General features: G+C 62.9%; 52 protein-coding genes (2 of these 52 running past the window's edge). 18 read left to right on the top strand and 34 right to left on the bottom strand.

The features are described from left to right. The 3 genes from ACN6KF_RS09870 to ACN6KF_RS09880 all read right to left on the bottom strand — a co-directional run. Positions 1–170: the beginning of a D-amino-acid transaminase gene (locus ACN6KF_RS09870; protein WP_434956675.1), read on the bottom strand. The gene continues 691 nt to the left of window position 1, outside the view; 170 of the gene's 861 nt are visible here — the first part of the coding sequence; the start codon lies at positions 168–170; the stop codon falls past the left edge of the window. Between the two features lie 123 nt (positions 171–293). Then, complete coding sequence (locus tag ACN6KF_RS09875; protein ID WP_434956676.1) at positions 294–1,889, bottom strand: CYTH and CHAD domain-containing protein; 1,596 nt, start codon at positions 1,887–1,889, stop codon at positions 294–296. Positions 1,890–2,058: 169 nt separating this feature from the next. Continuing rightward, positions 2,059–2,796: an SDR family oxidoreductase gene (locus tag ACN6KF_RS09880; protein WP_434956677.1), complete on the bottom strand. Its 738-nt coding sequence runs from the start codon at positions 2,794–2,796 to the stop codon at positions 2,059–2,061. A gap of 398 nt (positions 2,797–3,194) precedes the next feature. Between ACN6KF_RS09880 and ACN6KF_RS09885 the strand changes: the two genes are divergently transcribed. From ACN6KF_RS09885 to ACN6KF_RS09905, 5 genes are all read left to right on the top strand, one after another. Then, positions 3,195–4,313 (top strand): lactonase family protein, encoded by a 1,119-nt coding sequence (locus ACN6KF_RS09885; protein WP_434956678.1) that lies wholly within the window; start codon positions 3,195–3,197, stop codon positions 4,311–4,313. Between the two features lie 164 nt (positions 4,314–4,477). Next, entirely contained in the window at positions 4,478–5,929 is a 1,452-nt protein-coding gene (locus ACN6KF_RS09890) for a xylulokinase (protein WP_434956679.1), read from the top strand. 61 nt (positions 5,930–5,990) lie between these two features. Beyond that, positions 5,991–6,908: a sugar ABC transporter substrate-binding protein gene (locus ACN6KF_RS09895; protein ID WP_434956680.1), complete on the top strand. Its 918-nt coding sequence runs from the start codon at positions 5,991–5,993 to the stop codon at positions 6,906–6,908. Next, positions 6,905–8,458 carry a sugar ABC transporter ATP-binding protein gene (locus ACN6KF_RS09900; RefSeq protein WP_434956681.1) on the top strand — a complete coding sequence of 518 codons (1,554 nt, stop codon included), beginning with the start codon at positions 6,905–6,907 and terminating at the stop codon, positions 8,456–8,458. The genes ACN6KF_RS09895 and ACN6KF_RS09900 overlap by 4 nt, the downstream gene beginning before the upstream one ends. Continuing rightward, complete coding sequence (locus ACN6KF_RS09905; RefSeq protein WP_434956682.1) at positions 8,455–9,384, top strand: ABC transporter permease; 930 nt, start codon at positions 8,455–8,457, stop codon at positions 9,382–9,384. Before ACN6KF_RS09900 ends, ACN6KF_RS09905 begins: the two co-directional genes overlap by 4 nt. 146 nt (positions 9,385–9,530) lie before the next feature. Here ACN6KF_RS09905 and ACN6KF_RS09910 read toward each other — a convergent pair whose 3' ends face one another. Further along, the gene (locus tag ACN6KF_RS09910; RefSeq protein WP_434956683.1) at positions 9,531–10,907 is read right to left on the bottom strand and encodes a glucoamylase family protein; all 1,377 of its coding nucleotides are present in this window, start codon (positions 10,905–10,907) and stop codon (positions 9,531–9,533) included. Positions 10,908–11,009: 102 nt separating this feature from the next. Then, positions 11,010–12,845, bottom strand: a complete 1,836-nt coding sequence (locus tag ACN6KF_RS09915; RefSeq protein ID WP_434956684.1) for an ABC transporter ATP-binding protein/permease — start codon at positions 12,843–12,845, stop codon at positions 11,010–11,012. 188 nt (positions 12,846–13,033) lie between these two features. On the opposite strand from ACN6KF_RS09915, the gene ACN6KF_RS09920 reads away from it, so the two are divergent. After that, positions 13,034–13,819, top strand: a complete 786-nt coding sequence (locus ACN6KF_RS09920; protein WP_434956685.1) for a DeoR/GlpR family DNA-binding transcription regulator — start codon at positions 13,034–13,036, stop codon at positions 13,817–13,819. Further along, complete coding sequence (locus ACN6KF_RS09925) at positions 13,812–14,996, top strand: MFS transporter (protein WP_434956686.1); 1,185 nt, start codon at positions 13,812–13,814, stop codon at positions 14,994–14,996. Before ACN6KF_RS09920 ends, ACN6KF_RS09925 begins: the two co-directional genes overlap by 8 nt. On the opposite strand, the gene cls is transcribed toward ACN6KF_RS09925, so the two are convergent. Both cls and ACN6KF_RS09935 read right to left on the bottom strand, forming a co-directional pair. Then, positions 14,991–16,442 carry a cardiolipin synthase gene (cls, locus tag ACN6KF_RS09930; RefSeq protein WP_434956687.1) on the bottom strand — a complete coding sequence of 484 codons (1,452 nt, stop codon included), beginning with the start codon at positions 16,440–16,442 and terminating at the stop codon, positions 14,991–14,993. The genes ACN6KF_RS09925 and cls overlap by 6 nt on opposite strands. 188 nt (positions 16,443–16,630) lie before the next feature. Beyond that, complete coding sequence (locus ACN6KF_RS09935) at positions 16,631–16,912, bottom strand: bacteriocin (protein WP_105862901.1); 282 nt, start codon at positions 16,910–16,912, stop codon at positions 16,631–16,633. Positions 16,913–17,287: 375 nt separating this feature from the next. On the opposite strand from ACN6KF_RS09935, the gene ACN6KF_RS09940 reads away from it, so the two are divergent. Both ACN6KF_RS09940 and ACN6KF_RS09945 read left to right on the top strand, forming a co-directional pair. Beyond that, complete coding sequence (locus tag ACN6KF_RS09940; RefSeq protein ID WP_434956688.1) at positions 17,288–18,187, top strand: sugar kinase; 900 nt, start codon at positions 17,288–17,290, stop codon at positions 18,185–18,187. Positions 18,188–18,262: 75 nt separating this feature from the next. Beyond that, positions 18,263–18,802: a DUF1697 domain-containing protein gene (locus ACN6KF_RS09945; RefSeq protein WP_434956689.1), complete on the top strand. Its 540-nt coding sequence runs from the start codon at positions 18,263–18,265 to the stop codon at positions 18,800–18,802. A gap of 41 nt (positions 18,803–18,843) precedes the next feature. On the opposite strand, the gene ACN6KF_RS09950 is transcribed toward ACN6KF_RS09945, so the two are convergent. Both ACN6KF_RS09950 and aspS read right to left on the bottom strand, forming a co-directional pair. Then, positions 18,844–21,165 carry an NADP-dependent malic enzyme gene (locus ACN6KF_RS09950; protein ID WP_434956690.1) on the bottom strand — a complete coding sequence of 774 codons (2,322 nt, stop codon included), beginning with the start codon at positions 21,163–21,165 and terminating at the stop codon, positions 18,844–18,846. 219 nt (positions 21,166–21,384) lie between these two features. Next, complete coding sequence (gene aspS / locus ACN6KF_RS09955; protein WP_434956691.1) at positions 21,385–23,202, bottom strand: aspartate--tRNA ligase; 1,818 nt, start codon at positions 23,200–23,202, stop codon at positions 21,385–21,387. A 257-nt stretch (positions 23,203–23,459) separates the two neighbouring features. Here aspS and rnd point away from each other — a divergent pair, with 257 nt between their 5' ends. The 3 genes from rnd (at position 23,460) to ACN6KF_RS09970 (ending at position 26,704) form a co-directional block, all read left to right on the top strand. Continuing rightward, complete coding sequence (rnd, locus tag ACN6KF_RS09960) at positions 23,460–24,632, top strand: ribonuclease D (protein ID WP_434956692.1); 1,173 nt, start codon at positions 23,460–23,462, stop codon at positions 24,630–24,632. Positions 24,633–24,732: 100 nt separating this feature from the next. Further along, complete coding sequence (locus ACN6KF_RS09965; protein WP_434956693.1) at positions 24,733–25,986, top strand: D-amino acid dehydrogenase; 1,254 nt, start codon at positions 24,733–24,735, stop codon at positions 25,984–25,986. A 190-nt stretch (positions 25,987–26,176) separates the two neighbouring features. Further along, a complete protein-coding gene (locus ACN6KF_RS09970; RefSeq protein ID WP_434956694.1) occupies positions 26,177–26,704 on the top strand; it encodes a transglycosylase domain-containing protein in 528 nt (175 codons plus the stop codon). 28 nt (positions 26,705–26,732) lie between these two features. On the opposite strand, the gene ACN6KF_RS09975 is transcribed toward ACN6KF_RS09970, so the two are convergent. After that, positions 26,733–28,295 (bottom strand): Ppx/GppA family phosphatase, encoded by a 1,563-nt coding sequence (locus tag ACN6KF_RS09975; protein ID WP_434959646.1) that lies wholly within the window; start codon positions 28,293–28,295, stop codon positions 26,733–26,735. 28 nt (positions 28,296–28,323) lie between these two features. After that, positions 28,324–30,498, bottom strand: coding sequence for an RNA degradosome polyphosphate kinase (locus ACN6KF_RS09980; protein WP_434959647.1), 2,175 nt, complete (start codon positions 30,496–30,498; stop codon positions 28,324–28,326). A 545-nt stretch (positions 30,499–31,043) separates the two neighbouring features. Between ACN6KF_RS09980 and ACN6KF_RS09985 the strand changes: the two genes are divergently transcribed. Next, positions 31,044–32,936: a hypothetical protein gene (locus tag ACN6KF_RS09985; RefSeq protein WP_434956695.1), complete on the top strand. Its 1,893-nt coding sequence runs from the start codon at positions 31,044–31,046 to the stop codon at positions 32,934–32,936. A gap of 50 nt (positions 32,937–32,986) precedes the next feature. Here the strand turns inward: ACN6KF_RS09985 and ACN6KF_RS09990 are convergent, their stop codons facing one another. The 4 genes from ACN6KF_RS09990 to ACN6KF_RS10005 all read right to left on the bottom strand — a co-directional run bounded on the left by ACN6KF_RS09990 (position 32,987) and on the right by ACN6KF_RS10005 (position 36,338). Next, positions 32,987–33,676 carry a P-loop NTPase family protein gene (locus ACN6KF_RS09990; RefSeq protein ID WP_434956696.1) on the bottom strand — a complete coding sequence of 230 codons (690 nt, stop codon included), beginning with the start codon at positions 33,674–33,676 and terminating at the stop codon, positions 32,987–32,989. After that, a complete protein-coding gene (locus tag ACN6KF_RS09995; protein WP_434956697.1) occupies positions 33,673–34,770 on the bottom strand; it encodes an AI-2E family transporter in 1,098 nt (365 codons plus the stop codon). The genes ACN6KF_RS09990 and ACN6KF_RS09995 overlap by 4 nt, the downstream gene beginning before the upstream one ends. A 100-nt stretch (positions 34,771–34,870) precedes the next feature. Then, a complete protein-coding gene (locus ACN6KF_RS10000) occupies positions 34,871–35,401 on the bottom strand; it encodes a CDP-alcohol phosphatidyltransferase family protein (RefSeq protein WP_434956698.1) in 531 nt (176 codons plus the stop codon). A 154-nt stretch (positions 35,402–35,555) separates the two neighbouring features. Further along, positions 35,556–36,338, bottom strand: coding sequence for a L,D-transpeptidase (locus tag ACN6KF_RS10005; RefSeq protein WP_434956699.1), 783 nt, complete (start codon positions 36,336–36,338; stop codon positions 35,556–35,558). Between the two features lie 253 nt (positions 36,339–36,591). Here ACN6KF_RS10005 and ACN6KF_RS10010 point away from each other — a divergent pair, with 253 nt between their 5' ends. Continuing rightward, the gene (locus ACN6KF_RS10010) at positions 36,592–37,713 is read left to right on the top strand and encodes a glycosyltransferase family 61 protein (protein ID WP_434956700.1); all 1,122 of its coding nucleotides are present in this window, start codon (positions 36,592–36,594) and stop codon (positions 37,711–37,713) included. Between the two features lie 59 nt (positions 37,714–37,772). Here the strand turns inward: ACN6KF_RS10010 and parC are convergent, their stop codons facing one another. Next, a complete protein-coding gene (parC, locus tag ACN6KF_RS10015) occupies positions 37,773–40,022 on the bottom strand; it encodes a DNA topoisomerase IV subunit A (RefSeq protein WP_434956701.1) in 2,250 nt (749 codons plus the stop codon). Positions 40,023–40,201: 179 nt separating this feature from the next. Here parC and ACN6KF_RS10020 point away from each other — a divergent pair, with 179 nt between their 5' ends. Then, positions 40,202–41,212 (top strand): patatin-like phospholipase family protein, encoded by a 1,011-nt coding sequence (locus ACN6KF_RS10020; RefSeq protein ID WP_434956702.1) that lies wholly within the window; start codon positions 40,202–40,204, stop codon positions 41,210–41,212. Between the two features lie 63 nt (positions 41,213–41,275). Here the strand turns inward: ACN6KF_RS10020 and ACN6KF_RS10025 are convergent, their stop codons facing one another. From ACN6KF_RS10025 to ACN6KF_RS10035, 3 genes are read right to left on the bottom strand one after another with little or no spacing between them, the layout of a single operon-like run. Next, positions 41,276–41,857 carry a DUF4865 family protein gene (locus tag ACN6KF_RS10025; RefSeq protein ID WP_434956703.1) on the bottom strand — a complete coding sequence of 194 codons (582 nt, stop codon included), beginning with the start codon at positions 41,855–41,857 and terminating at the stop codon, positions 41,276–41,278. A gap of 10 nt (positions 41,858–41,867) precedes the next feature. Continuing rightward, positions 41,868–42,266: a cupin domain-containing protein gene (locus ACN6KF_RS10030; RefSeq protein ID WP_434956704.1), complete on the bottom strand. Its 399-nt coding sequence runs from the start codon at positions 42,264–42,266 to the stop codon at positions 41,868–41,870. Then, entirely contained in the window at positions 42,263–42,658 is a 396-nt protein-coding gene (locus ACN6KF_RS10035; RefSeq protein ID WP_434956705.1) for a tautomerase family protein, read from the bottom strand. The genes ACN6KF_RS10030 and ACN6KF_RS10035 overlap by 4 nt, the downstream gene beginning before the upstream one ends. Before the next feature lie 117 nt (positions 42,659–42,775). On the opposite strand from ACN6KF_RS10035, the gene ACN6KF_RS10040 reads away from it, so the two are divergent. Then, complete coding sequence (locus tag ACN6KF_RS10040; RefSeq protein WP_434956706.1) at positions 42,776–43,702, top strand: LysR substrate-binding domain-containing protein; 927 nt, start codon at positions 42,776–42,778, stop codon at positions 43,700–43,702. A 241-nt stretch (positions 43,703–43,943) separates the two neighbouring features. Here the strand turns inward: ACN6KF_RS10040 and ACN6KF_RS10045 are convergent, their stop codons facing one another. From ACN6KF_RS10045 to ACN6KF_RS10085, 9 genes are all read right to left on the bottom strand, one after another. Continuing rightward, complete coding sequence (locus ACN6KF_RS10045) at positions 43,944–44,372, bottom strand: CBS domain-containing protein (protein WP_434956707.1); 429 nt, start codon at positions 44,370–44,372, stop codon at positions 43,944–43,946. Between the two features lie 166 nt (positions 44,373–44,538). After that, on the bottom strand, positions 44,539–44,985 hold the full coding sequence (locus ACN6KF_RS10050; protein WP_434956708.1) for a c-type cytochrome: 447 nt from the start codon (positions 44,983–44,985) through the stop codon (positions 44,539–44,541). After that, positions 44,982–45,578 (bottom strand): SCO family protein, encoded by a 597-nt coding sequence (locus tag ACN6KF_RS10055; protein ID WP_149254955.1) that lies wholly within the window; start codon positions 45,576–45,578, stop codon positions 44,982–44,984. Before ACN6KF_RS10055 ends, ACN6KF_RS10050 begins: the two co-directional genes overlap by 4 nt. A 14-nt stretch (positions 45,579–45,592) precedes the next feature. Further along, positions 45,593–46,093 (bottom strand): copper chaperone PCu(A)C, encoded by a 501-nt coding sequence (locus ACN6KF_RS10060; RefSeq protein ID WP_434956709.1) that lies wholly within the window; start codon positions 46,091–46,093, stop codon positions 45,593–45,595. 69 nt (positions 46,094–46,162) lie between these two features. Next, positions 46,163–46,618, bottom strand: coding sequence for a hypothetical protein (locus ACN6KF_RS10065; RefSeq protein WP_434956710.1), 456 nt, complete (start codon positions 46,616–46,618; stop codon positions 46,163–46,165). A 235-nt stretch (positions 46,619–46,853) separates the two neighbouring features. After that, positions 46,854–47,273, bottom strand: coding sequence for an RNA polymerase-binding protein DksA (gene dksA / locus ACN6KF_RS10070; RefSeq protein ID WP_068290966.1), 420 nt, complete (start codon positions 47,271–47,273; stop codon positions 46,854–46,856). Positions 47,274–47,388: 115 nt separating this feature from the next. Further along, entirely contained in the window at positions 47,389–48,411 is a 1,023-nt protein-coding gene (locus ACN6KF_RS10075) for a YcjF family protein (protein WP_434956711.1), read from the bottom strand. Positions 48,412–48,418: 7 nt separating this feature from the next. After that, positions 48,419–49,894, bottom strand: coding sequence for a YcjX family GTP-binding protein (locus ACN6KF_RS10080; RefSeq protein ID WP_434956712.1), 1,476 nt, complete (start codon positions 49,892–49,894; stop codon positions 48,419–48,421). A 188-nt stretch (positions 49,895–50,082) separates the two neighbouring features. Next, positions 50,083–50,625 (bottom strand): helix-turn-helix domain-containing protein, encoded by a 543-nt coding sequence (locus ACN6KF_RS10085; RefSeq protein ID WP_434956713.1) that lies wholly within the window; start codon positions 50,623–50,625, stop codon positions 50,083–50,085. A gap of 98 nt (positions 50,626–50,723) precedes the next feature. On the opposite strand from ACN6KF_RS10085, the gene ACN6KF_RS10090 reads away from it, so the two are divergent. Further along, positions 50,724–51,845: an aminotransferase gene (locus ACN6KF_RS10090; protein WP_434956714.1), complete on the top strand. Its 1,122-nt coding sequence runs from the start codon at positions 50,724–50,726 to the stop codon at positions 51,843–51,845. A 36-nt stretch (positions 51,846–51,881) separates the two neighbouring features. Here the strand turns inward: ACN6KF_RS10090 and ACN6KF_RS10095 are convergent, their stop codons facing one another. The 4 genes from ACN6KF_RS10095 to ACN6KF_RS10110 are packed head-to-tail and all read right to left on the bottom strand — an operon-like array spanning position 51,882 to position 54,854. Beyond that, entirely contained in the window at positions 51,882–52,340 is a 459-nt protein-coding gene (locus ACN6KF_RS10095; RefSeq protein ID WP_434956715.1) for a YccF domain-containing protein, read from the bottom strand. Positions 52,341–52,396: 56 nt separating this feature from the next. Next, positions 52,397–52,906: a SixA phosphatase family protein gene (locus ACN6KF_RS10100; protein WP_434956716.1), complete on the bottom strand. Its 510-nt coding sequence runs from the start codon at positions 52,904–52,906 to the stop codon at positions 52,397–52,399. Positions 52,907–52,917: 11 nt separating this feature from the next. Then, positions 52,918–53,691 carry a M15 family metallopeptidase gene (locus tag ACN6KF_RS10105; RefSeq protein WP_434956717.1) on the bottom strand — a complete coding sequence of 258 codons (774 nt, stop codon included), beginning with the start codon at positions 53,689–53,691 and terminating at the stop codon, positions 52,918–52,920. 8 nt (positions 53,692–53,699) lie between these two features. Next, positions 53,700–54,854 carry a caspase family protein gene (locus ACN6KF_RS10110; protein ID WP_434956718.1) on the bottom strand — a complete coding sequence of 385 codons (1,155 nt, stop codon included), beginning with the start codon at positions 54,852–54,854 and terminating at the stop codon, positions 53,700–53,702. Positions 54,855–55,138: 284 nt separating this feature from the next. On the opposite strand from ACN6KF_RS10110, the gene ACN6KF_RS10115 reads away from it, so the two are divergent. Beyond that, positions 55,139–56,434, top strand: a complete 1,296-nt coding sequence (locus ACN6KF_RS10115; protein WP_434956719.1) for a COG3904 family protein — start codon at positions 55,139–55,141, stop codon at positions 56,432–56,434. Positions 56,435–56,506: 72 nt separating this feature from the next. On the opposite strand, the gene ACN6KF_RS10120 is transcribed toward ACN6KF_RS10115, so the two are convergent. Together ACN6KF_RS10120 and ACN6KF_RS10125 are read right to left on the bottom strand one after the other, a co-directional pair. Continuing rightward, positions 56,507–57,040 (bottom strand): universal stress protein, encoded by a 534-nt coding sequence (locus ACN6KF_RS10120; RefSeq protein ID WP_434956720.1) that lies wholly within the window; start codon positions 57,038–57,040, stop codon positions 56,507–56,509. A 262-nt stretch (positions 57,041–57,302) separates the two neighbouring features. After that, positions 57,303–57,671: the 3' portion of an NAD(P)/FAD-dependent oxidoreductase gene (locus ACN6KF_RS10125; RefSeq protein WP_434956721.1), read on the bottom strand. The gene runs 663 nt beyond the window's last position; only the last 369 of its 1,032 coding nucleotides appear in the window; its start codon lies off the right edge, out of view; it ends in the stop codon at positions 57,303–57,305.

Consider the following 57,671-nt stretch of genomic DNA (forward strand, 5'->3'; position numbering starts at 1 on the left):
AGCGAGCGCTTGAGCCGGTCCAGATGACGGGTTTCGTCGATGAGCCGACCGCCGAAAACCTCGCAGACCTCATAAACCCCGTCGGCAAACTGGAAACCGCGGTCCTCGACATGCACGCAGGCATCACGCAGCGGCACATAGACCCCGTTCACATAGGCAATACGGCTCATCACGGCCTCGGGCAAGCTTCGGCCGGCACCAGACGGCAAAGCTCACCGCCCAGACTCGGCCAAGATTTGGCAACCCTCACGGTGTGCCGCAGATTCAGGTCAGTGACAACCTGCGATCGGCCGTCATGGCAGCCAGAAAGGCGAGCCCTGGGCAAAACGCTTCCACAGCTTGTGCAACGAGCCGGCGGCGACTTCCTTGTCGCGGGCCTGCCAGCCACTGATCAAGCCAGCACCACGATGCAGGGCGGCATCCGGCGATTCGTCAGTGAGCACCGTCAGCAGACCACCCGTCGTCGCCGCGTCATTGGCGAGGCCAAGCCCTTCCTGGAGGTCCGCGAGCCGGGCGAGATAACGCTGCGCCTCTTCCTTGGTATCATAGACGCTGCGGAAGAATTCGGCACCATAACGCAGCTTCTTCAGCACGAGCCGCAATTCGTGCTGGGCCACAGGCTCCAGCCGCCTGAAATGCTTTCCCCCTTTCAGGGCACGGCGATGCAGCCGTTCGAGCGCCTGGCGGGCGAACAGGTCGGCCGTCTCCGCCAGGATGCCGAGCGAGCCGCTGGCGATGTCGTTGCGCCAGGCACGCCTTTCGACGGTGCGGCCGAGCGTCAGCAGGAAACGATTATAGCGGGCGCCGGCGAACAGCTCGCGCAAATGCTGATAGCCATGCAGCCGTCGCGGCTCGACATGAGCCCGCATCGCGGCAAAGGCCTTCTCGTCAGGGCAATGGGCTTCGATGCCGGGAATCGTATCCACCACCAGCACATCCCAATTGCGCACGGGGCCCAGCGTGGATGCCAGCCATTTGGCCTCGACCGCCAGCAGCGCGAGGGTCGGTGAGCCGATCTGGCGCTGGAGGATCGAAATCGCGGTGCGCATGCGTCGCAGCGCCACTCGCATCTGGTGCACGCCCTCGGGCGTCCTGCCCTCCTCCACCACGGCCTGATTGGCAGCCATATGGCGGTGGCAGTCGCCGAGCAGCTTGGCGACGATCTCGTCGACATTGTCGCCGGCACCGATGCTGCCCTTGCTGGCCCGCACGCCCTCGGCGGGCGGATCATAGGCGAGCCTGTAGCCGCGATCGGCTTTCGCCAGCGTGCCGACGCGAAGAGGGGCGGCATCGAGCAGGGCCAGGGCAACATCATAAAGGGCGCCGGCGTCGCCGCCCTTGAGCTCGAGCTCGAGCTCGCAGATGGCCTCGCGGCGCTCTCCGACCCGTATCTCCCCCTGGTCGAAGGCGAGCTCCAGATTGGCGGCCGGCAGGTCGAGTGCCTGGATGCGCCTGCGAAACTTGGTGACGAAGACCGCCTCGAGCACGCCGTTGCCGACGCCGTCCATACCGATTTCCAGCGCCTCGGGCGGCAGCAGCGCCAGATCCGGCTCCAGGCTCGGCACGGGCACTTCCCATTCATGGCGAGCCAGGGGATTGGTGCCGCTGGTCGGGCGTTTCAGGGTCTGAATGAAGGTCTTGCCGCTCTTGCGCACCCTGAGGGCGATCTTGTTGCGGTAGAGCTGGCGATCGGGTGTGTCGTAATAGGCGTTCTCGAAATTGCGAAAGACGCCGCGATTGCGCGCATGCTGGGCAATGACCGGAACTGCAGCCAGAGAATCGAAGCTGCCGGCGGGGGCCAGCAGCTTGAGCTCGATTTCCCGATTGGCAGCCGGGACCGGCAATGTCGGTGCTGGCATTGCCGGTGCGGGTCTACTGCCTGTTTCCACGTCTTTACTCCGAGCGACGCCACCTCTTGGGCCGACCAGGCCGCTCGATGACAATTTCATGACGGAACGGACCTATGGCAGATCAGAATGTCACATACTACCGAGCGCCGGGGCTAAATTTTACCTTCAACACAGAGCTATGGCTGCGGAAAATCTCGATCGACCGCCTTCAGCCGGTCCAGCCGCCGTCGATGATATGGATCTGTCCCGTGGTATAGGTAGCGCCGGCGAGATAGACGACGAGGTCGGCAATTTCCTCGGGCTGGCCAATTCGCCCGATCGGCTGGCGCGCGACGAAAGCGGCGCGTGCCGCCTCATAATCGCCGGTCGCCTCCAGTCTTTCGCGCAGGGAGGGACTTTCGACAGTGCCGGGCGCGATGGCGTTGCAGCGTATGCCCTTGCTCACATAATCGGCCGCAACCGATTTGGTGATACCGACCACGGCCGACTTCGAGGCCTGATAGGCAAAACGGTTGGGGATTCCCTTCACCGACGACGCCACCGAAGACATGTTGATAATGCTGCCGTCGCCGCGCTCCAGCATATGCGGCAGGAAAGCCCGGATCATGCGAAACATCGCGGTGACGTTGAGATCGAAGGCGAAATTCCAGTCCTTCTCCGTACAGTCGAGAATCGTGCCGGCATGGACGACGCCGGCGCAGTTGAAGAGAATGTCGGCCTGGGGACCATGACGTTCGGCGAAGGCGGCGATCGTCTCCGGCGACAGCACGTCCAGCCGTTCGACGACGATGCCTTCAACCCCGGCAAGATCTGCCAGCTTGTCCTCGGCAATGTCGGTGGCGACCACGCGCGCGCCGGCTCGGGCCAACGCGATCGCGGAAGCGCGGCCGATCCCTTGGGCTGCCGCGGTGACAAGGGCTGTCTTGCCCTGCAAGGATTGGGACATTTCACTCTCCGTCGTCGATCTCCGGCTCAGCCGGCTCTTTGCTCAAGGCTTGGCAAGTGGCTTCTTCTTGATCGTGCCCTTGGCTCGACCAGGAAGAAGCAGCAAGTTATCAAACATTTGCAGAGTTTCCTGGCGAAGCCCATCCACGAGCCTCACCAGGAAATTCTGCGTAGTGCGGCGGGCAGGACAATTTCAGGCGTGCCCGCCCGCTCCCCGATTGATAGCTGCATTTGTATGATATATTCAAATGGCAATCGTTGCAGAGTGCGAGCGGCAGCCCGCCAACCAGGTTCCCACCCCGGAAAGGCACGAACTTACCCCTGGCCCGGTTGCCCGGGCCATCCCTGTCCCATATGGTCGGCGCCGCATCGAGTTTCTGAGTTTGACAAGGCGGTATTATGTCCGGACAGCGCACCTATCTTTATGTCGGCGGCCCCACGCGACCCACGCCGTATTATCCAACCAACAACGCCAAGGGCATTTCCACCTTCTCCTTCGACCAGGCAACCGGTGCCATCGCACCGGTCGGTTTGATCGAAGGTATCGACAATCCCACCTGGATCGGCGTCGACGCCAAACGCAAGGTCCTGCACGTCAACAGCGAAGTGTTCGGTTGGAACGAGGGTACGGTCTCGGCCTATGCGGTCGATCCTGCCGACGGCACGCTGAGCTACATCAACAAACAGCCGACCCTGGGCAGCATCGCGGCCTTCAACAGCCATGACCGCAACGCCAACTTCCTGCTCGTCGCCAATTACAGCCTGACCCCGGAAGGCGAGTTGCCCAACAAGGCGATCGCAGTATTGCCGATCCGCGAGGATGGCGGCCTGAAGGCCGCGGTCAGCGATGCCACCCATGCGGGCACGGGACCCGATCCGGAGCGTCAGGAACGCCCGCATCCCCACTGCGTACGCGTCACGCCGGATAACCGCCACATCGTGGTTGCCGACCTCGGGCTCGACCTTCTGGTCGTTTACCGCTTCGATGCCCAGAGCGGGGCGATCGCCCGTGCCGGAGCCGCTTCTGTTCCTGCCGGCGCAGGCCCTCGCCATTTCGTCTTCCACCCACGCGGCAATCTGCTCTATGTCGCCAACGAACTCGATTCCACCGTGACCTCCTTCATTTTCGAGGCGGACCAGGCCAAGCTCACATCGGTCAGCACGATTTCGGCACTGCCCGAATCGGCCGGGTCGGGCAGCTTCTGCTCGGAGATCGCGATTTCGGCCGACGGTGCCTATCTCTACGTCGCCAATCGCGGCCATGACAGCATCGGCGTCATCGCCCTCGACAGTGAAGGCGGCATGGTGCTGGAGCACAGCGTACCCTGCGGCGGGCAGTTTCCCCGCCATTTCGCCATCGATCCCTCGGGCAATTTCCTGGTCGCCGCCAGCCAGAACAGCGACAAGCTCGCCGTCTTTGCCATCAACAAGGAGAGCGGCGAGCTGACTCCGACCGGTACGGAAATCCCGATCGGTACGCCGACCTGCGTGGCCTTCCTTCAGATCGACGAAGCGTAAGGCTTCTTCCAGAAAGGCCGGCGGCCTTTTCGCTTAAGAAAATGCGTTGAAACAAGAGGTTGAAGCAAAGTGCGATTTGTCCAAATCGCACTTTGCTTCAAGAAGTGGCATTGCGAAGGGCGCCGCTGCCGGCCGCCGCCTTCGGAGCTCCCTGGAAGCAAGATTTGGGTGACAAGCTTCTCATTCTCGATGTGGGCTCCACCGCACTCAAGGCGGTGTTGTATGACCGCGCCGGCGCGGCCGTGGCCTCAGCAACGCGCCCCCTGACCACGCAGACCCGCACCGATGGTTCCGTCGAGCAGGATGCACGGCAATGGTGGACGGCAACGCAGGCTGCGGTGAGCGAATTGCCGTTCCGCGCCGATGTCTGCGCGCTCGGCCTGGCGGGTTCGATGCAGAACCTCATCGCCCTCTCCGCCGAGGGCGAACCCGTCGGCCCGGCGATACTCTATTCCGACCGCCGCCTCGAGCAAGACGAAGTGGCGGAGCTGCGTGGTCGACTTCCCGGCGATTACGGCCAGCGCACCGGCAATCATCTCGATCCCGCCCATCCCATCCTCAAGCTGATGCGGCTCGATCGCTTCCTTCCCGGCTTGCCGCTCGACGCCGTCGCCGGTTTTCTCTTCGGGGCCAAAGATGCCGTGATCAAGCGGCTCACCGGGCGCAGCGTGATCGATCCCACCACCGCGACCACGACCGGGCTCTACAACATCGTGAGTGGCGCCTGGGACGAAGCCTTGCTGGCGGTTGCCGGCGTCGGGCCTGGGCAAATGCCGCAAATCCTGGCCGCGGATGCCGTCGCCGGCCCGCTTGCCGATGAAGCCGCCGCCGCTCTCGGACTGCCACGCGGCATCCCCGTCCACAACGGAGCGGGCGATGGCGCGGCCGCAACCTGGGGCGCCTTCGCCGATGCGCCCAACACTGCCTATGCCTATGTCGGCACCACCGGCTGGGTCGCCGGCACCATGGACCTTGCCGATGCCCGCCCCCCTCGTGACAGCTATACCCTGGCCGATCCCGTCAAGGGCAGCCGCGCGATCGTCATTACGCCGTTCCTTTGCGCCGGAGCGGCGCTCGACTGGTTGAGCGAGATCACGTCCCTGCCGGTAGAAATGCTGCTGGATCACGCCACTGCTGATGGCGATGGCCCTCATCCCCTGTTCCTGCCCTATCTCTTCGGCGAACGTTCTCCCTTCGAGGATCGCGCGGTTCGCGGCGCTTTCCTCGGCCTCGATCGCGGTCACGGGCCGGGCGCGCTGTGCCGCGCCGTGCTCGAGGGTATCGCCTTTGCCATTCGCCACAATCTGGAAGCCGCCGGCCTGCCACGCCAGCCGCTGACTGTGATCGGCGGCGGCGCCCGTAGCCCGTTACAGCAACGCTTCCTGGCCGAAGCGCTGAACCGGCCCGTGATCGCTCCGGCCGCAAGCCAGGAGATGCCGGCGCTCGGCATTTATCGCATGCTTGCGCCCAGGCTCGGTTTCGAGCCAGTGCAGCAATTGGCGGGCAGCGTCACGGTCGAGCCGAATCCAGCCCGAGCGGAGGTGGCGGATCGGCGCTATCACAGCTATCGCGCTGCGTCGGATTTCGCGCGCGAACTGCCGCGGACTATGCCATAGCAACGCAAAGAACCCGCCCCGGGAGTTCGGATCCGGGTTGAGCGGTATCGGGGGGATCCACGTGAAGACCGGTGTTTCAATCTTGGCCATGGCTCTGGCTGGCCTCATCTCAAGTGCGGCCCAGGCCGAGGATATCGCCGTGCTGACGCCCTATATCAGTTCGGTCGCCACCAACGAGATCGTCGAGACCTTCAAGAAGGATGCTACCGGCAAGGGCTGGAACGTCAATGTCGTCGATACGCGCGGCGACCTTCAGCAATTGGCGAGCCGCGTCGAAGACGTCACCAATGCCGGCGTCACGGCCATCGTCCTGGTCAGTGTCGATCCCAAGCAGATCGCCGACCAGGTCGCCGCCGCGGCCGCCAAGAAGATCCCTGTCTTTGCTCTCGATGGCGCCCTCGCGCCTGGCGTGACCGCCAGCATCGCCACCGACAATTTCGCCCTCGGCACCATCCTGTCGGACAAGCTGTTCAAGCAACTGGGCGGCAAGGGCAACATCGTCAAATTCTTTTATTCGGCCCATCCCGGCGTGCATCAGCGCGAACTCGCCCTCGACAAGGCGCTCGCCGCCAATCCCGGCATCAAAGTGATCGCCGAGCATTATGTGAAGGTCCCCGGCCCGATCGACGATTCCCGTCTCGCCATGGAGACCTTCATCCGCCAGCATGGCACCAAGATCGACGGCGTCTGGGCCGCCTGGGACGAGCCGGCGATCGGCGCCCTCCTCGCCCAGCAGAGCGACGCGCCCGATTCCAAGATGGTGATCGCTGGCATCGACGGCAATCCGCAAGCCGTCGACCTGATCAAGCAGTGCACCGACCTGATCGCCACCGTGCGCCAGGACTTTCCGGGGATCGCGCATAGCGCCGTGACGGAAATCGCTAATGTGCTGGAGGGCAAGCCCGTCAGCAAACAGGAGATCCAGGTCGAGGCCAAGGTGGTCGACCGCGCGAGCTTGGGCGTGACTTGTCCTCAATGAGCCAGCCTTCCGGTCGCCCCGTTCCGCGGCTTGAGATCACCGGCCTGAAGAAGCATTTCGGCGGCGTGCACGCCCTTGATGGCGTCAACCTCACGGTCGCGCCGGGCCGGGTCCACGCCTTGCTGGGCGAGAATGGCGCCGGCAAGTCGAGCCTGCTCAAATGCCTGTCGGGCGTGTATCAGCCCGATGGCGGCGCCATGCAGCTCGACGGTGCTCTCTACGCTCCCCGCGATCCCAGGGCAGCCGAGGCCGCGGGCCTGCGCTTCGTGCACCAGGAGCTCAACCTAGTCCCAGGTTTTACGGCGGCCGAGAACGCCTTCGTCGGTCGGCGCTATCCGCACCGTTTCGGCCTGATCGATCGCCAGGCCATGCAACTACGCCTGACGGCTGTCAGCGACAGGCTCGGCATCGCCCTGCCGCTGGACGTGCCGGTTCGCCATCTCTCGGTGGGCCAATGCCAGTTGGTCGAGATCCTGCGGGCGTTGATGGACGAGGCGCGCATCCTGGTGCTGGACGAGCCGACGGCCTCCTTGAGCGAAAGCGAGGCCGGCATCCTGCGCAAGGTGGTCACCAATCTCGCACTGGCGGGATGTGCCGTGATCTTCGTCTCGCATCGCATGGAGGAAGTGTTCGAACTCGCGCAGGACTACACGGTGCTGCGCAATGGCGTCACGGTCGGCCAGGGCCTGATCGCCGAAACCACCCCCGATGCCGCCGTGGCGATGATGGCGGGTGACGCCCAGCTCCGCGATGCTCTTCCGCTTCCGCCGAGGCGAGCCGAACGACTGCTCGAGCTCGACGGTTTTTCTCCCTCGCCGCGCCACGGCTCCCTGCAATTGAGCGCTCATGGCGGCGAAATCATCGGCCTGTACGGCATCGTCGGCAGCGGCCGCTCAAGCCTTCTGAAAGCGCTCTGGGGGGCCATGCCGCAGGCGCGCGGCGGGTTGTCATTGGCAGGACGGTCCCTGCCGGCCTCCGGCATCCCCTCCCGCATCCGGGCAGGGGTCGCATTTGCACCGGAAGACCGCCGTGGCAGCGGCCTGGTGGTCGGCCATTCCATCCTCGATAACGCCACCCTACCCCGCCTTTCCGACGGGCGGCTCCTGGCGGGCCTGCCCTTCCTATCCTGGCCCTCCCTGCGGCGCAATGCCGGCACGATGCTGCAACGGCTCGCCGTCCGCTACGGCCGCCTCGCCGACCGCATAGCCACCCTGTCCGGCGGCAATCAGCAAAAGGTGCTGATCGGACGCTGGTTCAGGCCTGGGTTGCGCCTCTTCTTGCTGGACGAGCCGACGCGGGGTGTCGACGTCCGCTCCAAGGCCGAGATCCACGCGCTTTGCCGCCAGCTCGCGGGCGACGGCACGCTGATCCTCTTTGCCACCAGCGACATCGAGGAGCTCTTCGCCCTGGCCGGGCGCATTGTGGTGATGGCCAAGGGTGAGATCGCGCTGGACGCTCCCACCGACGGCCTATCCCGCCTGCAGGTACTTGCGGCAACCTTTCGCACGGCAAAACCGCATCGGGCCGATCACTCCCGGAGGACAGCTTGAACTTCACCGCCCGCTACGGCACGCTTCTGGGCCTTTTCGTCATAGTCGGGGTTTTCTCGGCTCTTTCACCGGGTTCCTTCGCCCAGCTTTCCAATCTGATCAACATCACCCAGCAATCCTCGCTGCTCGCCATCGTGGCCCTCGGTGCGACCTGCGTGATGGTGCTGTCGGAATTCGACCTCTCGGTCGGTGCAGTGGTGTCCTGGGCTGGAATCCTGGCCGTCAGCCTGTTCGCGCAAGGCTGGGGCATTCCCGCCACCATTCTCACCACGCTGGTGTCCTGTTCGATCGTCGGCTGCATCAGCGGCTATCTCGTATCGCGCCTGAGTGTGCCGAGCTTCATCGCGACCCTGGCTATCGGCACGGTGGTCGGCGGTTTCACCTTCTGGATCAGCGACGGCGCGACGCTGTTCGGCAATATTCCGCCCGCATTCCGCGACCTCGGGCGTGGCACGCTGGCCGGCGTGCCGGTGCTGACGCTGTGGGCCGTCGCAATGACGGCGATCTGCGTCGTCCTGCTGGACTACACCGAGCCCGGCCGGCGCATGGCGGCCATTGGCGGCAATCGCGAGGCAGCCCGCCTCACCGGTGTTCCGATCGTGCGCAGCACGGTGCTCGGCTTTGCGATCTGCACCCTGTTCGCTGGACTTGTCGGCCTCCTGCTGGTGGCGAGGCTGGGCAGCGCTCACCCGACCGGCGGCAACGGCTTCATGTTGCAGGCCTATGCCGCCGCCTTTCTCGGCATGACGGCTTTTCGCGGCGGCGACGCCAACGCCCTCGGCACCTTGCTGGGCGCGGTGATCATCGCCGTGGTGGCAAACGGCCTCACTATCGTCGGCGTGCCCAACTACATGCAGGACATCCTCACCGGTCTGATCATCCTGGCGGCAGTGCTGGTACGAAATGTCGGGCGGCTGCGAGATTAAAGCGACGTCCAGCCTGTCATCTCGTCCCACGGCTGAGCGAGATGAGGTCGTTCCCTCATAAGTCGCGTCATAGAGGTCCCCTTCTCCCCGTTCTTACGGGGAGAAGGTAAGGGGAAGGGGCCGCACAGAGCCTCGCGAATCCCCTCTCAGGCCGCAGCTTCTGCCGTGAGATGGGGGCTCTCGAAGCCAAGCTTGCGCAAACCTGCCTGGATCTCGGGAATGCGCATGAACAGGTTCCAGATCAGGCCGGTGCGATAATTCTCGATCATCACGATGATGGGGCCCTGGTCGATCGACAGAAAGGTCTCGGCGAACCAGTCCTGCCCTTCGCTGAAGGCATCAACGAAGCCGAAGCGCCCCCAGAGCTTGTCGCCATGCTTGGTGAGGAAATGGCGCAGCGCCGCCATGGCTTCCTTGGGCGCATAGGGAAAGCTCGACAAGGCTGCCGTCGGGCTGATTACGCCGTTGTCCTCGCTCGGTTGATGCGCAGCGTACCCATCCGGATCATCGCTCGCCGTCAGCCCCCAGCAATCGGGGCCATAGCCCTTGTGGCCATGCGGATTGAGCACGCAATGGCGATGATTGATCATCGTATGGGCTACGTTCTGCTGCCAATAATCGGCGTAGCGGTCCTTCAATCCCCGGGGGTCGAGGCCCAGGAAGGAGTAGTGCGCCCAGAACAGCGGCCCACCCCGATCGGGGCCGAGCGGCAATTCGATGTCGTAATAGCTGCGCGGCGCCCCGAAATCCTTGCTGGCGGCGAAGCCACGATGATAGGCGGCGGGATCGATGGGATAGCGCGGCGCCGACACCGCCATCACATAGGCGATCAGGCATTCGTTCCAGCCATGGATGTCATGGTCGAGCACGAAGCCGTTATTCGGGCTCCAATGCCAATAGAGCGCATGGCGTCCCTGCGTATACCAGTTCCACTCGATCTCACCCCACAAACCGGTGATGCGCTTTCGCAGCTTTGTCTCGGCGAGGGAATCGGCATCGAAATATTCGCGGGCGCAAAGCAGGCCCTGGAACAGGAACGCGGTTTCGATGAGATCGCCACCGTCGTCCTTGCGGCTGAAGGGCCAGACCTTGCCGGTCTCGCCATGCATGAAATGCGAATAGGCGCCATGGAAACACGTCGTCGGCTCGATGACGTCGATGATCCTCGTCAACCGCTCCAAGCCTTCGGCATGGGTGATCCAGCCCCGCTCCATCGCCACGATCATGGCCATGATGCCAAAGCCCGTCCCGCCTATGGCCACCAGGTCGTTGGGTGTATCCACCGTGCGAGTGCTACGGTCGCGGGCCATGCCGCTGGCCGGCTCCGCCCCCTCCCAGAAGAAGCGGAAGGTCTGGCGCTGCACGGCTTCCAGCAATTCCTCGTCGGGCAGATCAATGAGATCGGCGGCCTTGTAGAGTTGCCCAGCCAAGCCGGCTTTCGTCATGCCCTCGCCGACCTTCTCCACTGCGATTTTCTTGTCACCCTTGGAGGGCTTCTTCTTGCCGGCCTTGTCCTTTGCCATCGTCCCGTCTTTCACCCGTTGCAAGCTTTGCTGACTTGCGTGACTGATCTTTAGATAAACGCTTCAACAAAATTACGTATTTATCTGAAAAATAAATTCTTTTTATACATCATCCTTGGTTTCACTCGCCTCGCCTCGCTCCGTCTTGTCCGCCGTATGACCGGCTTGCGTCCGTTCGTTGAGAAGCCGAAGGGTGCGCGGAAAGAAGCTGGCCTTGGAGCCAGGCCGGCCGATATGGACGATGGCGGACTGGCCAAGATCCTTTTCGAAGATGGCGAAAACCTTATCCCGGGTGCCCTCGTCCAGCCCTTCGAGGGCTTCGTCGATGACGATCCAGGCCGGCTTCTGCAAGGCGACGCGGGCGAAAGCCACGGTCTGTTGCTCCTCGTCGGCCAGATCCTTGTCCCAACGCACATTGCGGTCGAGGTCGTCGGCCAGATGACCGAGCCCCACCGCAGATAAGGCATGCTCGAAATCGGCCTGCTCGAATTGCGCCACGGGCTGGGGATAGGACAGAACCTGCCTGAGCGTTCCCTGAGGCAGATAAGGGCGGCGCGGCATGAAGGTGACGTGCCCATCCTTGGGAAGGCCGACCTGGCCGGAACCGAAAGGCCACAGGCCGGCAATGGTCCGAAACAGCAGCGTCTTGTTAGCACCAGCGTCGCTGACGACCAGAACCCGCTCTCCGGATTTGATCTCTACCTTGCTTTCATTGAGCCGGCTGCGCCCGCTTGGGGCTTCGACCACCAGATCATCGAGACGGATCACCTCATCTTCGGTCTCAGTGAACTCGATATGGCTCGCCTCGGCCTGCTGGCTGTCAATCTGGGTGACAGCATAGCGAAAGTTCGCGACACGCAACAAGGTCGCGCGCCAGTCTGCGATGGTGCCGAAATTGTCGACAAACCAGCGCAATTGCGCCTGCACCAGATTGAAGGCGCCCACCGCCACCATCAGCCCGCCAAAGGTCAGATTGCCCGCAAAATAGATTGGCGCCGCCACCAGGAAGGGCGCCACCTGAGTGAACCAGCCATAGCCCGAACTCACCCAGGCGAGCCTGGCCGTCGCCGTCACCAGCCGTCGCATGGCCTGCAGCACGGCCTTGAGGTCGAGATTGAGCTGACGCTCCTCGTCCTTCTCGCCATTGTTCAGTGCGATGGCGTCGACATGCTCGCTGACCCGGACGAGTGAAAAACGAAACTCGGCCTCCCGGGCATAACGATCGGCATTCAAGCCGATCAGCGGACCACCGACATGCCAGGAAAGCAGGGAGGCGGTGACGGCATAAAAAAGCGCCGCCCAGACCATATAACCGGGAATAGCGAAGCTGTAGCCACCGACATTGAAGACGAATCCGCTTGAGAGATTCCACAGCACCGTGATGAAACTGGCCAGATAGATCGACGCCGACAAGAGCCCGATACCGAGATCAGTCGACAGTTCGGTCAGATGGCGGGCGTCCTCATGCAATCTTTGGTCCGGATTGACACCGAACTTGCTGGAATTGGCGAGGCGGAACGCGCGGCGAGGTTTCATCCATTGGCTGATGAGATCCTCGACCAACCCCTGCCGCAACTTCAGCTTCACCATCCAGCTCAGCCAGGTCTGAGTGACGTTGAGGGTCAACAGGCCGCCGGCAATGGCGACGAACACCAGGAGCTGTTGCAGAAATTCAGCGAGGTCCTTACGGGCCAAAGCATCGTAGAAAGGCTGGTTCCAGGCGTTCAGCAGAACCTGGAAATAGCTGGTGACCAGGATTACCAGGACGACGCCGACGAGCAGCAGCAGCAATTGGTTGCGATGGGGCGAAGTGACGAAGGCGCGGGCCATCATGTTGAGCTGCAGCAGCAGCCCACCCATCGACTGCTCAGACTGCCCGGACTTGTCCGGCTCGTTGCTCGGCGCGTCGGCAGGCTTCCCGCCGGATTGTGCAACCATGAATCACTCTCCGCCTCGACTATAGCCGGTCATCTGGCAGAGTCATCCTCAAGGGTAAGCCGGTAATGAGCATGGCGGCTGAAGCAATGCACGAATGCGCGCGTTTATGCGTCTTTCTGCATTTTCATACTTGCATTGCTCCCGCTTAAGCGACATAAGCAGCCTGCTCATCGGATGTCGCGCCCGCCATGGAAATCTCCAACCTTCTCGACGCCAGCCTCATACCTGCCGAGCGGCAGCGCCTGCTCCTGCAGCGTATCGAAGAGGATGGTCGCATCGCTTCCGTCCAGGCGGCGCTGGATTTCGCGGTGTCGGAGGACACCATCCGCCGCGACCTCAAGGAACTCGCCGACGCCGGCCTGATCGAGCGCGTGCATGGCGGCGCCTTGCGCAAGTCCCGTACTTCACATCGATTTGATCGGCGCCTGATCAGCAGCGAGGCGCAGAAGAAACAGCTGGCGGGCTACGCCTTGCGTTTCGTCGAACGGGGCATGGTCGTCCTGCTCGACCAGAGCACCAGCAATTTGATGCTGGCGCACCAGCTTCCGGTCGAGGCCGGCCTCACCGTGATTACCCCCTCGCCCGATATCGCAGTCGCCGTACTCGACCGCGGCGTCGGCAAATTGGTGCTGATCGGCGGGCAGGTCGATACCCAGTCCCGCAGCGCCAGCGGTGCCGGGGCGCTCGAACAGGTTGCCTTCCTCAAGCCCGATCTATGCTTCCTTGGCGCCTGCGCCGTCGATCGGGTCGAGGGCGTAACCGTGGTCGACCACGACGATGCCTGTCTCAAGCGCGCCATGGTCGCCGCCTCCCGCTCGACGGTGGCCTTGATCACCGCCGAGAAGCTCGACACACGCTCGGCCTATCAGGTGATGCCATTCGATCGCCTCGATCACATGGTCACCGAGAATGCGACCTCGAACACAATCCTGCAGCGCTACAGCGAAAGCGGCGTGGAGATCCACCTTGTCTGAAACGTCCCTTTATCGGCCTGGCTGGCAGGTCTGGCACCCGACCGCCGCAAGCTTCTACGTCAATGGCGCGCTCTATGGCGTCTGGGCCACGCAGATCCCTCTCGCCAAGGAACGGCTGGGGCTCGACCCCATCGTGCTGAGCATCGTCCTGCTGATGCTCGGCGCCGGAGCCGTGCTCGCCATGGCCGGCAGCGGCTGGATCATCCAGCGTATCGGCACGGCGGCACTCATCCGGCTGAGTGGCGTGATTTTCGCGGCCCTGCTGCCGATCATTCCCCTCATGCCGGACGTCTGGCTTCTCTCCGCCGTCGTCTTCCTGTTCGGCGCCAGTGGCGGCTGCATGGATGTGGCGATGAATGCCGATGCGGCCAGGATCGAGAAGCAGGTCGGGCGCCCCTATATGTCTTCGTTCCACGGCATGTGGAGCCTCGGAGGGTTGACCGGAGCCGGTATCGCCACCCTGTTGCTGCGTTGGACCGATGGCGCTTCCCAGGCGTTGATCATCACGGTGGGGTTGGTCGCGATCTTCGCCTGGGGGCAGAGAGGCCTTGCCCCCGGCAAGGTCGAGGCTGCTGTCGGCGGCGGTAAATCACCCTCCTTGCGTCCGGCCCTCCTTGCCGTCGTGGTCGGCCTGATGGCCGCCCTCGCCTTCAGCGGAGAAGGTGTCGTGCTGGATTGGGCGGCCGTCTTCCTGCGCGAGCAACTGGGAGCGGGCCAGGAACTTGCCAATGTCGGCTATGCCGCCTTCGCGGGAGCGATGGCGAGCGTGCGCTTTCTGGGTGATCCCATCCGCCGTCATGTCGATGGCGTCTATCTGGTCCGGGGCGGCTGCCTGCTCGCCGTGATCGGGCTTTTGATGGGGCCTCTCTCCGGCAATGTCTATGTCGCCATCGTCGGCTATGGCTTGACCGGCATCGGCTTTGCCAATGTGGTGCCTGTCCTGTTCAGCACGGCCGGCGCCATGCCCCGCCCTGAGGTGCAGATCGCAACGGTATCGACCATGGGCTACGCCGGCCTGCTGGTGGCTCCGCCGCTGCTTGGAACCGTCGCCCATGTGACCTCGTTCGCCGGTATCTTCTACGTGGCCGCCATCTTCACCGTGATCATAGCGCTGCTGGCCCAGGTCTGTGCGCCCCGGTCCGCGCGCTCCCTGGCCGTTGGCGACGCTCCGCTATAGAAGCGGGCTGACGAGCCGCGCGAGATTCTCGGCGACCTTGCGGATCCAGGGACGCCGGCGCCATTCTCCAAGGTCGAGCCTGTCGCTGCCCGCGAAATAGTCGTCCTGCATGCGCCGCAATCGCAGCGTGACCTCGCGATCGTAGATCACGACCGTAACCTCCGAGTTCAGGACGAAGGAGCGCATGTCCATGTTGCTCGAGCCGATCAGGGCAATTTCGGTATCGATCGACACGTTCTTGGCATGCAGGAACTTGTCCCGGAACAGGTGGATGTTCACGCCTGCCGCAAGCAGTCCCCCATAATAGGACTGCTGGGCGAAACGCACGATGCGATGGTCCGAAACCTTGGGCACGACCAGATGTACGGCCACGCCGCGCAGCACGGCAATCTGCATCGCCTTGTGGACGGCCTCACTCGGAATGAAATAAGGCGTGACGATCACCACCCGCTGCAGGGCCGAATGAATGGCGGTGACCATCAGGCTCTCGATGCCCCCGATCCGATAATCCGGCCCGCTCGGCAACACCTGCATGGCCAGCGTGCCACAGGCCGATGTCGGCGACATCACGCTGTCGAGTGGCAGCGCCTCCTCCGTCTCCAGAAACCAGTCGGCGATGAAGACGGCTTGCAGTTCCAACACCACTGGCCCTTCCAGGCGCAGCATCAACTCCTGGTTGGAGATGTCGAGGACTGTCCGGGCCGCGATGATGTTTTGAGAACCGACATAGCCCACGCGCCCGTCCATCACCGCAATCTTGCGATGATTGCGCAGGTCTGCCCGCGCCGACTTGCGCCGGAAGAAGGTGACCGGAAGTATGGGATGGCCTTCGACGCCATATTCGGCAAGCGTCGTCAGTACGCTGCGTGCCCATTGCCTGGAACCGACGGCATCGATGAGGACACGGCACTTCACGCCACGGGCCTGGGCGCGGCCAAGGGCCTGCATCACCGTCTGTCCGACCTCGTCGTCGGAAAAGATGTAGAATAGTAGATGGACATGATGCTGGGCGGCGTCGATGTCGGACACCAGCCGATCGACCATCCGCGAATAGTCGGCCAGGAAATCCACCCTCGCCCCATCGACGACCGGTAGCTTGCCCACTCTTTCGATCAGCACCGCGGCACGCGTGAAGCGCCGGGGCAGCCGCTCGCGCGCGACTTCGGTGAGTTCGCGAACCTTGTCCGCGGACAGGCTCAGGATATCCGGCAGGCGCTCGAAACGCTTACGCCGCCAGCGCGGATAGGTAGCGCGCCCGATCAGGAGATAAAGCACCAGCGCCGGCCAGGGCAGGAACATCACCAGCAGCAGCCAGCTTCGCGCCGCGTCCGAATTGCGACGGAACGGCACCACCACGATCATGACGAGGCGCACGGCCCATTCGGAATAGAAATAGGCCCACGCCAACACGCCCAAACCCGGCAAGGTCAGATCGGAGAACGACAAGGCTGGCCTTTCCATAGAAAAACCCACGCAGTGGACTGCGTGGGTGCGACTTGCGTCAGATGAAAAATCCTCAAAGCGTTTTGCAATCCGACGAAATCGCCAAGTATCGCAAAGACGTGTCCAAACAAGGAGTTAGAGCAAAAGTACGTTTTTTCAAAAACGCGCTTTGCTCTAAGGGATCTCACCCCTTACGGGCACTGCACGCGGCGATACCGCACGTTGCCGTAGTAGTCATAGTAACGACGGGTGCAAGCACGCGGCGTGGTTTCGGCACCGACGATGGCACCGGCAGCACCGCCGAGCACACCACCGACGATGGCGCCGCCGGCCGAACGCGTGGCCAGGCCACCGATCAGCGCGCCGCCACCAGCACCGATGGCAGCGCCACCGAGCGCGCGGTCACCGCGCGAATATTCCGAGCAGCCCGCGAGCAAAAGCCCTGCAGCTGCTACGATCAAAAGCTTCTTCATGGGAGATCCTCCGTGGATGCCGATCCGTATCGATCATATACAGATACAACCGAGTGCAAAGCCCAATTCTTACATCATGCACACCATGAACCGGAGATGAATGACTAGGTAAGGATAGCTCGTGCTTCAGATGCCATCGCTTTCAGCCCGGGCCGGAGCATTTCACTACCGACTCAACCGAAATGACGCATCTTACCGACATACTAACTTCTACGGCGAAGACAAGTTCCCCTTCGTGTACCAGTGCCTTTCGAGGGTCGGAAAGTAGCCTTGAACAGCGCTTCTCTCGCAACTGCGAAAAGGCCGCTTGCACCAGCGCGCCATGACGATTAAGCGGGAATGTACGGAAATCTAGATAGTTTGGAGCGACAAGCGATGGAAGCGCTCTTCATCGGCCATGCCTATATCGACGTGACCTTCGTGGCGGATGACATGCCGCGCGGCGATGAAAAGTCGGTAGCCAAGGACTATGCCGTAGCATTCGGCGGCAACGCCACGACGGCCGCTTTCTGCTGCGCCAAGCTTGGTGTGATACCCGATCTGATCACCACCAACTCGAACGACTGGCTCGGCCGCATGTTCATGGACATGGCGGCGAAGTACGGCATCTCCGTCCATCCTCGCAAGGTCAAGCGTTCCTCGCTCTCCTTCATCATGCCCAAGGACGGCAAGCGCGCCATCGTTCGCGCCCGCGACGATGACTATCTGCATCCCTATCCGCATCTCAATCTCGGCAATTGCCGCGCCCTGCATCTCGACGGCCATCTGGCGGATGCCGCGCTCTACTATGCCAAGGAATTCCGCAAGCTCGGCCGGTTGGTTTCGCTCGATGGCGGTGGCATGCGCTCCAACACCGACGAATTGCTCAACTATGTCGATGTCGCCGTGGTGGCCGAGCGCCTGTGCGAGCAAATGAACCTGTCCGAGACCGAGATGCTCGATTATCTTAAGGGCAAGGGCTGCAAGATCGCCGGCGTGACTGCCGGCGAGCGTGGCATGCTGTGGTATGACGAGAGCGGCAAGGTGCAGCGCCTGCCCGCGCTTAACGTGCCCAAGGCCGCGGTGGTCGATACCAACGGCGCCGGCGACATCTTCCATGGCGCCTATATGTATTCCTATCTCAGCCGCCCCCTGTCGCGCTGGGAGGAGCATTTCCGTTTCGCGCGCGGTGCATCTACCCACGCGATCCAGTTTCTCGGCAACGAAGCCAAGCTGCCCACCCGGGGTGATGTGGAATCCATCGAAACGCGGTTCCAGCCGGTGGCCTCTTCCTGATTTTCTTGCCAGCCGGCGGGCCCTCAAGACCTGCCGGACAATTTCGACGAACCCTTTGCCGACGAACCCCTTGCCATGGCCGGCTATGTCGCCCTCCTCTACAGCATCGTGCTGACGCCGCAGCGGCGGGTAGTGATGGACGAATTGCGCGCGATCGCCACTGGCTGCGGGTTTGAGCATCCCCGTACCCTGGCCTCGACCGGCAATCTCGTCTTCGAAGCGCCCGAACAAGACATCACGACCCTCGAAACCCGGCTGGAGGCCGGCTTCCTGAGCCATTACGGCAAACACGTCGACATCATCATACGCAGCACGGAGGACTGGCTGCGCACGGTTGCCGGCAACCCGTTTCCAGTCGAGTCCGAGCGTGACGGCAGCCTCGTCATTGCCCGTTTGATGCGCGCACCGCTCGGCCAGGACGTTCTGGTCAACAAGCTGGAGCGCTATCTCGACAAGGGCGAACGCCTTGCCCTGGTCGAAGGCGATCTATGGATCGCCTTCGCGGGACGCCCGAGCGAAAGCCGCCTGGCCGGCGCCCTCTCCACCAAACGGCTCGGCATCGGCACCGCGCGCAATTGGAACACCATACGCGGCCTCGGCCAGATGCTGTCCTGAGGCGAAACGCCGGGAACGCTTGCGACCCCGGCGTTTCGGCATCACCCCTGCGTGGCCTGCGCCTCGGCCACGGCCACGGCCGTCATGTTGACCACGCCGCGCACCGTGACGGCACGATTGAGGATGTGGGCCGGCTTGGCGGCACCGATCAGGATCGGGCCGACGGGCAGGGCATCCGCCAGCATGCGGGTGAGCTGGAAAGCGATGTTGGCGGCATCCAGATTAGGCATGACCAGCACATTCGCCTCGCCCCGCAGCCGCGATGAACTCAGCTTGAGGTCGCGCAGGCTTTCATCCAGCGCCGTATCCGCCTGCATCTCGCCATCGGCCTCCAGATCGGGGCGCTGCTCGACCAGGAGTTCCAGAGCCCTGCGCATCTTGCGGGCCGCCTCGGTGTCATAGGAGCCGAAATCGGAATGCGACAGCAGGGCAATCTTCGGGTCGATGCCGAAGCGGCGGACATGCTCGGCCGCCAGGATCGCCATCTCGGCGATCTCCTCCGCACAGGGGTCGGGCTTGACCTGGGTGTCGCAGATGAAGAATGCGCCCTTGGCCGTCAGCACCAGGGACAGGGCTGAATAATCGCGTACGCCGGGTGCCAGGCCGATGATCTGACGCACATAGCGCAGATGGCGCATATAGGCCCCTTCCAGCCCGCAGATCATGGCATCGGCATCGCCGCGATGCAGGGCCAGCGCCGCAATTACCGACGTGTTCGAGCGCACGATGGTACGCGCCGTGTCCGGCGTAACACCACCGCGCCCGGCCAGATGGTGGTAGAGCGACCAGTAATCCTTGTAGCGCGGATCATCCGCTGGATCGATCACCTCGAAATCCTGCCCCGGCTTGATCGTCAGGCCGAAGCGCTGGATGCGGGTTTCGATCACGGAAGGGCGACCGATCAGGATCGGGCGGGCGAGCCCCTCCTCCAACAAGACTTGGGCCGCGCGCAGCACGCGCTCGTCCTCGCCTTCGGCATAGACCACGCGTTTGGGATCAGCCTTGGCGGCGGTGAACAGCGGCTTCATCACGAAGCCGGAGCGGAAGACGAAACGCGTCAGGCTCTCGGCATAGGCTTCCAGATCGGTGATCGGACGGGTCGCCACGCCGGTTTCCTGGGCAGCCCGCGCCACGGCCGGGGCAATACGCAGGATCAGGCGCGGATCGAAGGGTGAAGGAATGAGGGAATCGGCGCCGAAGCGACGGCTCTCGCCGCCATAGGCGCGCGCCACCACATCCGACGGTGTCTCGCGGGCGAGGGCCGCGATCGCCTCGACGGCCGCGTGCTTCATCTCCTCGTTGATGGTGGTGGCCCCGCAGTCGAGGGCGCCGCGGAAGATGTAGGGGAAGCACAGGACGTTGTTGACCTGGTTCGGGAAATCCGAGCGCCCCGTGCAGATCATGGCATCCGGGCGGGTCGCCTTGGCGAGTTCGGGCATGATCTCAGGAAACGGATTGGCGAGCGCCATGATCAGCGGATTATGCGCCATGCGCGCGATCATCTCGGGCTTGAGCACGCCGCCGGCAGAGAGGCCGAGGAACACGTCGGCTCCCTCGATGATGTCGTTGAGGGTGCGCGCCTCGGTTTCCTGGGCGTAGACGTCCTTCCAGGGATCCATCAGTTCGGCGCGGCCCTTATAGACCACCCCCTTGATGTCGGAGATGAAGATGTTCTCGCGCTTCGCACCGAGCGAAACCAGGAGATTGAGACAGGCCAGGGCCGCCGCGCCGGCCCCCGACGCCACGATCTTGACCTCGCTGATCGCCTTGCCGGCGAGTTCCAGGCCGTTGCGCACGGCGGCACCGACGATGATGGCGGTGCCATGCTGGTCGTCATGGAAGACCGGGATCGCCATGCGCTCACGCAGGAGGCGCTCGACCTCGAAGCATTCGGGCGCCTTGATGTCCTCGAGGTTGATGCCGCCGAAGGTCGGCTCCAGCGCCGCGACAACGGTGACGATCTCCTCGATCGACCTGGAGGCGATCTCGATGTCGAAGACATCGATGCCGGCAAACTTCTTGAACAGGACCGCCTTGCCCTCCATCACGGGCTTGGAGGCGAGCGGGCCGATGTCGCCGAGGCCGAGCACGGCGGTGCCGTTGGAGACGACGGCGACAAGATTGGCGCGCGCGGTCAGGTTGGCGGCCTCGAGCGGATCGGCGTGGATGGCCTCGCAGGCGGCGGCCACACCAGGCGAGTAGGCCAGAGCAAGGTCGCGCTGGTTGCCGAGCGGCTTGGTCGCCTGGATCTCCAGTTTCCCCGGCTTGGGATAGCGATGATAGATCAGCGCCCCAGTTCGCAGATCCTCGGACATGGTCGAGGAATTCGTGGGAGGTGCCGAGCCGGGCTGGACATCTGACATTGCGTTTCCCGTCCTGTTGGCTGGAGCAAAATGCGCTCATGACAGAACGCTGCCTTACTCCAGCTCTTTGTTTCCAAGCCAATCCGACGGATTGACTGAAGCGTCTTTGCAATTCTCGGTGGCTTCCTCAAATCGGTAGACGCTCTGGGCCGCGGGCCTACTCGGCCCTGGCCTTGTTCGTTTTAGCGCATGACGTCGCGGCCGCCAGCCCTAAGGCTGCTATTTTTCCTGGACGTTCAGACGAATATGCAGCTCACGCAGCTGCTTGGGCGTCGCCTCGGAGGGAGCGCCCATCAGGATATCCTCGGCACGCTGGTTCATCGGGAACAGTGAGATCTCCCTCAGATTTTGCTCACCCGCGAGCAGCATGACGATGCGGTCGACACCCGCTGCCATGCCCCCATGCGGCGGCGCGCCGTACTGGAAGGCCCGGTACATGCCGCCGAAGCGCTCGATCACCGTCTCCTCGCTGTGACCGGCGATCTCGAAGGCCTTCACCATTGCTTCCGGCTTGTGGTTGCGAATGCCGCCCGAGGCGATCTCGAAGCCGTTGCAGGCGATGTCATACTGATAGGCCTTCAGCGACAGCGGATCCTGAGTGGTAAGCGCTTCGAGGCCTCCTTGCGGCATGGAGAAGGGATTGTGCGCGAAATCGACCTGCTTCTCGTCCTCGTTCCACTCGAACATCGGGAAGTCGACGATCCAGGCGAGCTCGAAGCGGCTCTCGTCCACCAGCTTGAGATCGGTGCCGACCTTGGTGCGGGCGGCGCCGGCGAACTTGTAGAACTTGTTCGGATCGCCTGCGACGAAGAAGGCGGCGTCGCCGGCCTTCAGGCCGAGCTGCAGCCGGATCGCCTCCGCCCTTTCAGGTCCGATATTGTTGGCGATCGGTCCGCGGGCGCCGATACCTTCGGCATTCGGATCCGCCTGCTTGCTGGTCTCGTCGGTCGCCTTGTCGAAGAAGAGGATATAGCCAAGGCCCGGCTGCCCCTCGCTTTGCGCCCAGGAGTTCATGCGGTCGGCGAAGGTGCGCTGGCCACCGCCAGGCCCAGGAATGGCCCAAACCTGATTGGCAGGATCTTCGAGCATGCGCGCGAAGACCTTGAAGTTCGAGCCACGGAAATGCTCGGAGACCTCCTGCATGATCAACGGATTGCGCAGATCCGGCTTGTCCGAACCATATTTGCGCAGCGCCTCCGCATAAGGAATGCGCGGCCACCCCTTGGTGACGCTTTTACCACCGGCGAATTCTTCGAAGATGCCGGTGATCACCGGCTCGATCGTGGCGAAGACGTCTTCCTGGGTGACGAAGCTCATTTCGAGGTCGAGCTGGTAGAACTCGCCCGGCAAGCGGTCGGCTCGCGGATCCTCATCGCGGAAGCAGGGAGCGATCTGGAAGTAGCGGTCGAAGCCCGCCATCATCAAAAGCTGCTTATATTGCTGGGGCGCCTGCGGCAAAGCGTAGAACTTGCCGGGATGGATGCGCGAGGGCACCAGGAAGTCGCGCGCGCCTTCCGGCGAGGAGGCCGTCAGAATTGGCGTCTGGAATTCGTTGAAGCCAGCGGCCTTCATGCGGGTGCGCATGCCATCGACGACCTTGCCGCGCAGCATGATGTTGTTGTGGATGCGTTCGCGCCTGAGATCGAGGAAGCGATATTTGAGGCGCGTCTCTTCTGGATAGTCCTGGTCGCCGAACACGGGCAGCGGCAATTCCGCCGCTTGGCCGAGCACCTCGATCTCGGTGACGTAGATTTCCACCAGACCGGTCGGCATTTCATGGTTTTCAGTGCCTTCGGGGCGCTTGCGCAGCTTGCCGTCCACCCGCACGACCCATTCCGAGCGCAGGGTCTCGGCCACCTTGAAGGCCGGTGAATCCGGATCGACCACGCATTGGGTCAGGCCGTAATGATCGCGCAGGTCGATGAACAGCAGGCCGCCATGGTCGCGGATGCGGTGGCACCAGCCGGAAAGCCGCACGTCCTGCCCAACGTGGTCGAGGCGAAGATCGGCGCAGGTGTGAGAACGGTAACGGTGCATAGGGCTGTCTTTCCGGACAAAGTGTTTTGCGATTGGACGGTATCACCGAGAATCGCAAAGACGCGTCAAATTATGGTGCCAGAGTATAAGTGCGTTTTCGCCGAAATGCGCTTCGCTCTGGAGTTTGAGGTCATAGACCCCAACGCCACGGTCGCCGTCAAGGTTGAGCTTGCCTTCTCCGGTATCGGACGGCCCTGAACGTGCATTCAGGGCCTAAAACCTTGCCATGTGACGCTGCGTGCCCGATAAGCATATTCATGCCACAATCTTCCGCCCACCCCGCCGTCATCATCACCACAACCCAGGATCTGGAAGCCGCCTGCGCCCGTCTCGCCGCCCATGCGTTCGTGACCGTCGACACGGAATTCCTGCGTGAAACCACCTTCTGGCCCAAGCTCTGCGTCGTCCAGGTCGCCAGCCCCGAGGAAGCCGTGGTCATCGATGCCCTGGCCGAGGGGCTCGACCTTGCCCCCCTGTTCGAGCTCTTGCGCGACGAGAAGGTGCTGAAGGTCTTCCACGCCGCCCGGCAGGATATCGAGATCGTCTGGCACCTGGCCGGCTTCATTCCCGCACCGCTGTTCGACACGCAGGTCGCCGCCATGGTGCTCGGCTATGGCGACTCCATTGCCTATGATCAACTGGTCCAGCGCATTACCAACGCCCATATCGACAAGTCCTCCCGTTTCACGGACTGGTCGAAGCGCCCCCTCACTCCCGCGCAGATCAATTACGCCGTTTCCGATGTCACCCATTTGCGCGACGTCTATCTCAAGCTTGCGGCATCGCTTGAGAAAAGAAAGAGAAGCCATTGGGTTGGCGACGAAATGTCTATCCTGACGTCGCCCGATACCTATCGGCAGGCCCCCGAAGATGCCTGGCGCCGGGTCAGCGGGCGCGTGCGCAAGCCGCGCGATCTCGCCGTTCTGATCGAAGTGGCGGCATGGCGCGAGCGCGAGGCCCAGTCCAAGAATGTACCGCGCTCGCGCGTGCTCAAGGATGACGCCATCACCGAAGTCGCGCTGCAGGCCCCTGACACGCCGGAGAAACTCGCCGGCATTCGCATGATCCCCAAAGGTTGGGAGCGCTCCCGTCCCGGCCTGGAATTGATCGAGGCAGTCAAGGCGGGCCTCGCGCGTGATCCCGCCAGCCTGCCGCGCCAGGCTCCCCCTCGCATTGCGAGCAACGGAGCCGGCGCCACCGTCGAACTGCTTAAGGTGCTGCTGAAGATGGTAGCCGAAAGCCAGGGCGTCGCCGCCAAGGTCATCGCCACCACCGATGACCTCGACATGATCGCCGACAGCGACACCGCCGACGTTCCGGCGCTGCACGGCTGGCGCCGGGAATTGTTCGGCGAGAAGGCGCTCGCCCTCAAGCATGGCAAGCTCGCGCTGGCGATCGAGCGCGGCAAGGTCGCGGCAATTAGCCGATAGCCGCCTGTAATTGACTTGCGCTATCAGCCAAGCGAAAGCTGGGCGAATCGTTGGATTCACTGACCGTATTGGCGCGGCGCAAGCAGGAGTGTGGGCATAAATGAAGGTCGCGGTTCTCGGCAGCGGCGTGATCGGAGTAACCTCCGCCTATTATCTGGCGAAGGCGGGACATGAGGTCGTCGTGCTGGATCGCCAGTCCGGCCCGGCTCTCGAGACCAGCTTCGCCAATGCCGGCGAGGTTTCCCCCGGCTATGCTTCGCCCTGGGCGGCTCCAGGCATCCCGCAAAAGGCGATCAAGTGGCTGTTGATGAAACACGCTCCACTGATCCTGCGCCCCCGCCCCGATGCGGCGATGGTCGCCTGGGTCTGGCGCATGCTGCTCAACTGCACCTCAGAGCGCTATGCGATCAACAAGAGCCGCATGGTTCGCCTTGCCGAATACAGCCGTGACAAGTTGATCGAGCTGAGGGCCGCCACCGGCATCAGCTATGACGAGCGCATGCAGGGCACGCTGCAGCTCTTCCGCACCCAAAAGCAGCTCGACGGCATCGGCAAGGATGTCGAGGTGCTCAAGCGCGACGGTGTTCCCTTCGAGGTCCTCGACGCGGATGGCTGCATCGCCGCCGAACCGGCTCTAACCCATGTTCGCTCCCTGATCCGCGGCGGCCTGCGGCTGCCCAATGACGAGACCGGTGATTGCTACAAATTCACCGGAGCGCTGGCACAACTCGCCGAAACGCTCGGCGTGCGCTTCCGTTACGGTGTCGAGGTCAAGCGGTTGTTGTTCGCCGGCGACAAGATCGAGGGTGTCGAGACCGGTGCCGGCGTCGAGAAGGCCGATGCCTATATCGCGGCTTTCGGCAGCTATACGCCCGATTTCGTCGCGCCTCTCGGCCTCAAGGTGCCTGTTTATCCGATCAAGGGCTATTCCCTCACCATTCCGATCGTCGATGAGAGCCGCGCGCCGGTCTCCACCATCATGGACGAGACCTACAAGATCGCGATCACCCGGCTGGGTGACCGCATCCGCGTCGGCGGCATGGCCGAGATCTCGGGCTTCAGCAAGGACCTGCCGCCGGCCCGCCGCGACACGCTGGCCCAGTCGGTGACCGATCTTTTCGGCGGCTCGGGCGATCTCGCCGCCGCGAGCTTCTGGTCGGGCCTGCGTCCGATGACGCCGGACGGTACCCCGGTGATCGGCCGCACCCGCTACAAGAACCTGCTGCTCAACACCGGCCACGGCACGCTGGGCTGGACCATGGCCTGCGGTTCCGGCCGGGTGATGGCCGATATCGTCGGCGGCAAGAAGCCGGAGATCGACGTCTCGGATCTGGGGCTGAGCCGGTATGGCTGAAACCTGAAAACGCCACCGCGCGAGCCAGTCGCGCCTCAATTCGCCGGCAGCATGGGCGCAAAGCAACGATCACACGTCAGGTATCGGCACGCGCCGCCTGTTTATCGTCATCCTGATCCCCCTCGCCCTCCTCAGCGGGACGGCGTTTTGCCTCGGCTGGTATCTGGTTCGAGATCTGCCGGCGATCAGCTTGAACGATCTCCGCCCTCTCGCGGCCTGCCCCGTCGCTGGAACCGAAGGCTCGGCGGATCTCACCGACAAAGTGGCGCGCTTCGTTCTCGCCATCGAAAGGGGCGATCCGTCTGATCGTTTCTGGGCATTATCGCTAGACATGACAGTCCGCTATGTCGCGGATCAGACATTTCCGCCGGATGCTTCCGAAGGCCGGAACCACCTGCAGCGCTGGGTGAGGGCCTTGCAACTACGTCTGACCCACGCCCGGGCTGAAATCGACCGCGCGTTTTTGGAGCGGGTCTATTTCGGTATGGGGGCCTATGGTTATCGCTGCGCCGCCATGGTCTATTTTGGCAAAGCCGCGAGCCAACTCAACGACCAAGACGCAGCCTTTCTCGCCGGCCTGATCAAAGCACCAAGCATCTATGGTCGCGATCAGACCGCCAGCGCGAAACGTCGCGAACAAGTTCTCGACACGTTGCGCCGTCGCGGCCTCATTGGCGAGATGGCGAGCAAAATCCCTTCGAACAGTGGGAAGACCTGAAAACGGTGGATGCCCCGCCTAACGCCCCCTACTCCGCCGCGACCGTAACGTTGTCAGCGGGATCGATGATGCGGATCGTCGCCTCACGGCCGATCAGGCGGCCGAGCGCCTTCATGCGGGCGTTGAGCCGCTCGCCCGCCAGCCCCTCCAGGTCCCGCGGAACGTCCAGCAACAATTTGCCGTGGCTGACATAGAGCGGGACGCGCGGCAGCACGCCCGGCATCGAGGCAGACAGGATATACCCCACCCGCATCAACCCGCCGAGGATGCGCGCCCGGTCGAGAATGCGCGCGGTAGCGATCTCGCGGATGCGGGGAGACAGCTCCTCCTCGTTCAGGCCGACATGGCGGAAATAGTTCGCCACCGCCATATAGGCACGGCCGCGATGGTCGACGCCGACAAAGGCGGCGTTGGCGATGATATTGAGGCTCTGCTCGCCACGATAATCGGGATGGGCGCGCCAGCCGATATCGGCCACCAGGCAGGCCGCATGGCGCTGGCGCTTTTCATCCGGGGTTTCGTCGATATGGGTTGATGCCATGAAACGGTCGCCCCAGCGCACCAGTTCCTCACCGTGCTGGGGCGAACGCGAGCGCAGGATATTGAGTTCGCTCGCCGCGCTGATCAGCGGATCGAGCTTACGGCTCTCCTCGTCCAGCAACGAATAGAGCAGCCCTTCGCGCACGCCCTGGGCCGAGATCACCACATCGCGCGGCTTGCCGGCCTTGATGACCTCGCTCATCACCGCCGCGCCATAGGCGAGCAGCGGCAGGCGCCCGGTCGAGACGGTGTCCTTGCCGATCAAGGTGGTGTTGTCGACCCGCATGATCAGCTTGCAGAAGTCGAGCATCTCGCGCGCCGGCACGCTGTAGCCATGCATGATGTGCAGGGGATAGCCGAGCTGCATCATGTGCAGCTTGGCGAGCGACCGCCAGGTCCCGCCGACGGCGTAGAAGGTGCGGTCCTTCAGATGTTTCAGTGGGTCCGCCTTGGCGAGCTTTTCCTGCGCAATCTTCGCCGCCTTGCGTACAGACTGGCCGGAGGTGTCCTGCAAGGCGAGCCCACCGAGAGGCGTCGTCATGCCCGCACCGGCGCGATGACCATGCACCTCGATCAGTTCGAGGGAGCCGCCACCCATGTCGCCCACGACACCATCCGGCATGTGGAAGCCCGAGATCACCCCATAAGCCGACAGGCGCGCCTCGCGCTTACCCGACAGCACTTCGATCTCAGCACGGCAGATCGCCGTGGCGCGAGCGATGAATTCCTCGCCATCCTCGGCATCGCGCGCCGCAGCCGTCGCCAGCACATAGAGGTCCTTCACGCCCATGGTGTCGCACAAGGCGCGGAAGCGCACCAGAGCGGCATAGGCCTTGGCGACAGCGCTTGGATCAAGGCGCTTGGTGGTCATCACGCCGCGGCCGAGGCCGCACAGCACCTTCTCGTTGAAGACGGCTGTCGGGCTGCGCGTCAGCCCTTCATAGACCACGAGACGAACCGAGTTGGAGCCGATGTCGATGGTCGCGATCGGCGGACCCTGGCAGATGCGGCCCTGTGCGAATCCGGGCTGCCACGGCCTCGGACCCGCAATATCGGCGGCCTGGACGTGAGGAACGGTATCAGCGTCTGCGGCTGAGGAGCGTTCTGGGAGAATTGTGTTCAAGAGATTTGCCTCGTCCCGATAGGCTGGGATTGGTCATGAAATATTTATGGGCGTTGAAGGGCTCTTCATCAGGCTGCGGGACTATGCGTTCGGCGGTCCCATCGGGCAAGATGCTCCAGCTCTGTTGGTTGTCGATAAGGTTGGCGATCATGATCTGATCGAGGACCTGCTCGTGCACCGTCGGATTGAGGATCGGGCAGAGCGCTTCGACGCGGCGGTCGAGGTTGCGTTCCATCAGATCGGCCGAGGAAATGTAGAGGGCCGCCTTCTGGTGCGGCAGGCCATGCCCGTTGCCGAAGGCGTAGATGCGGCCATGCTCCAGGAAGCGGCCGACGATCGACTTGACGCGGATGTTCTCCGACAGGCCCGGCACTCCCGGCCGCAGGCAGCAGATGCCGCGCACCACCAGATCCACCTGCACTCCCGCCTGGCTGGCGGCATAAAGCGCATCAATGATCATGGTATCGACCAGCGAATTGCACTTGGCCCAGATCGCCGCTGGCCTGCCGGCCTTGGCGTGCTCGATCTCGGCGTTGATGTGATCGAGGATGCGTTGCTTCAGCGAGACGGGCGAGACCGCCATGCGTTCCAGCGCCGCCGGCTCGGCATAGCCGGTGATGAAGTTGAAGATACGCGAGACGTCGCGCGCGATCACAGGATCGGCGGTAAAGAAGGACAGGTCCGTGTAGATGCGTGCGGTGATCGGGTGGTAGTTGCCGGTGCCGACATGGCAATAGGATACGAGCTGGCCCATCTCGCGCCGCACCACCAGCGAGAGCTTGGCGTGGGTTTTCAGCTCGATGAAGCCGAACACCACCTGCACACCTGCACGCTCGAGGTCGCGCGCCCAGCGTATGTTGGCTTCCTCGTCGAAGCGCGCCTTCAGTTCCACCAGCGCCGTCACCGATTTGCCGGCCTCGGCCGCCTCGGCGAGTGCCTTGACGATCGGGCTGTTGGAGGAGGTGCGATAGAGTGTCTGCTTGATGGCGACCACGTTCGGATCGCGCGCCGCCTGGTTGAGAAACTGCACCACGACGTCAAAGGATTCGTAGGGATGGTGCACCAGGATGTCCTTCTGCCGGATGGCGGCGAAGGCATCGGCCCCATGATCGCGGATACGTTCGGGCGAACGCGGCGAATAGGGCTTGAATTTGAGGTCCGGACGGTCGAGCCCGACGAGTTGCGACAATTCGTTGAGGGCGAGCATACCCTCGACGCGAAAGACCGCGTCGTCGGCGACATCGAGTTCCTCGGTGACGAATTGGCGGATGCTGTCGGGCATGCCGGCTTCGATCTCAAGGCGGATCACCACGCCGCGCCGGCGCTGTTTCAACGCCGTCTCAAACAGTAGCACCAGGTCTTCGGCCTCTTCCTCGACTTCCAGATCCGAGTTGCGGATGACGCGGAAGGAGCCCTGCCCTTTCACGGTGTAGCCGGGAAACAGCTTGGCGATGAACAGCACCGCCAGATTTTCGAGCGTGATGTAGCGGGCCGCCCCTGTCTCGGCGAAATCCGGCAGGCGGATGAAGCGCTCCACCTTGTGCGGCGCGCGGATCAGGGCGTTCAACATGCGCCCGTCGCTGACGCGTTTGAGCTGCAGGGCGATGGTGAAGCCGAGATTGGGGATGAAGGGGAACGGATGGGCCGGATCCACCGCCAGCGGGGTGAGGATCGGAAAGATGTAGCTGAGGAAATAATCGTCCAGCCAGGCGCGCTCCGCCTTGGACAGATCGCGCGGCTCGGTGATCACGATGCCTTCGAGCAACAGATCGTCGCGCAACTCGGTCCAGCGTTTCTGCTGGTCGCTGGCAAGCTTGGATACGGCCTCGCCGATCTTGACGAGTTGTTCGGCCGGCGACAGGCCATCGGGGCTGCGCGCCGTGACGTCCTCTCGCACCTGGCCGATCAGGCCGGCGACGCGCACCATGAAGAACTCGTCGAGATTGCTGGCCGAGATCGACAGGAAGCGCAACTGCTCAAGCAGAGGGTGGCTCTTGTTGGACGCCTCCTCCAGCACGCGGCGATTGAATTGCAGCCAGGAAATTTCGCGGTTGATGAAGCGATCCGGGCTGACGCGCAGTGCGATCGGGTCCTGAGCAGGAGCCGCCTCGCGCGCCGTCTCGCCTCGCATCACACTCTCTTCCGCCGTCTGTGCCGTGCTGGTCATGGTCGTCAATGCCGCTCACTATGTCCCGGAGCAAACAAGCGTTTCCGTCTAAACGCGCTTTGCTCTCGCTCTCTGGTTCGACGCGTCCTTGCGATTCTTGGCGTGACCGCCAAATCGTAAAACGCTTTAGGCCGGCGTTACAGGTCCCGCCGGTCGGAATCGCTGCCCGTCATGGGGAAATCTGCTTAGGCCGCCTATATGACAATGCTGTCACATAAAATGACCGCCATGGGGAAAATTCGCAAAACTCCTCCCCATCGCCTGTGGAGCCTCCCCGGATTGGCTGAACGAACTGGCCCCGACCGGACTGTATGAGGCATCTTCCGACCGGCCCTCCAATCGTTCATCTACGACGGACGAAACGATTTGTCCGTTCCAAGCAGAGTTTACCGACAAGACCCACGGACAGGCCTTGCCCATAAACCTCGCAAATGTTTGGTGTCTTGCAGAGTCCTCTTGATTGTAACCATGGTTCAATCAAGAGGACTCTGCATAGGAGCAAATCCGGCATGCGCAGGCTCATATTTTTCTCCATGGTCATCCTGACCGTCTTGCTCCTTCAACCGATGCACATTGTGGCCCGGACCAACACCAGCCCAGCCCTCCAAGCCGATCAATCCGGCGCATCCGGATGCGTCTCGGTACGGGATTCCGGCGATCCGAATAGAAATGGAACCGCGCTCATCGGCTGCTTCAACCCAACGACGGGCGCTTTCGAGTTGCCTTCGAACCTCCGCAATCAGGGAGATATCGACGAGCGCGTCCTGAGATCCTATGGGTTTATAGGCGATGGAGGCAGTCACCCCTTGTCCAGCGTCGCCACTCTCAACGGCCGCAGTACCGCCGGCTGGTCCCTGGCACAGTGGCAGATGATACTTCCGGCAGCCCGCGCCCTTTCGGATGAGATCGACGGCACCGTGATCAACTCGCTGATCCAGACGAGGCCGGGCGCCCTGAAGTTCCGTCTAGGCCCTCTGACTGGGCGTTTCTCCGCGCCGATCACCTCTCCCTGCGGTAAGAGCATTCGTTTCGAAGGAGCCGGACCGGAACTCACCATATTTCGCTTCGGCGCCAGTAATGGCTGGGATCACTGCCATGCCGGCGCCCCGAAGGGAGATAAGCTGGAACTCCAAGGCATCAAGTTCCAGTCCAGCGATACCGCTTCCACGAACACCATCGGAATCAACGCCAGGTTTGCACCCAGCGTCAATGGAACCTACTCCAACTTCGCCCTAGAGAACTTCAACACCGGCATGGTCCTGGTCAATTCGGCCGGCACCACGATCGAGGGCGGGATGATCACTGCCGGACCGTCGCGCAAAGGCCTCGCCACCGCGGGAACCGGCATCTGGTTTCGCGGAACGAACACCTTCGTCAATCGGATCCAGAACACGCTGACACAGCACTACAGGGTCGGATATCGCTTCCAGTCGACCAATCCCCCAAAGATGCTAGGGCTCGAGGATCAGAGCCTGATCAATTCGGCGGCCGGGGAGGTAGGCACCTGCATCCAGATCGATTCCGATTACAAGGGTTATTCTCCCCTCCAATATGTGGCGGATAATTTCTCCTGCGATGCCTATGAGGGGCATGTCGACGCAAGACAGGTCTCGCATCTGTCCATCAAGGGCGGCAACTGGCTGATCCACCCCGCCGCCGGTTCGTGGAGCCCGGCTGGCAAGAACTTCTTCAATTTTTGCCGCGCTTCCACGGTACGCCTCGAGGGGGCCTGGATTTCCAACAACGCCCAGGCTCTCGGGGTTCGCTCCCTGATCAATGTTACCGCCGACTCCTGCGGCATTCCGAGCGGAGCCGGTGCATCGGACGTGCAGATCAGGAACAATAAGATCGAGTACAGAAACTTGACAACCTCAGTGGCCATGATCGTCAAGACCGCCGGTACCAGCGGAGTGGTTGTCGCAGGAAATCTCTTTACCGAGTTCTTCAAGCCAGGGCCGCCGCCTTCCAATGCGTTCTCATGGGCCGCTTCGGATGCCCAATCGGCTCTCTATCAGGGCCTCGCTGGCGAGTTCGTGCAGATATCACCGCCACCGGTCGATATGACCGATGGGACGGTCAACGACATCGGGACATTCTCTCTTGGGCCAGGTGTGTGGAGCTGTCATGCCCGGCTCCAGCTCCTGCCGGTTAGGGATGCCAAGGTTCATGCCTTTCAGGGAGCTTTCAGTACCGAGCCCGCCTCGATGCCGGCCACCCCTGGACAAGGCATGTTCATGGAAACCGGTGAATGGTCGAGCCCGGAGATTAGGGGCGTCGGTCCGTTCGCGTTCGATTTCACTACGAGAACGCAGAGCTCCCCTGTCCATATCGTCGGCGCGGCGTCCTTCACCGGCGGCCAGTTGCAGATGAACACCGTCGGCCAATGCATCCGTCTGAGATAGAACTCGTGCCATGCTGGGCGCTTCGCGAAGAAGCTCGATCGCCATCGACCTCACTCATCGTCAAGCGGAGAGGCAAGCACTTCCTTGAGCAGTTCAGCGGCCAGTGCCCGCGTGATGCGGCGGCCGCGCGAAAGACCTTCGCGATCGAGCACGGCGACGACCTGGCGCGCTGCGGCAAAGGAGCGCTCGATGCGCCGGACGAGGAAGTCGACCAGGCTCGAATCGACGATGAGCTGGCGATCGAGGAAGAGCTTTACCAGCAGCATGCGGAAGAGATCATCGTCGGGCGTGGCGATGGTCAACGCCGTCATGGCCCTGAGGCGCGAGATGAGGTCGGGAAGCGTCAGGCCCCAGCGCTCCGGCGGCTCATGGGCGGTGATCAGCAGCGAGGCGCCGGCCTCGCCGGTGAGGTTGAGCAGATGGAAAAGCGCCGTCTCGTCGACGCCGCGTCCTGCATCCTCGATCACCACCGCCTTGTGCGAAACCAGTTCGGGAACGCTTTCTTCCCCGAGCGCCTCGCCTGCCAGGGTGACCGCACCCGCCAGCTTGGACCAGATTGCCGCCAGATGGCTCTTGCCCGAGCCGCTCGGGCCGATCAGCAGAGCACGGCGGGAAGGCCAGTCCGGCCAGCGTTCCATGAAGGCATAGGCCGCCTCGTTGGAGGGCGAGACCAGGAAATCCTCACGGGCGAACGAGACCTGCAAAGGCAGATCGAGTGCCAATTGGCGGGGTGTCGTCACGACGAATGGTCCGAAGAGAGAGAGCCATCGTGGTTGACATGACCGGTGTAGTATTGGCTGGCGAGGTAGCTCGAGAGGGCAAAGCGCACCAGGACACCGATCGCCGCCGCCACCGGCACGGCGACCAGCAGGCCGATGAAGCCGAACAGGCTGCCGGCTGCCAGCAGGGCAAACATCAGCCAGACAGGATGCAGGCCTACCGAGCCGCCGACCAGCCGGGGCGAGAGAACATAGCCTTCGAGGATCTGCCCCGCCGCGAAGAGGAGGGCGACATAAACAGGCAAATGCCAGTCGGGCCAGACCTGGACCAGTGCCACGCTGACGGTGACGACGAAGCCCAGAATCGAACCGACATAGGGAATGAAGGAAGCAAGGCCAGTGCACAGTCCGATCAGGAAGCCGAAACTGACGCCGAGCAGCGTGAGGCCGGAACCGTAGAACAGGCCGAGCAGGAGGCAGACCGTTGCCTGGCCCCGCACGAAGCCTGCGATGGCGGCGTCGATATCACGGAAGATGCCGCGGATGGCCTCGACATGGTCGCGCGGCAGCCAACTGTCGACGCGCGCCACCATGTTGTCCCAGTCGAGCAGAATGTAGAAGGCCACCACCGGCGTGACGATGAGAACGCTGATCACCCCGATGACCGCCTGGCTGCCCGACCAGATCGAGGAGACGAAGGTGCCGAGAAGCTGGGCGCCCTGCCCGACATAGTCACCGAGCGATTTCTGGATGTTCTGCAGCCTCTCGGCGAAGATCCCGCCAAGCCAGCCCTGGTTGAGCTCACCGAGAATGCGCTGCATGGACGCGACGATGCTCGGCAGCCGCTCGCGCAAGCCGTTGAACTGCTCGCCGAGCATCGGCACCACCAGGAGGATGGCCAGCACGATGACGAAGATGAAGCCGAGCAGAATGACGGAGGCGGCGGCCCAGCGCGGCAAGCCGAGGCTCTCCAGCCTGTCGGCGACGGGGTCGAGGAAATAGGCGATCGCGAGGCCGCCAATAAAGGGCAGCAACATGCCCTGAAGCAGCCAGACCAGCGCGACGAACAAGGCCAGCGCGCCGAGCCAGAAGAACACCTGCCTTTGAAGGCTCATCCACACGCTCCTGAAGCTCGATCCAAACCGTTCTCCTCCGGCCAAACAAGCGTCGTCCGAGACGGCTGAGGTGGCGGATGGCCTCCCTCGGTCGGAATTTTCATCCGGCCATATGGTTGAGCCACTGGCGCAGATAGGCGGCAGCCGACGCAATGGTCAAGAGCGTGACCAGAATGGACCCCACTTCGATCAGGAAAGGAAACGGCCATCCGGTGCCCTTGGCGAACAGCACGAGGACGACGAAAGCGATCTGCACCGCGGTGTTGAGCTTGGAGAGCATCAGCGGCGCGATCTGTATCGGCTGGCTCATGACCCAGGACACCAGCACGGCGCCAATGATCATGAAATCACGGAACACGGTCAGGATCACCAGCCAGGCGGGCACCACGCCGACGATCCCCAGCGTGACGAAGATGGAGACCAGCAAGGCCTTGTCGGCCAGCGGATCGAGCATGGCTCCCAGTTCGCTGCGCATGTCGAAGCGCTTGGCGATGAACCCGTCGACACCATCGGAAATACCCGCCGTCAGAAAGATGGCGAAAGCCCAGCCCCACGCTCCCGAGGCGATGCACCATACCGCCAGCGGCACCAGACAAAAGCGCAGGATGGTGATCAGATTCGGTATCGTCATGATCGGATCGTAGCAAACCCCGAAGAAACCGGCATCTCTGCGATCGCCAGACAAAGAGCGTTCATGCCTGAACGCTTATTTTCCCTAGTTCATTGCTTCGACGCGCCGTTGCGATTCCAGGCGACTTCCTCAAATCGCAAAACGTTTTAGGAATTCAGAGCACCACGACCTTGGCACCCACCCCGACGCGCTCATAGAGATCCATGACATCCGGATTGGCCATGCGAATGCAGCCGGAGGACACCGCCCGGCCGATAGTGTTCGGCTCGTTGGTGCCGTGGATGCGGTAGAGCGTGGAACCGAGATAGAGCGCCCGCGCGCCCAGAGGATTGTTGAGGCCCCCTTCCATGCGATCGGGCAGTTCGGGGCGCCGGGCGATCATTTCCTTGGGGGGTGTCCAGCTCGGCCATTCGGCCTTGCGGCTGATGGTTTCGGTGCCCTTCCAGGTGAAGCCCTGCTTGCCGACGCCAATGCCATATCTGAGCGCCGTGCCATCCTCCTGCACCAGATAGAGCCGCTTCTCCTTGGTCGAGATCACGATGGTGCCGGGGCTGTAGCCTGAGAAGGGCACCACCGTGCGTGGGATCGGCGAGCTGGCCAGCATCGCCTGGCCGTCGTCCTTGATGCCGGAATCGAGATTGGGCGAGATACTGTTCGGGTCGATCGAGGCCTGACGCTGGGGGCGTCGGCCCGGCGTCACATCGCCCTCCTGATCGCCATAATAGCCATTGGGATCGTCCTGGTAGTCGTAGGGTTCCTCGAAACGCCGATCAGCCCGATAGGTCGGCTGGGGTTCCCGCCACTGGCGCGGACGGGAGAGGCCATCGTCCTGATAATAGCCGTCGTCCGGAGGATCGCCCCACTCTTGGGCATGGGCCGTCCCTGCAATCATCAGGAGGGCCAGGGCGGGAAAAAGCGCTTTTCTTGCAATCGTCATGTCGAGAACCACACGTCCCGGAAGAACGCCCGGGGTTGCGCCCTGCAGAGCAATGCAAGGCAAGATGGCTGTGACAATCCCGGAAACGACGGGCGTAATTGTGGCAATAGCAGCGGCAGAAAGTCGCTATTTTTTAACCATTTGTTCAGCATGCGTTCAGATGGGATCGGTCGTCCTTGCGGAAAGGCATCTTGTACCCTTCGCCGTGAGTTCGTCATCAAAGGCATCTCCCACGCCTTGAGGGCAGCACGCCATGAGCTTTGTCACGCTTCCAATATCCGCCCTGGCCACGCCGGATCCTGGCGGGGCCGCAGCGCAGGAATGGCGCGGCTTTCTCCAATTTCGCCCCTCCCAGGAAGCCGCCAAGGCTTGTCCCGCGCATATGTTGGGCGAAGGCGGGACGGCCGGCTGGGCTTACGGCCTGCATTGGAAGAAGCCGCGAGCCACGGTCGATGCAATAGGCTGTTTTCTGCTGCGCGACATCGAGGTTTGGCGTCCCGGCATCCTCGTCCACGGCGGTCAGGTCGTCGACGATGCCAATCTGTCGACCAATGTCGCCTTGTCCGTGGCGCGCGCCGATGCGGGTTTTCCCTCGCGTTTCGGTGAGCAGGCAGCGGCAAGGCGAGTCGACCGCCCTGCCCTCGTCGTGGCCGGCCCTGGATACGGCATCTGGGGCCATTGGCTCGCCGAATTCCTGCCGCGGGTCTCCATTGCCAGCCAGTTGCTCGCACCGCTGCGTGACGAGTGGATCATCCCGCTGCCCCAAGACACACCTTCCTGGGTCGAGGACCTGCTGCTGTCGGCCTGCAACGTCCCGCGGCATGCAATCCTGCGCTATGCACCGGGACAGGAGAGATTGCTCTTCGCGCGCGCGGTGATACCGACATTCTGCTTTTCCGGCGAATACACCTTCCACCCCTATATGCGTGAGTTCTACAGGTCGCTGGCCCCGGCTGCGGGGGAGGCTCGCCGACGCCTCTGCCTTTCACGAGGAGGGCCCGGCCCCTCGGCCAACAGGCCTTTCAGGCAGCGGGATTTCTTTGAGGAGAACGCCAGGCGGCGCGGTTTCGAGGTCATCCGCCCCGAAGAATTGAGCCTGCCCGATCAGATCGCAATGCTCTCGCAGGCCTGCGCTCTCATCGGCGAATATGGCTCGGCAATGCATGGCTCCGTCTTTGCCGGGCCAGGAACCGTGATCGGCTGCATCGGGCACTGGAACGCGGTCCAGATGCGACTGGGCGAGGTTTTCGAGCAGCCGGGACTCTACCTGACCCGCGGATGCCTTTGGCCTAACGCCGATAGGCCGATATCCATCGACGCGAGCCCCGATGACATCGAGAGCTTTCTCGATCGCGTGACATCGCTGCTCGACTGAGGCATCCGGGCCGAGAGGCCGACTCCGTCCAAGACGGTCCAGAGGCTGTGGTACAGCCCCTATTTGCCCGTGAACCGGTTGTTCTTGGGGAAGCCCTTAGGCGGCAGGCGCCCGGCATCGGCACGATTTCCGGTCCATTCGACGAGGTCGGTGACGGTCCAGGTCCGATCGGAGGAATCGCTCCAGGTCAACCCCTGCGCCTTGTCGAAGACACGCACGTCGGAGAGCCCGCCGTCCTTGTACTTCTGCAGCCGCACGCCCCTACCCCGCGACATCTCGGTGATCTGGTGCAGCGGGAACACCAGCATCTTGCGGTTCTCGCCGATCACGGCGACCGTGTCACCGATGACGGGCACGATCAGCTTGGCTTCCGACGGCGCATCGACATTCAGCACCGACTTGCCCTTGCGGGTATTGGCCAGAATATCGTCTTCGGGCACCAGGAAACCGCGTCCGTCGGTCGCCGCGATCAGCAGCCGGCGTCCGCCCTGATAGGCGAATACGTCGACGACATCGGCGCCCTCGTCGATATCGACCATCAGGCGGATCGGCTCGCCCATGCTGCGCCCCCCCGGGAGCTTCGATGCCTCCAGCGTATAGACCTTGCCATTGGTGGCGAGGATGAGGAGCTTGGCCGTCGTCTCGGACTGGAATCCGAGCTTGAGCCGGTCGTCGGCCTTGAAGCTCAGCCCCGAGAGATCGCTGAGATGACCCTTCTGGGCCCGGATCCAGCCCTTTTCCGAGACGATCACGGTGATCGGCTCACGCTCGACCATCGCCTCGGTCACTGTCGACAGATCGATGGTGCCCGCCTTGGAGGCATCGATCTCGGTGCGGCGCTTGCCGAGCAGCGTGTCAGGGCCGAACTTCTTGGCGACTTCGCTGACCTGCCAGCCCACCGTCTTCCATTGCAGCTCCTCGGAGGCCAGCAGCTTCTCGATGCCGGTCTTTTCCTTGGCGAGATCGTCATGCTCGCGCCGAAGTTCCATCTCCTCGAGCTTACGCAGATTGCGAAGGCGCATATTGAGGATCGCCTCGGCCTGCACATCCGTCAGGTCGAACGCCTTGATCAGTTCGTCCTTCGGCTCATCCTCGTAGCGGATGATGCGGATGACCTCGTCGAGATTGAGATAGGCGACGATATAGCCGGCCAGCACCTCCATGCGCTTCTCGACAGCGGCCAGGCGGTACTTGGAGCGGCGGACCAACACGACACGGCGATGGCTGAGCCATTGCTGCAGTGCCTCGCCGAGCGAGAGCACACGCGGCACCTGGCCGTCGACCAGCACGTTCATGTTGAGCGGAATGCGGCTTTCGAGCTCCGAGAGCTTGAACAGCGATTCCATCAGCACGGCCTCGTCGACATTGCGCGATTTTGGCTCGATGACGATGCGGACATCCTCCGCCGATTCATCGCGCACGTCGCCGACCAGTGGCAGCTTGCGCTCTTCGAGAAGCTCGGCCAGCTTCTCGATCAGGCGGCCTTTCTGCACTGCCCATGGAATCTCGGTGATCACGATCACCCAGGTGCCACGCCCGAGATCTTCCTTATGCCAGCGCGCGCGCACCCGAAAACCGCCACGACCGGTGCGGTAGCTTTCCTGGATCGAGCCGGTGCTCTCCACGCAGATGCCGCCGGTGGGAAAATCGGGTCCCTTGACGAACTGCAGGAGGTCGGCGGTGGAAGCGTTGGGATTGTCGATCAGGTGCAGCGCCGCCTGGCACAATTCATGGGCGTTGTGCGGAGGAATCGAGGTGGCCATGCCAACGGCGATGCCCTGCACGCCATTAGCGAGCAGGTTGGGGAAGGCGCCGGGCATCACCACCGGTTCCTCATCCTCGCCATTATAGGTCGGGCGGAAATCAACGGCGTCCTCGTTGATCCCTTCCAGGATCAGCGTGGCGACTTCGGTCAACCGTGCCTCGGTGTAGCGGTAGGCAGCGGCATTATCGCCGTCGATGTTGCCGAAATTGCCCTGCCCGTCCACCAGTGGATAGCGCTGGGCAAAATCCTGCGCCAGACGGACCAGCGCGTCGTAGACGGCCTGGTCGCCATGGGGGTGGAATTTACCGATGACGTCGCCCACCACGCGGGCGCATTTCTTGAAGGCCTGGTCGGGATCGAGGCGCAGCAGGCGCATGGCATGCAAGATGCGCCGATGCACCGGCTTCAAGCCATCGCGCGCATCGGGCAAGGCACGTTGCGTGATCGTCGAGAGCGCATAGGCAAGGTAGCGCTGCTCGAGCTCCGAGCGCAGATTGACCGTCCTGACTCCATCGCCTTCCGGCGGATCGTCCATCTCATCCATGCGGTTGACTTACCGAAAATGCCTGATTCGGGGCAAGTCGTAGACCTTATGATACAGGGCAAATCGCCCGATCACGTGCTATTGTAGCGCCATTAAGGGTGCCATCCCTGTTCTATCCGGATGGATTGCCCATATCCTTATCGGTTCCAGTGGCGTATTTCTCGGGTCAGGAATGCATCATGTTTCAGAGTTTGCCGTGGCGAGGTCAGGGTAACGTGGCGGAATTGCCTCCGCCTCCGAAGAACGAAATCGTCAAGCCGCCGCGCCCTGTTCTGGGTCTTGCCCTCGGCGGCGGCGCTGCACGGGGATTTGCCCATATCGGCGTGATCCGTGTGCTGGTCGAGGCGGGCTATGACGTCGACGTGATAGCTGGCACCTCGATCGGAGCCGTGGTTGGCGGCTGCTATATAGCCGGCAGGCTCGACGACATCGAAGATTGGGCTCGCAGTCTCACCAAGCGCCGGGTTCTCAATTTTCTCGATCTCAATTTCGGTGGCAGCGGCCTGATGTCCGGCACCAAGCTGGCCCTTCTCCTGCAGAACGGGCTCGATGGTGTGCAGATCGAAAACCTGCGCATTCCCTTCGTCGCGATCGCCACCGAGATCGGCCCAGGCCATGAAATCTGGCTGACGCGCGGCAATCTGGTCACCGCCATGCGGGCCTCCTATGCCCTGCCCGGCATTTTCGAGCCCGTGCGCGTCGGTGGGCGCTGGCTGATGGACGGCGCGTTGGTCAACCCCGTGCCCGTCTCCGCCGCACGCGCTCTTGGCGCCCGGGCAGTGATCGCGGTCAATCTCAATGGCGAGCTGACCGGCCGCGGCGGCGTCATCCATACCTTCGGCGCCACCTCATCCGAAATGGACGATCCTCCCGTGCCCAAACGCAACGGCTTCGGCGCTGCCACGTCGATGGTCCGCCGCAGATTCGGCTTCGCCAGACAGCGCGAGGAGCGTCAGCGCCGCACCTCCCCCGGCATCCACACGGTGATGATGGAGGCCTTCAACATCACCCAGGATCGCATCTCGCGCTCACGGCTCGCCGGCGACCCGCCCGATGTTTCGATCGGACCGCGCCTTGGACGCATCTCGCCCTTCGACTTCCATCGCGCCGCGGAGGCCATCGACATGGGTGCCGAGGCCACCTTGAAGTCCCTCGACGACATCAAGGAAACCATGGAAGCCTTGGCGTAGATCATCGGCGGGAGGGTGATCGCCCCAAACCTGCCCTGATGGACAGCAGCATGGTCCGTGGCCTCATTCGGTTGCGGTCAGTTCGCCAACACCGGGTCGTGACAGATGCAGCACTTGAAAGGCCGTTCCTGCTTCCTCAGGCGGCTCGCCGGCCCATAGCTGAAAGACCACCAGCTTCCACTCGGTGGGATCGACCGCCAGGGCCGACAGACAGCTTCCATCCCGCGCGGCTTCGATGGTCAACCGCTCGCGTGCCTCGGCAATGGCGCCGGCCGGATCAATCTCCGCCGCGATCATCTGTTCCCTTAGCGTTGCAAAGCGTGCCTCCGACAGAGACGACGGGCCAGACAGGCATGAGATGCCTTCCCAGTGCCGCACCGACGGCCGGCCGAAGGTAGCGACAAGGCCGGCAAAGCCGCCGCCGTCCCACAGGAACCGGCCCATGCCTTCCGGCGAGGCCCACAGATAGAAGGGCGCATATTGGTTGACGGCAGAGCCGCGCACGCCCTTTTCCCGGATCAGATAGGCCTTGATCCCCAGTCCCGGAAAATCGTCGAGCAAGGGGCCCTTGCTGGCTACGCGGGCACGGATGATCCCCATGTCGTAATCGGCCGGCAACGTGATGACATAGTGCATGGCTTCCATTTGAGCCTCCTCACACCGGCTCGTGCCATTGCACGGCACGGCCATCCTGCAGCGCCTGGACGCTGACATAGATGAAGGCATCGGCCTCTCCAGCCCCATGCCAATGCAATTCACCGGGCGCGAACCAGACCGCGTCGCCCGGGCTGAGTTCGACGAGCGGGCCGTCGCGCCGTTGCGCCAGGCCGCTGCCGCTCACCGCCAGCAGCAATTGCCCCCGAGGATGGCTGTGCCAATGCGTACGCACGCCAGCATCCAGCATGGCACGCATCGCGGTAGGCTCGCCGTCCTGCTCGCCCGCGATCAGATGCTCCACCCGGAAGGTGGCGGATGCGATGTTGTCCGGCGCGTTCTCTATCGCCTCGCCGGCCCGGATTACGGTCATCTCATTGGGTAGGCCCGGCGGGTTCATGCGGGTACCTCTTCCACCATCTGCGTGAGGCCGTTGCTGAAGGACCAGCCGTCTCGCTCGGTGGTAGTGATGACGATCATGACGTCGTCGGGCCGCAGGCCCGGCGCCTGCGTGAGCAACTGCACCGCATGCCGGTAGAATTGCTGCTTCACCGCCGTGCTGCGCGGGCGCCCCGCCGTGATGGCGATGAGCACGAAATCATCGGAACGCTCGCCGCTGAAATAGCCACGATCATAGATCAGCGCTTCCGGATCGAGTTGCTCGATGATCTGGAAACGGTCGGCCTGCGGAACCTCGAAGGCTTCGACCAAGGCGCGATGCAGATTGTCCGACAGAGTGCGGAGATAATCGGGGGATTTTCCCTTGCGGAGCGAGATGCGGGCGAAAGGCATGACGAATGTCCTCAACTGCAAGGCCTGCTGCCTTGACCCGCACATCATGTCATCGCATATTCATCCTGAAAATCAGGAAATATTTGATATTTAATCCTGAAAAATAGGACGATTATCGTGCGCCTGGTCAATTTCGACATCGACGTGCTGCGCAGCTTCGTCACCGGTATGGAACTGGGCAGCTATGCCCGCGCGGCCGAACATCTCGGCCGTTCCACCTCCGCTGTCAGCGCCCAGCTCAAGAAATTGGAGGAGCAGGCGGCAACGGCCCTGTTCCGCAAGGCCGGCCGCGGCCTGGCGCTGACCGAGGCAGGCGAGACGCTGCTGACCTATGCACGCCGGCTGCTCGCCCTCAACGACGAGGCGGTATCGGCTCTGGGCGGTGCCGATCTTGCCGGCCATGTCCGCTTCGGTGTGCAGGAGGATCTCGGAGAGACATTGCTGCCGCAAATTCTCGGCCGTTTCGCACGAGCTCACCCCAAAACGCGCATCGAAACCCGGCTTGCCCGCAATGCCGACCTGTTGAAACGCATCGCCAGCGCCGAACTCGACCTCGCCATCGCCTGGGGCGATCAGACGAGGGAGGCTCCGGCCGCCATGGCCGGCGAGCATCTCGCCGACATCGCGATGCGGTGGATCGGCCATCGAGACGGACTCTCCGGGTGGCGGCCCGGCGATCGACAGGCAGGGCCGGATGAACCTTTGCCGCTGGTAATGTTCGAGGCTCCCTGCCTGTTCCGTAGCGTTGCGACCGAGACGCTCGACCGCGCCGGCATTGCCTGGCGCATCGCGGTGACCAGCACCAGCCTCGCCGGTCTTTGGGCGGCGATCTCGAGTGGACTGGGCGTAACCTTGCGTACCGAGATCGGCCTGCCGAGCCATCTTGCCACGCTCGGCGAGGAAAGTGGGTTGCCGTTGCGATTGCCGACATTACCGCTGCTATTGCATCGCACGCAGGCACAGCACAATGCTGCCACCGACCGGCTGAGCGAGATCATGCGGGAGAGCCTGAGCCAGCCTCTCCTGCCCAAAAAAGTCGCCTGACGATCCCGGAGCAAATCGCGCTGACGTCTGCTCCTTCAAGGCATCCCTGCGTTTGGGGACGATTGCGCCGGCTCGCAAACACGAAGGCCCAATGCAGTTCACTTTGGGGGAAGGCGCTCCGATTTGTCATAGCCGGGCTTGATCCGGCTATTCAGAAGCCACGGAACCGGATTGCCGGATCAAGCCCGGCAATGACAAAGGTGGTGCAAGCGTGACGACGCCTGCGTGAACCACATTGGCTTTAGGCCGTAATATATTCGCGCATCGCCTTGGCTTCCGCTTCCATTTCGGCCAGGCGGAACTTCACCACGTCGCCGATCGAAACGATGCCGACCGGCAAGCCATTTTCGACCACCGGCATGTGACGGAACTTGCCGGCCGTCATCCTCTCCATGATGTGGGGAATGGTGTCCTGCTCGTGAACGGTTTCGACCTTGGCCGTCATATGCTTGGATACGGGATGTTCGAACCCCTCGGCCGAGGCCTTGGCCAATGCGCGCACGACATCGCGCTCCGACAGGATTCCGGCGATGCTGCCATTTTTGTGGGTGATCAACACTGCGCCGATGCGCTTTTCGGCGAGCGTCCGCGAAGCTTCGGCAATGGTGGCGTCCGGCGACAGAGCGACGATGTCGCGGCCCTTGCCCTTCAGGATCTGTGCAACAGTCATAGATACTCTCCTCAGACTGAACGTGCGCCTGCAGCGTCTTGATCTTGGGGGAGAATCCCGACGAGGGACGACCAGCCCCATCTAAGATGATGGCGTCTGCTCGCCCATCGCGCAAGGGGTTGGTTCAAATGCAACCAAGCAGTGAATCGATTTACGGTCTCTGCCCTCAGGAACCTGAACCCGCCCTCAGAATGAACTCGACGAGGGCCTTGCGCCGTTCGACATCATCCATCCCGGCATAGATCATGCGTGTGCCGGGTACCACGGCCTGCGGCGCCGCGATGAAGCGATCGAGCGTGGCGGCGTCCCAGGTCAGCCCGCTTGCCTGCATCGCCGGCGAGAAGGGATAGCCGGGCAGTGTGCCGGCCTTGCGGTTCGCAAGACCCTGCAGGATCGGTCCCGTCGCGGAGCGCGCCCCGCGTCCGATCTGATGGCAGTGCGCGCAGGGTTCGAACACCGGGTCGAACGTCGCCTCCGGCGGGCGGATGTCGGCCACGACCTGGGCAGACGGCGGAGGCGCCGCGACCTCGCCGGCCGAACGCAAGGCAATGAAGGTCCCGACCGCGACACCACCAAGCGCCGCGGCCAGGCCGAACCAGACAGTCCTGTTCACGAGGTGAGCGCGCGGCGCATCTTTTCCAGCGCCTCCTCACGGGGGGCCTGGTAGTCGATCAGCGTCACCAATTCACCCTTGGCGTTCATCAGATAGACCGCCGTGGAATGGTCGAAGGTGTAGCCGTCCCCCTCCCCGACCTTCTTGGCGTAGACACGGAACTTCTTGATGATGTCGGCCACCTGCTCGGGGGTGCCGGTGGCGGCGGTGATGCGCGGGTCGAAGCTCTCCAGATAGGTCTTGAGCAGTTGGGGTGTATCGCGCGCCGGGTCCACCGAGACGAACACCACGTTGAACTTGTCTCCGTCCGGTCCGAGCGCCTTGAGGCGATCGGTCATGTCGGTCAGCGTGGTCGGGCAGGCATCAGGGCAATTGGTGTAGCCGAAGAAATAAGCGGTCGGCTTACCCAGGAAGTTGGCCTGGGTCACCGGCTTGCCGTCCTGATTGGTCAGGCTGAAATCACCACCGATGAAGCTGGACTGGGCTGTCGGCTTGCCACCCATGCTCTGCAGCGCCAGCACCCCGGCTGCCGCCAGCACGGCGAGCAGCGCGACGAGAACCACCAACTGGAGACGATTGGATTTGAGAGTCATGAACGCCTCCCGTCTCAATGGTTGCTGTGGTCGGCCTCGGCCGGCTGCTTGGCACCGATGGCCTCGACCTTGAACTTCACGGACACCGTACCGGCTTTCTCGAACACCAGCGTGCCGTCGATGGACTGGTTGGGCTTGAGCTGCTGCTTGAGCCCGGTGAACATCAGATGGAAGGATGACGGGCTGAGTTCAACCTTGCCGTGAGCGGGAATTTCGAGCCCGCCTTGAACGGGCGCCATCTTCATGACGCCATCCTGGTTCGACATCTGGTGGATCGAAAAGCCGGAGGATGCCGAGAAACTGCCGCCGATCAGCCTGTCGGGCTGATCGCCCGTATTCTCGATAGCAGTGTAGCCGCCTGCGACCGGTGCCCCCTGCGGGGTGGCTCGCGTCCAGGGATGGGCGATCTGGAGCGTGCCAGCCTTGTAGTCATGGGCGAGGGCCGCGGAGGCGAGCGTGGAGGTGAGCACCAGAACACTGAGTATCCGGGCGCCAGCAAATGAAACGAGCTTCATGGAAAAACCTGAACGGTATCGAACAGCCTTGCAGGCTGTGGGGAAGGACTGGCGAAAATGGTGAACCGTTCAGCTCAATGGCGGCCCGCGTGGCCAGGCCTGTCGGCGGTCCTGCGGGACCAGCGCCAGGAATGCCCGTGTCGGGAGGAATTTGAAGGCCTGTGGGAAGCGGACGATGCTGGCAACCGCCAGGATCGTCGGCAAGGTCGGAGCCAGACGCAGGGCACACTGGTCACAGGAATGGCCGCCATGCGCCCTGTCACCGGCATCGCCGTCGCCAAACTGGCAGATGGTAACGACGGTGCCCGCGATGACGACGGTCGCGGCGCCGTCCCGGCCGCCCTCCAGCGCGAGGGCGCCACCCATGCCGTTGAGCAGCAGCCCAAGAGCAAGCAGTGCGGCAAGACATTGCCGCAGCAACGGGGCGAGGCGGGACGGAACCATGGCGGCATATGCAGCCGAGCGGCGCTTGAAAGTCAAGGCGGCGCCGTGGCGCATGAGCCGCCGCAGGGCAATTCGCGGCACGGGCGCTCAGAAATGAGCGTCCCTACCGTGCGATCAAGGCGCGCGCCGGCTGATATGGGTCCCGAAAAACAAAAATGCCGGTCTTCTCAGCTCCATCTCTTGATGGCACCGAGAAGACCGGCAGTCGTCAAAGTTCCAGAGCAAAGCGCGCATTTTAACGGTAGCGCTTCCTTGCTCTATCTCCTCGTTTCGACAGCTTCTGTGATCCAGGTCAATTCCCGGATCGCAGAACGCTCTAGTCGTCGCGATAGACACGCTCACGACGCTCATGCCGTTCCTGGGCTTCCAGCGACAAGGTCGCGATTGGCCTGGCATCGAGGCGCTTGAGCGAGATCGGTTCACCCGTTTCCTCGCAAAAGCCGTAGGATCCGTCCTCGATGCGGGCAAGTGCCGCCTCGATCTTAGAGATCAGCTTGCGCTGACGATCCCGGGCCCGCAATTCGATGGCGCGATCCGTTTCCGAAGATGCACGATCGGCTAGATCGGGGTGGTTCTCGTTTTCGGCCTGCAGATTGGCGATGGTATCCTGCGCCTCGCGCAGGATGTCGAGCTTCCAGGCATTGAGCTTGCGCCGGAAATAGTCCCGCTGACGCTCGTTCATGAAAGGCTCGTCGTCAGTCGGCCGATAATTGGTATCTACACTCAATGAAGTCATGTAAGAATCCCAACACTCCGCTACTGGGCGAGAGGTCTATAGTCTCAGTGACGCGCCACGACAATGATCTTCGTTGTCACCGATTCGTTGAAAACGATAAAGTTGTGCACATGGCTTAGGGGGTGGCGTCCTCCTTGCTCTTTAGAATGAGGCCGCCGGCGACATCCGTCACGCCCGGCCTCGGCAGGGCATCGAAGGGCATCGGCCGTGTCGCCAGCATTGCCGCCAGTCCGAGGCGCGCCGTAAGGATACCGTTCAGGACCCCCTCGCCCAGCTTGGCTGATATCCGCGAGGCCAAGCCGTGGCCAAGCGCCTGGCTGATCAGGGAATCACCGGCGGCCATTCCGCCGGTGACAGCGAGATTGCCGAGGGCATGGCGCAGGAGCCGCATCATGCCGATGCCACCCGGCCGGCCGCCATAGAGCGTCGCCAGCCGCCGGATCACGCGCAGCGTCTCCGCGCTCACGAAAAACATGTCGACCAGAGCACGCGGGCTCACAGCGGTGACCAGCGACACCCGCTTGGCCGCATCGGCGATGATCTGCCGGGCCTCGGCATCGAGCGGCCCCATCAGCTCACGCTCGGTGACCCTGATCAAATCGGCGCCATCGACGATATCGCCCGCCGCCGCCTCCACCGCCGCACGGGCCCGGGCCATGCGGGGACTGGCGGCATAGAGCTTGACGAGATCACGCGACAGGCCGCGCGCCGCCTCGCGATCATCCTTGGCAATGGCCAGCATCGCCCGATCGTGCAGATGTTCGATGCGCGACAGGCGCATCAGGCCGGTCAGTTCCCGAATGGCGATGACCGCGAAAGCCAACGCCGCAAGCCCGGTCAAGGCAGCGCCGAGCCAGCCGAGCCAGTTTGCATAGGAGAAGAGATCGTCGACCAACTTGGCGAGCGACAGACCGACGGTGAGCGAGACCAGTCCGCCCACGGCCGACCAGAACAAGGTGCCCCAACGCGAACGGCGAGGCCGTTGTGGCGCGGGTTCGGCAACTTCCTCCTCGAACGCCTCCGGTTCGGGCGTCACCACCACGTGGCCGCGCCGCATCGCCGCCGCCACTGGCGTATCGGCCATCACCACATTGGGATCGTCGAGGCGGAAGGCACGCGGCTTGCGGGGTTCCGTCATTATTCACTCACGCCAGTTTATCGCCGACCAGGAATTCGAGCGCCCGATCCAGGCGAATATGGGGAAAGATCTGTCCTTCTTCCAGTCTGGGCGGGCGGAAGCGGATGAAACGATAGTCGACCCCGCCTTCCCGCAGGTTTTCGAGGCCGTTGAAGCCAGTACCCGAGAAGACCGCGTCGGGGTCCTCGGGCAATTCACCCGGAAACACCGCGATCTCGGCCTCACCGTCAAAGACCTCGTCGGCCGAGCGTTCGCCGGCCATGGGCGTGCCAATGATGCAGGGCAGGTTTTCGCGGCCCTGCTTGACGCTGGCTTCCCGCGTCGCGCGGATGGAGGCGAGCGCCACCACATCTACGCTGGCGCCCGAAAAGGCGGCCCGGCCGATCGCGCCATCTGCCATCTTGCGCAGGATCGCCTCGAGACGGTCATGGCTGGTGTGATGCAGATGGTCTGCCTTGGTCGCCGCGAACAGGATCTTCTGGATGCGCGGCCGGAAGATCGCCGACCACCAGCTATTGGCCCCGACCCGAAAGGCCGACAGCACCGATGTCAGGGCGGTTTCGAGATCGTGCACCGCCTGGGGACCGGCATTGAGCGCAGAAAGCGCGTCGACCAGCACGATCTGACGATCGAGCCGGGCGAAGTGATGCGTGAAGAAGGGCCGCACGATCTTGTGCTTATAGGCCTCGAAACGCCGCTCCATCATGGCATGGAGGGAGCCCGATTGTGCTTCCCCGGCCTTGGAAAGGTCGAGCGGTGCAAAGGTCAGGGCCGGCGAACCTTCGAGATCGCCCGGCAGCAGGAAGCGGCCCGGCGGCAGGGTCGAGAGCGCGAAGCGCTCGTCGCGCCCAGCCTTGAGATAGGCCGTGAAGAGCGCCGCCGCCTCGCGCGCCAGGGTCTCGTTCTCCGCGGCAGCAGGATCGAGCCTGGCCAGCATGTCATGCCAGGGACCGGCGATGGCGAGACGCGATCCCTCGCGGCTGGCGGCTATCGTCTGCGCCGACCATTCGGCGTAGCTCATATTCAGCAGCGGCAGGTCGAGCAGCCATTCGCCGGGATAATCGACGATATCAAGGGTCAGCCGCGACATGCCCGTGGCAAAGCGCCGGTTCGACTGGAAATCGATGACCAGGCGCAGTTCCGAGATCTGGCGTGTAGAATCGGGCCAATGCCGCCCCGGCCCGGTGAGATCGGTGAGATGGGCCTCATAGTCAAAACGAGGCACTGTATCGTCCGGCTGCGGCGACAGCGAGGAATTGGCGATGCGACCCTCGGCCTGGGCGCGAAACACCGGCAGGCGTCCGCCCTCGACAAGGGCCTGCACCAAAGCCGTGATGAACACGGTCTTGCCGGCACGCGAAAGGCCGGTGACGCCGAGGCGGACGGTGGGATTGAAACTCGACGCGGCGAAGCCCGCCAGGCTCTTGGCCGCGATCAGCGCTTCGTCGAACACGGACATCCAGGAGGGAGCTTGTGGCGGCATGGTCCGCATCACTTAGGGGCAAGTGCGGCAAAATTCCAGCATGACAGTCGAAACGCTACAATCATGGCTGTCGCCCAGCCTGGGCATTGCCCCGCAAACCGAGGAAGGCTCGCGCCCAAAAACACCGCGGCCGGGACCGCGGACATCTTGTCCGCTCGTGGAGACAGGCGCGTGCAGGCTGGGGACTGTCAAGACACCACGTTGCGCACGAAACGCACGACGGTCTCCCCGGCGTTCACATAGCTGTAGGACTGCGCGCTGTCGAAGATGAGGAAATCCCCGGCCGGGACGACGTGGTTCCCTCCTCCGGTCTCGACCGTCAGCGTCCCCTCGGTGACATAGAGCATCTCGCGCCACCCATCGGCGTCCGGCAGCGCATTGTAGCGGTCTCCCGGGCCGAGGCTCCAAATCCAGAGCTCGGCCGCCTGCCGCGCCGGAGCGGCGCCCAAGAAGGCAGCCCTGCTGCCGGGATGCGCCCCACGCCAGCCGAGTTGATCGACACGCTGATTGCCGGCCTGGCCAGGATCGCGGACGATCGCCCCGAAGTCCACGCCGAGGACTCCGGCCAGCCGGTCGAGATTGGCCAGCGAGATATTGGCGTCCCCCGCCTCCACCGCGACGATCAGCCGCCGGCTGAGGCCGCTGGTCTCGGCAAGGGCCGCCTGGCTCAACCCCGCCGCGGCGCGCAGGCGCCTGACATTGGCTCCGACATGGACGAGCACGTCCGTCATTCCATCCTCATCCTTGCCATCTTCGTCCCTTGACTGCGCAATATAATGCACATACGAATGCGCAATATAATGCGCAACAGGCAAGGCGGCAATCGGTCATGAAGATTCGCAATTTCGGCGTCGAGATCTGGATGAATGGGTATGAGAACCATTGTTCGCACAATCTGGCGGAGACTTGCGTCGAATCCCTGACGATCGCGCAATTGCTGGAGATCGCCGGCAAGCCCCAGAGCGCGCTCGACGACCTCTTGGCCATGAAGATGACCTATGGTGCCATCGAGGGCAGCGAGAGGCTGCGCGCCAGCATTGCGGCGACCTATGCCAGGCAGAAAATCGAGAATATCGTGGTGGCCCACGGCGCGATCGGCGCCAACGCCCTCGTGCACGAAACCTTGGTCGAGCCGGGCGACCGCGTGATCTCGGTGCTGCCGACCTATCAGCAGCATTATTCGATTCCCGCCAGCTATGGCGCCGACGTGCAGATCCTGAAACTGCGCGAGGAGAACGGCTTCCTGCCCGATCTCGAAGAACTGCGTCGCCTCGCCCTGCCCGGCACCAAGCTGATCGCCATCAACAATCCCAACAATCCCACGGGCGCGCTGATGGACGAGGCCTTCCTGACCGAGATCGCCGCCATCGCCCGTGCTTGCGGCGCCTATGTGCTATGTGACGAGGTCTATCGCGGCATCGACCAGGAGGGCGACGGCTTCACCGCCTCCATGGCTGATCTCTATGAGAAGGGCATCAGCACCGCCAGCATGTCCAAGGCCTATTCGCTGGCGGGCCTGCGCCTCGGCTGGATCGCTGGCCCCGTCGACCTCATCCACGCCGTCTCCATCCACCGCGACTACAACACCATCAGTGTCGGCATGATCGACGATCATTTCGCTACCATGGCGCTGGAGAACCGTGACAAGGTCCTGGCGCGCAGCCGTTCGATCGTGCGCGGCAACCTCGCCATCCTCGATGCCTGGGTCGCGGAGCAGCCGCGGATCAGCTATCTCAAGCCGCGCTCGGGCACCACGGCCCTCTTGAAATACGACCTTCCCGTCGCCTCGGAAGCCTTCTGCATCCGCCTGCTGGAACGCACCGGTGTGTTGTTCACGCCCGGCAGCGCCATGGACATGGAGGGATATCTGCGCATCGGCTACGCCAATGGCAGCGCGGTCCTGCGGGAGGGCCTCACTCGCGTGAGCGAGTTTCTGAAAGAGTTCGACTAAAGCCCTGCCATAGCGAACATTATCGGCATTTCCAGCCTACCGTCGCCTCAGCACCTCCACCCGCGCGTGCGCGCTGCTGCGCCGGGCGGCCTCGGCCACCTCCCTGGAGACGATGGTCTGCCCGATCGGTGCGATAGCGATGCCGGCAAGCTTGAGGTGCTGGATGCCGAAGGGAATGCCGATGACGGTGATGAAGCAGAACAGCGCCGAGCAGACATGGCCGATCGCCAGCCAGAGGCCGGCGAAGACGAACCAGATCACGTTCCCGATCAAGCCAAAGCCGCCGGTGCCGATATCGTCCTTCTGGTAGAGCTCCCGCCGGCTGATCGCCTCGCGCCCGAACGGAAAGAAGCAGAAGTTCGAAATCGTCAGGCAGGCCCGCCCCCAAGGAATGCCGACAATGGTGATGAAGGCGAGCAGGCCGAGCAGAAACCAGGCGATACCCAGGAAGATACCACCAAAGACGAACCAGATCAGGTTTCCGATCAATCGCATCAGCCTATCCTTCCAATCCACTGAACTTGCTGCTAAATTACTCGACCTAAAACGCTCTAGCGATCCAGCGCTTTGGGCGTGAGAAACAGGGCTAGAGAGCCCTGATGACCGGCAATTTCGTTCCAGTCGCCGATCTCGAAGTCGAGAACGGCAAGGGCAGCGGTAGGAAATTTGCCGCTGAGCGGATCGGCCACAGTCCCCGCTCCTCTCGTCAGGAAAGCCGCGACCTGCTCCAGGCCGGGATTATGTCCGACGACCAGCAGGGTCCCTATCTCGGGCGCCACCGTCCGGATGACGCGCAATATCGCTTCCGGCGGCGCCTCATAGATCGCCCGCTCGAAATGCAGCGTGTGTGGGCCCAGGCTGCCCTCGATCAGGGTCAGCGTCTCGCGCGTGCGGCGCGCGGTCGAGGCGATCACATGATCAGGCAACAGGCTGCGCCGTGCGATCTCCCGCCCCATGCGCGGCGCATCACGCTGCCCCCGCGGCGCGAGCGGACGCTCATGGTCGGAAACGCCGGCGGGATAATCGGATTTCGCATGCCGCAGCAACATCAGGCGTTTCATTGATCATTCACTTAAGATTTCTTCGACAATGCAATGATTTCAGGCCGATATTCGAAATGCATGGTATCGTAATGGTACCACTTTCCGCCCCAGATAAAGCCGTGCTTTTCGAAAACCTCGACAATCTCCATCGGGATGCGGTTCTTGTAGGAGACCTTGTCCGTCTCCTTCTTGGCACCGCCCCAGCGCCAATAATCGGTGAACTTCACATTGATGTCGATCGCCGCGGCATAGGCGTGCATGCTCATGCGCGAGGTGCCGGCGATCACGCGGCAGTTGAAGGTTCCCGCCGAAGGCTTGAGATAGACGTGGAATTTGGCTGGCAGCGCTTCAAGATCACGCGAGACGGCCTCCAGCCGATCGGCAACGCCATTGGCCGTAGCCACGCGTAGCGTGCCGCCTCCCAAGCCGGGCAGCCACTGGATTGTCTTGAGCTTGACCTGCCCTTTCGTGCAGTCTCCATACATGGCATCGAACAGTGCCTGGTTGCGGGCACGGCCGGGATCGTCGGCCGGCGTGGCCGGCTGCTTGTAATGCACCCCAAGCGTATAGGGCATGGCGAACATGTCGCGGATATCGGCCTTTTCAATGCGCTGTTCCGGCGTCTTGCTGGCGAGACCGTTCGAAAGTGCAATGTGCTGGCCGTTCTTCAGGATGAGATCCTTGGCGTCATAGCCGGCGATGAAATCGGGATAGGCCGCCACCAGGGCATCCAAGTCGGTATCGGCCAGCGCCGCCGACGCAAAGGCTGTCGAGATCACGAAAGCCAGCATTCCGGTCCGCATGACACGTCTCATTGGCCAGCCTCGGCGCGCTGGATCAGAGCGACATTGGCTTTCTCGACGGCGCTGAGTTCGATATCCCAGGTCCAGGGACGATACCAGGAGAATTGGGAGAAATAGGCGCGCAATTGCGTGTCCTTCATATAGCGCCCACGGCGCGCATAGATCTCGTTGCGGGCTAGGCGCAATTGCTGCCCCGACAGGCCCGAAATATCATTCCAGTTCAATCGCCTGGTCCCTGATTCCGGCAAAATGAATTCAACCTGACTGTTGCGGGGCGCAGGTGCGGGGTCAACCGGCTCCACCGCAGCCTGCTGCTGGAATTCCGGCTGCGCCTGAGGCTGAGGTTGAGGCTCGACAGCGGGTTGCGTTACAGGCTGAGAATTCGCCTGAGGTTCGACCGTTATCGCCTTGACAGGTTGAGGCGTCTCCATCTTTCCGGCCATGGCGAAGGAACCGATGATGGCCTCGTTCACCCAGGGGGTCTGGCTGCCCTGGGTCGACTGGTCGACATCGGCCCTGACCTGGCCGAACATCTGGCGGATGTCGAGGCCGGGCGTCTCCATATGAGCGAGCAGCGCCGTGGTGAAGGGCGAGTTGCGCCCGCTGCCATCCTGGGCCACCGAGCCCGGCGCCGTCGAAAAGGCGATCAGCGTGCCCTTGGCCGAGGAGGCGTCGAGATCGATGCGCGCCAGCCCGCGTGTACCAGCCCCCCGCGTCAGCTGGCGCGTCAGGGGATTGTCCCGGCACGAATCCAGGATCACGATCTTCACCTTCGGCGCCGCGCTGTCGACCAGTTCCAGAAGCTTGTCCAAGGACAGGGTCTGGGTATCCAGATCGAGCTCGTCCGAGATCTTGGCCGAGACCGGGACGAGGTAATTGCGACCCTTCACCTGCACGCCATGGCCCGAATAGAAAACCACCACGCTGTCGGCATGATCGGCATCGCGCAGGAACGCCCTGAGCCCGTCATTCATCGCCGACAGGTCGCCGTCCTTGACAAGGGTCACCGCATAGCCGATCCGCCCCAGCGCCGCCGCCATGTCGTTGGCGTCATTGGCCGGGTTCACCAGCGGCGTCACCGAGCGATAGGCACTGTTGCCGATCACCAAAGCCGCCTTCTGGGCCGCCAGAGCCTCGCCCCCGACTAGCAAGCCGGCGAGCAAAAAAAGACTCCACATAAAACGTCGCATCATCATGGTCCGACCGGTCCTGCCCCACCTTGGCAGAGTATCACTTTTTGTTAACACATCGAACGCGCGAAAAGGCACATCGAGATGTGCCGGTTCCCGCCGCACAATTTTTCGGGCAGATGCCTGTGGCAGGATTGTCACGCCCTCCAACCGTCTCATGATTCAAGGCAATTTCGCCGATTTCATCCTTGCAACGAAGCAGCGCTTGCGGCCATGAAGGCTGCCACCCAAGTGTTGTGTACGGGATCGGAGAGGCCGTGGATTTGCGCCAGGCAGCCGCCATTGCGAAACAATTCATGCCACGGCCGGGCACACCGGCCAGCCTCGCGGTTCTCGCCCTGTTTGCAGCGACCGGTACGGTTCAGGCGGGCGATGAGTCCCAGCCCATGCAATTCAGCATCGTCGCGTCCGGCAAATCCTGCCCGGGATGCGTGGTGATCAACGCCTCGGGCCAGGTCGTTGACGAAACTTCGCGAAATTTCTCTGTCTTCCTCTCGCAGAACCGCCTGAGCGGCGTCCTGCCGGCGGAACCTGCGGACGGGCAATTGCCGCCCGCCGATGCGCCGAAGGTGGTCATTGCCTTCGAATCGATCGGCGGCAAGGTGCAGCCTGCCTTGATCATGGGACGCCGCATCCGCAAGGCCGGGTGGACGACTGTGATCGGCCAGGCACGCCTTCAGCGCGGTCAGGCTGTCTTCAATCAGGCGGGCTGCTTCTCAGCCTGCACCATGGTGATGCTTGGCGGCACGGCGCGTTTCGTCGTGCCCGGCTCGAAGGTGGGCGTGCATCAATTCTCGCCGCAATTCACCGACGGCGAGAGCTTTGATGCCCGCGAAATGGGGCAGATCGTGCGCGACTATGGCCGAGAGGTCGTCAGCGTCTATGATTTCGTCAAGAATATGGGGGTGAACGAAGCCTTCTTCACCACCACCCTGCGCACCCCGTTCAACAGCCTCGACGTCCTGCCCGAAAGCCAGTGGATCCCGGTCGGGGTCGCCACGGCTCTGCTGCCGGCCTCCGATGAACCTGTCACGGCTTCCAGCCTGCTTGGTGGCGGCGGGACCGACCAGCCCATGGCCGCCGTCGCCAAGCCGAGCGTGGGGCTCAAGACCTCGCCCGGCACCCCGTCGGCCAACCATGGCCGCTGGACCCTCATCCAGGCCGTGGGCCTGCCGGCAACCGCGGAATTTGCCAGCGAGCAATTCCGTGTCGCCCTCGCCTGCCGCGACAACAAGACGGCACGTCTCGAACTCTCCTTCAAGGCGCTAGCGCCACTCGATCTCGAGCGCATGCGTGCCGCTGCCGTGTCGGCCCGCTCGCTGAGGATTGCCGGACGCCAGATTGCAATCGACAGCGTTGGGGCCGCCGGAAATGGCGAGCAGAGCGTTGCCGCTCTGCTCGCCGCCAAGGATGTCAAGGATCTGCCTAGAAGCGGCAATCTCACCGTTGCCGTGCTCAACAAGGCCGGTGAGCCCGTCGGCCGTTCCGAGGCAGTCCCCACCGAGGGCGCCTCGAAGACGCTCGACGACGCCATGGCTGCCTGCGGCGCTTGAATAGCGATGCGCGGACGCATGGGCGCCCGCTATCTCAGGACGCCAAATCCTCTCGGAGCCTCGGCTCAAGCTTCAATGTAGCTTGTCGGCGTCCCAGGCTGCCCGCATGGCATCGTCAACCGAGGCGAAATGCGACGGTACGTCGGCAGTCTCCTGGGCGGTCTCCTCGGCATGCGGCTTCTCTTCGCGAATGACCAGCACCGAGCAACCGGAATGGCGGACGATGGCGCTCGCATTGCAGCCGAGCAGGTAGGTCGCCACACTGGGTTGATGCGAACCGACCACCACGAGATCGGCATGCTGCTCCTCGGCAATTGCCAGCACTTCGTGATAGATACCGCCGATCCGCACAACGCTCTGCACCTGGCCACCCGGCAGCAACACCGTGCGGGCCAGATCGGCGAGGGATCCCTTTGCCTTTTCGGCGACTTCGCCTTCAAAGCTCACGGGCACCGTATCCAGCATCATCAAAGGCATGATCGGCACGACATGGACCAGGGTCAGCGTCGCGCCGGCGGTATCGGCAAGTTTCACTGCGCTGTCGATGGCGAGTTTGGCCAATTTCAGATCCGCAATATCGACAGGAACAACGATCGACTTGAACATCTTGTCTACTCCCGTTGGCCGAGCATGACGCACAGAACAGAATAGACGCTATGGCGTCACGCCTCAGTTGAAAGAGCACGCCCCGACCGTCATCGGACGGCTGTACCTGGAGCAAAGCGCGTTTTGGTAGAAACCCGCTTTTACTCCAGTTCTTTGGTTCGACGCGTCTTTGCGATTTGAAATGCCTCCGTCAAATAGCAAAACGCTATGAATTGATATAGCGCCCCCTGACGAAATGCAAACGCCTGGGATGCCGAAAAGTTCAGAGCACGCCGAGTTTTTTCTGCAGGGAAGAGGATGAGGTTGTGTATTGGAAGGTCAGGCGTTTCTCCGGGTAGATGTAGCGGAAGGCCTTCTGCGCCATCAACGCGCCTTCATGGAAGCCCGAGAGGATGAGCTTGAGCTTGCCGGGATACCAGTTGATGTCGCCGATGGCGAAAATGCCCGGCTGCGAAGTCTCGAAGGTCTCGGTGGAGACCAGCACCAATTCCTCGTTGTGCAGGTCGAGCCCCCAATCCGACACCGGCCCGAGCTTCATGGTCAGGCCGAAGAAGGGCAGCATATGCTCGACCGGCAGGGTATAGAGATTGCCGGTATCCTCCTTGACCACGGCGCCCGAGAGCTGGCCATC

The organism is Labrys methylaminiphilus subsp. lupini, from assembly GCF_051161885.1.
Lineage (GTDB): Bacteria > Pseudomonadota > Alphaproteobacteria > Rhizobiales > Labraceae > Labrys.

Coding starts and splice junctions, on each gene's coding strand:
- ACN6KF_RS09935 (WP_105862901.1), bottom strand. CDS start 16,912: ATGAAGAAGCTTTTGATCGTAGCAGCTGCAGGGCTTTTGCTCGCGGGC.
- ACN6KF_RS10080 (WP_434956712.1), bottom strand. CDS start 49,894: ATGCCGCCACAAGCTCCCTCCTGGATGTCCGTGTTCGACGAAGCGCTG.
- ACN6KF_RS10010 (WP_434956700.1), top strand. CDS start 36,592: ATGAGCTTTGTCACGCTTCCAATATCCGCCCTGGCCACGCCGGATCCT.
- ACN6KF_RS10090 (WP_434956714.1), top strand. CDS start 50,724: ATGAAGATTCGCAATTTCGGCGTCGAGATCTGGATGAATGGGTATGAG.
- ACN6KF_RS09880 (WP_434956677.1), bottom strand. CDS start 2,796: ATGTCCCAATCCTTGCAGGGCAAGACAGCCCTTGTCACCGCGGCAGCC.
- ACN6KF_RS09920 (WP_434956685.1), top strand. CDS start 13,034: ATGGAAATCTCCAACCTTCTCGACGCCAGCCTCATACCTGCCGAGCGG.
- ACN6KF_RS10045 (WP_434956707.1), bottom strand. CDS start 44,372: ATGACTGTTGCACAGATCCTGAAGGGCAAGGGCCGCGACATCGTCGCT.
- ACN6KF_RS09900 (WP_434956681.1), top strand. CDS start 6,905: ATGAGCCAGCCTTCCGGTCGCCCCGTTCCGCGGCTTGAGATCACCGGC.
- ACN6KF_RS10095 (WP_434956715.1), bottom strand. CDS start 52,340: ATGCGATTGATCGGAAACCTGATCTGGTTCGTCTTTGGTGGTATCTTC.
- ACN6KF_RS10035 (WP_434956705.1), bottom strand. CDS start 42,658: ATGCCTTTCGCCCGCATCTCGCTCCGCAAGGGAAAATCCCCCGATTAT.
- ACN6KF_RS10020 (WP_434956702.1), top strand. CDS start 40,202: ATGTTTCAGAGTTTGCCGTGGCGAGGTCAGGGTAACGTGGCGGAATTG.
- ACN6KF_RS09995 (WP_434956697.1), bottom strand. CDS start 34,770: ATGAGCCTTCAAAGGCAGGTGTTCTTCTGGCTCGGCGCGCTGGCCTTG.
- rnd (WP_434956692.1), top strand. CDS start 23,460: ATGCCACAATCTTCCGCCCACCCCGCCGTCATCATCACCACAACCCAG.
- ACN6KF_RS09885 (WP_434956678.1), top strand. CDS start 3,195: ATGTCCGGACAGCGCACCTATCTTTATGTCGGCGGCCCCACGCGACCC.
- ACN6KF_RS09910 (WP_434956683.1), bottom strand. CDS start 10,907: ATGGCAAAGGACAAGGCCGGCAAGAAGAAGCCCTCCAAGGGTGACAAG.
- ACN6KF_RS10060 (WP_434956709.1), bottom strand. CDS start 46,093: ATGAAGCTCGTTTCATTTGCTGGCGCCCGGATACTCAGTGTTCTGGTG.
- ACN6KF_RS10000 (WP_434956698.1), bottom strand. CDS start 35,401: ATGACGATACCGAATCTGATCACCATCCTGCGCTTTTGTCTGGTGCCG.
- ACN6KF_RS10100 (WP_434956716.1), bottom strand. CDS start 52,906: ATGAAACGCCTGATGTTGCTGCGGCATGCGAAATCCGATTATCCCGCC.
- ACN6KF_RS10030 (WP_434956704.1), bottom strand. CDS start 42,266: ATGAACCCGCCGGGCCTACCCAATGAGATGACCGTAATCCGGGCCGGC.
- ACN6KF_RS10055 (WP_149254955.1), bottom strand. CDS start 45,578: ATGACTCTCAAATCCAATCGTCTCCAGTTGGTGGTTCTCGTCGCGCTG.
- ACN6KF_RS09940 (WP_434956688.1), top strand. CDS start 17,288: ATGGAAGCGCTCTTCATCGGCCATGCCTATATCGACGTGACCTTCGTG.
- ACN6KF_RS09965 (WP_434956693.1), top strand. CDS start 24,733: ATGAAGGTCGCGGTTCTCGGCAGCGGCGTGATCGGAGTAACCTCCGCC.
- aspS (WP_434956691.1), bottom strand. CDS start 23,202: ATGCACCGTTACCGTTCTCACACCTGCGCCGATCTTCGCCTCGACCAC.
- ACN6KF_RS10005 (WP_434956699.1), bottom strand. CDS start 36,338: ATGACGATTGCAAGAAAAGCGCTTTTTCCCGCCCTGGCCCTCCTGATG.
- ACN6KF_RS10085 (WP_434956713.1), bottom strand. CDS start 50,625: ATGACGGACGTGCTCGTCCATGTCGGAGCCAATGTCAGGCGCCTGCGC.
- ACN6KF_RS10075 (WP_434956711.1), bottom strand. CDS start 48,411: ATGACGGAACCCCGCAAGCCGCGTGCCTTCCGCCTCGACGATCCCAAT.
- ACN6KF_RS10105 (WP_434956717.1), bottom strand. CDS start 53,691: ATGCGGACCGGAATGCTGGCTTTCGTGATCTCGACAGCCTTTGCGTCG.
- ACN6KF_RS09945 (WP_434956689.1), top strand. CDS start 18,263: ATGGCCGGCTATGTCGCCCTCCTCTACAGCATCGTGCTGACGCCGCAG.
- dksA (WP_068290966.1), bottom strand. CDS start 47,273: ATGACTTCATTGAGTGTAGATACCAATTATCGGCCGACTGACGACGAG.
- parC (WP_434956701.1), bottom strand. CDS start 40,022: ATGGATGAGATGGACGATCCGCCGGAAGGCGATGGAGTCAGGACGGTC.
- ACN6KF_RS09980 (WP_434959647.1), bottom strand. CDS start 30,498: ATGCGAGGCGAGACGGCGCGCGAGGCGGCTCCTGCTCAGGACCCGATC.
- ACN6KF_RS10120 (WP_434956720.1), bottom strand. CDS start 57,040: ATGTTCAAGTCGATCGTTGTTCCTGTCGATATTGCGGATCTGAAATTG.
- ACN6KF_RS09985 (WP_434956695.1), top strand. CDS start 31,044: ATGCGCAGGCTCATATTTTTCTCCATGGTCATCCTGACCGTCTTGCTC.
- ACN6KF_RS10025 (WP_434956703.1), bottom strand. CDS start 41,857: ATGGAAGCCATGCACTATGTCATCACGTTGCCGGCCGATTACGACATG.
- ACN6KF_RS09915 (WP_434956684.1), bottom strand. CDS start 12,845: ATGGTTGCACAATCCGGCGGGAAGCCTGCCGACGCGCCGAGCAACGAG.
- ACN6KF_RS09950 (WP_434956690.1), bottom strand. CDS start 21,165: ATGTCAGATGTCCAGCCCGGCTCGGCACCTCCCACGAATTCCTCGACC.